This window comes from Pseudomonas sp. TS_SC_3, assembly GCF_056156225.1.
The window spans coordinates 2,866,912-2,924,582 of record NZ_CM149586.1 but is presented as its reverse complement, the minus strand read 5'-3'; the positions used below and the strand labels follow the sequence as shown (position 1 = coordinate 2,924,582).

The following is a 57,671-nucleotide window of genomic DNA, read 5'->3' as shown; positions in this document are numbered from 1 at the left end:
ACCAGATCGGCCCATTTGCCCACTTCGACCGAGCCGACTTCGTGGCTGATGCCGTGTGTGATCGCCGGGTTGATGGTGTACTTGGCGATGTAGCGTTTAACCCGAAAGTTGCTGTTGCCCGGGCAGTCACCTTCCAGCGGGCCGCGCTGTTTGTGCATCTTGTCGGCGGTCTGCCAGGTGCGCGTGATCACCTCGCCGACACGGCCCATGGCCTGGCTGTCAGAGCTGATCATGCTGAACGCGCCGAGGTCATGCAGGATGTCTTCGGCGGCAATGGTTTCTCGGCGGATGCGGCTTTCGGCAAAGGCCACGTCCTCGGCGATGCTCGGGTCAAGGTGGTGGCAGACCATGAGCATGTCGAGGTGCTCGTCGATGGTGTTCTTGGTGAACGGCCGGGTCGGATTGGTCGAGCTGGGCAGCACATTGGGGAAGCCGCAGGCCTTGATGATGTCCGGCGCGTGACCGCCACCGGCACCCTCGGTGTGGTAGGTGTGAATGGTGCGTCCCTTGAACGCGCCGAGGGTGGTTTCGACAAAGCCGGACTCGTTCAGCGTGTCGGTGTGAATCGCCACCTGCACGTCGTATTGATCGGCCACGGAGAGGCAATTGTCGATGGCCGCCGGGGTGGTGCCCCAGTCTTCATGCAGCTTGAGGCCGATGGCGCCGGCCTTGACCTGCTCGATCAGCGGTTCTGGCAGCGAGGCGTTGCCTTTGCCGGTAAAACCCATGTTCATCGGGAAGGCATCGGCGGCCTGCAGCATGCGCGCCATGTGCCACGGCCCGGAGGTGCAGGTGGTGGCGTTGGTGCCGGTGGCCGGCCCGGTGCCGCCACCGATCATGGTGGTAACGCCGCTCATCAAGGCTTCTTCGATCTGCTGCGGGCAGATGAAGTGGATATGGCTGTCGATACCGCCGGCGGTGAGGATCATGCCTTCACCGGCGATCACTTCAGTGCCTGCGCCGATGGCGATGGTCACGTCCGGCTGAATGTCGGCGTTACCGGCTTTGCCGATGGCGGCGATGCGCCCGTCTTTGAGGCCCACGTCGGCTTTGACGATGCCCCAGTGGTCGATGATCAGTGCGTTGGTGATCAGCGTATCGACCACATCGGCGGCGCACAGTTGGCCCTGGCCCATGCCGTCGCGGATGACCTTGCCGCCGCCGAATTTCACTTCTTCGCCATAGGTGGTGAAGTCTTTCTCAACCTCGATCCACAACTCGGTGTCGGCCAGGCGCACCTTGTCGCCGACGGTGGGGCCGAACATGTCGGCGTAGGCTTGGCGGGAGATTTTCATGTTTGTCCTATCCGTAGGATGGGTTAGCGGCGAAGCGGCGTAACCCATCAATGCTTGGTTCGGTTTTGGCGATGGGTATCGCTTCGCTCCACCCATCCTACCCAGACGTTACAGATCGCCCATCACCCGCCCGGCAAAGCCGAACACGCGGCGATGGCCGGCCAGGTCAACCAGTTCCACTTCGCGGCTTTGCCCCGGCTCGAAGCGCACGGCGGTGCCGGCTGGGATGTTCAGGCGCATGCCGCGCGTGCTGGCGCGGTCGAAGGTCAGGGCGTCGTTGGTTTCAAAAAAGTGATAGTGCGAGCCGACCTGGATGGGCCGGTCGCCGCTGTTGGCCACGGTCAGGCGGTGCGTGCGGCGGCCGGCATTCAGCTCGATTTCGCCGTCCTGGATCTGGTATTCGCCGGGGATCATTGCTGCTTCACTCCAGGTTCAGTTGCATAAAGGTGAGGTCCAGCCAGCGGCCGAATTTGCGGCCGACTTGTGGCATCTGTCCGCTGGTGACGAAGCCAAGGCGCTCATGCAGGCGGATCGAGGCGCTGTTGCCGCTCTCGATGGCCGCCACCATCACATGCAGGCCGGCGGCTTGCGCGCGTTCGATCAGGGCTTGCATCAGCAAAGGGCCGAGGCCCTGGCCGCGTTGGTCGCTGCGCACGTACACCGAGTGTTCGACGGTGTGGCGAAAGCCTTCAATGGCGCGCCAAGTGCCGTAGCTGGCGTAGCCGACAACGTCGCCCGCGTCGTTGTGGGCCACCAGCACCGGAAAGCCGGCGGCGTTGCGCTCATTCAACCAAGCCTGACGGTTGGCCAGATCGACCAAGGTTTCATTCCATATCGCCGTGGTGTGCTGCACCGCCTCGTTATAGATCGCGAGAATGGCGGGCAAGTCAGCGGCGGTGGCGTCTTGAATCTTCATGCTTAAACAATCGGCTGGTGGACGGTGACCAGCTTGGTGCCATCCGGGAAGGTGGCCTCGACCTGGATATCCGGGATCATTTCCGGGATGCCTTCCATCACTTGATCGCGGCTCAGCAGGGTGGTGCCGAAGTGCATCAGCTCGGCCACGGTCTGGCCGTCACGCGCGCCTTCGAGCAAGGCGGCGGAGATGTAGGCCATGGCTTCCGGGTAATTGAGTTTGAGGCCACGGGCCAGGCGGCGTTCGGCCACTAAACCGGCGGTGAAGATCAGCAGTTTGTCTTTTTCGCGTGGGGTTAAATCCATTGTTCAAGTGCTCCAGATTCTGGGGGGAACAGCGCTGCGCCCGAGTAACGCAGGGCGCAGCAGCCGCCAAAGTTCAATCAACCAGGCGCGGGCATGCAGCGCTTCAGTGGCTAGGCAGCGGGCGACCAGCAGGCCGGGTAATTGGCTGAGGTCTCCGCGCACTGGGGTGCTGAGGGTACGACACTGGTCGAGCAGTTCGCTGTCGATTTCGCCGGTGATCAGCAAGGTGGCAAACACCGGTTGGCCGTCTAGGCCGATGGGCGAGTCGAGCAAACCGTCGTCGCCGACCACGCGCTGACGTTCATGCCAGAACAACTGGCCGTCGCGACGGATATTCAGCTGCGCGTGAAAGTGCCCGGCGTCGAAGCGCTCACCACTGGCCGGTCGACCGAGGGCGACCACGTCCCAGTAGAGCAGCTTGGCATCGCCTTCGAGGTCGATCTCTGTGCTCAGTTCAGCCTGGGCCTCGGCATAGACGATGGTTTCCTGCGGCAGCCATTCCAGGGTTGCACCGGCTTCGACGCGCAGGCGGATGTGTTGGTAAGCCGGCCCTTTGGCGCGGTACCACTTGGCTGCGCCGGGGCTGGTCAGCTGCGCCCAGGCGTTGCGGCCGACCGTGGCGGTGATGTCAAGGCTGTCCCCACCGGCAATGCCGCCGGGTGGGTGGACGATGATGTGCTGGCACACCTCGGGGCCTTCGGCGTACAGGTGCTTTTGCACCCGCAGCGGGCCTTTGTGGCGGCGCAGGGTTGGGCGCGTGGTGTCGCCGTCGAGGCCATAGCCCAGCTCCAACTCGGCGTGCCAGCTGGGGGTGAAGAGGGGCGTGAGTACGGGTGCGTTCATAGGCTCTTTTCGTAGGGTGGATGGCGCTTTGTCCATCCACCAGCGGTTTGTTCAGGGGCGAATGAGCGGCGCGTCATCCTCCCTACGGTGGGTTTCATATCGCCACCAGTCCGCGCACGCCGTCGGCTTCCATGGTTTCACCACGGCCCTGCTGGACGATCTCGCCACGACTCATCACCAGGTACTGGTCGGCCAGTTCGGCGGCAAAGTCATAGAACTGCTCGACCAGCAAAATGGCCATGTCACCGCGCTCAGCGAGTTTTTTGATCACCACGCCGATCTCCTTGATCACCGAGGGCTGGATGCCTTCGGTGGGTTCGTCGAGGATCAGCAAGCGCGGCTTGCTCGCCAGCGCGCGGCCGATGGCCAGCTGTTGCTGCTGGCCGCCGGAGAGGTCGCCGCCACGGCGGTGTTTCATCTCGCGCAGCACGGGGAATAGCTCATAGATAAATTCCGGCACCACCTTGGCGTCGCTACCGGGAAAGCGAGACAGGCCCATGAGCAGGTTTTCTTCCACGGTCAGGCGGCCGAAAATTTCCCGGCCCTGCGGTACATAGGCGATACCGGCGTGCACGCGCTGGTGCGGCTTGAAGGCGGTGATGGCTTTGCCTTCCCAGTTCACCGCGCCTTCTTTGGCCGGGATCAGGCCCATCAGGCATTTCAGCAGGGTGGTCTTGCCCACGCCGTTACGGCCGAGCAGGCAGGTGACTTCGCCGATCTTCACGTCGAACGACAGGCCACGCAGGATATGGCTGCCGCCGTAGTACTGATGCAGTTGTGCAACTTGCAGCATGTCGATGTCCTTTATTCGTTTTGTGGGAGGGGCTAATCGGTTCGCCGCCCGGCCCTCCCACAGGTATTCGTTAACGGCCGAGGTAAACCTCAATCACCCGCTCATCGTTCTGCACCTGCTCCAGCGAGCCTTCGGCCAGCACGCTGCCCTGGTGCAGCACGGTGACGTGGTCGGCGATGGAGCCGACAAAGCCCATGTCGTGCTCAACCACCATCAGCGAGTGCTTGCGTGCCAGCGACTTGAACAGCTCGGCGGTGAACTCGGTTTCGGCGTCGGTCATGCCCGCCACCGGCTCATCCAGCAGCAACAGTTGCGGGTCCTGCACCAGCAGCATGCCGATCTCCAGGAACTGCTTCTGGCCGTGCGACAGCAGCCCGGCGGGGCGTGAACGCGAGCTGTCGAGTTTGATCGTCTGCAGCACCTCATCGATGCGGTCTTGCTGTTCGCCGGTCAGTTTGGCGCGCAGGCTGGCCCACACCGATTTGTTGGTCTTCTGCGCCAGTTCGAGGTTTTCGAACACGCTCAACGCCTCGAAGACGGTCGGCTTCTGGAACTTGCGGCCGATGCCGGACTGAGCGATTTGCACCTCGCTCATTTTGGTCAGGTCGAGGGTTTCACCGAAGTAAGCCACACCATTGTCGGGGCGGGTTTTGCCGGTGATCACATCCATCATGGTGGTCTTGCCGGCACCGTTGGGGCCGATGATGCAGCGCAGCTCACCGACGCCTATGTACAGCGTCAGGTTGGTCAGGGCTTTGAAGCCATCGAAGCTGACGTTGATGTCTTCCAAAGTCAGGATAGTGCCGTGGCGTACGTTCAGACCTTTGTTGGCCAAGGTGCTGGTGCCGATCGGGTCACGGCCGCTACCGGCTGGATCATAGGCAGGTTCGAGCATCATTTCGGGGGCTGGCGTGGCGCGCATTATTGCTCTCCCTTTTTACGTAGTAGGCCGATCACACCTTTCGGCAGGAACAACGTGACGACAATGAAAAGGAAGCCCAAAGCGAACAGCCAATACTCGGGGAAGGCCACGGTAAACCAACTCTTCATGCCGTTGACCAAGCCTGCGCCGAGCAGCGGGCCGATCAGCGTGCCACGCCCGCCGAGGGCGACCCACACGGCGGCTTCGATGGAGTTGGTCGGCGACATTTCGCTGGGGTTGATGATGCCCACTTGCGGCACATACAGCGCACCCGCAAGCCCACAGAGCACGGCGCTGAGCACCCAGATAAACAGCTTGTAGCCGCGTGGGTCGTAGCCGCAGAACATGAGGCGGTTTTCCGCATCACGCAGCGCGGTGAGCACGCGGCCGAACTTGCTGCGCGCCAGTCGCCAGCCCAGGTACAGGCTGGCCACCAGCAGCACCACGGTGGCGAAGAACAGCGCCGCGCGGGTGTGCGCGGCGGTGATGTCGAAACCGAGAATGGTGCGGAAGTTGGTAAAGCCGTTGTTGCCGCCAAAGCCGGTTTCGTTGCGGAAGAACAGCAACATCCCAGCGAAGGTCAGCGCCTGGGTCATGATCGAGAAGTACACGCCCTTGATCCGCGAGCGGAAGGCGAAGAAGCCGAACACCAGTGCCAGCAAACCGGGGGCCAGCACCACCAGGCACATGGCCCAGAGGAAACTGTCGGTGCCGTACCAATACCAAGGCAGCTCGGTCCAGGCGAGGAAGCTCATAAACGCCGGCAGGCCGTCGCCCGCCGCTTCGCGCATCAGGTACATGCCCATGGCGTAGCCACCGAGGGCAAAGAACAGGCCGTGACCGAGCGACAACAGCCCGGCATAACCCCAGACCAAGTCAAGCGCCAGGGCGACGATGCAATAGCAGAGGATTTTGCCGACCAGGGTCAGGGTGTAGGCCGACACATGCAGGGCGTTGTCCGCTGGCAGCAGGTGCAGCAGCGGCATGGCCAGCAATACGGCCAATACCAGCAGGCCGATGGCCATGGACGCTTGCAGGCCAAGCTTGGCGCTGGCGCGGGCTAATAAGGTTTGATTCAGGGGCATAGTCATTAGTCGATCACCCGTCCTTTCAGTGCGAAGAGACCTTGCGGGCGTTTCTGAATAAACAGAATGATCAGCGCGAGGATAAGGATCTTGCCGAGCACGGCACCGATCTGCGGTTCGAGAATTTTGTTGGCGATGCCGAGGCCAAAGGCGGCCATCACGCTACCGGCCAGTTGACCGACGCCACCGAGTACCACCACCAGGAAGGAGTCGATGATGTAGCTCTGGCCGAGGTCCGGGCCGACGTTGCCGATCTGGCTCAGGGCCACACCGCCAAGGCCGGCGATACCGGAGCCAAGGCCAAAGGCGAGCATGTCCACCCGACCAGTCGGCACGCCGCAGCAGGCGGCCATGTTGCGGTTCTGGGTGACTGCACGCACGTTCAGGCCGAGGCGGGTTTTGTTCAGCAGCAGCCAGGTCAGCAGCACCACAAACAGGGCGAAGCCGATGATGACGATGCGGTTGTACGGCAGCACCAGGTTGGGCAGCACTTGGATGCCCCCCGACAGCCAGGCCGGGTTGGCCACTTCAACGTTTTGCGCGCCGAAGATCACCCGCACCAGTTGGATCAGAATCAGGCTGATGCCCCAGGTGGCGAGCAGGGTTTCCAATGGGCGGCCGTAGAGGTGGCGAATCACTGTGCGCTCCAGGGCCATGCCGATGGCAGCGGTGACGAAGAAAGCCACCGGCAGCGCCACCAGCGGATACAGCGCCAGGGCTTCCGGGGCGAAGCGCTGGAACAGGACCTGCACCATGTAGGTGGAATAGGCCCCGAGCATTAGCATCTCGCCGTGGGCCATGTTGATCACCCCGAGCAAGCCGAAGGTGATGGCCAGGCCGAGTGCGGCGAGGAGCAGGATGGAACCGAGCGACAGGCCGCTGAACGCCTGGCCGAGCAGTTCGCCGATCAGCAGTTTGCGTTTGACTTGCGCCAGGCTGGTTTCGGCGGCGGTGCGTACACCGGCATCGCTTTCCACGGCGGGGTCGAGCAGGGTTTCCAGGCGGGTGCGGGCCAGTGGGTCGCCGGTTTCACCGAGCAGGCGCACGGCAGCCAGGCGCACGGCCGGGTCGCTATCAACCAGTTGCAGGTTGGCCAAGGCCAGGGTCAGGGCGTCGCGCACGCCATCGTCGGTTTCGCTGGCGACTTGGGCGTTGAGCAGTTGCAGTTGCGCCGGTTTGGCACTCTTCTGCAGTTGCTTGGCCGCGGCCAGGCGCAGCGCCGGGTCTTCGCCGAGCAGTTGGTGGCTGGCCAGTGCGGTGGCGGTTAGGCCGCGCAGGCGGTTATTCAGGCGCAGCTTCTTGGGTGTTTCGACAGGCTGCACGTCGCCTTCGGCAGGCTGATACGCACCATCTATTTCAATAAAGGGGTTTTTCGCGCTGTCTGCTGCGACGCGGCCTTGTTGCAGGGCTTCGATCAACGGCAGGCGCGCCGCATCGGGCGCAGCGGACCAGCGCTCCAGCAGGCTGGCCTGCTTGGCTGGGTTAGCGGCGACAAAGTCTTGGGCATCACCGGCGTGCGCGGCCAAGGGCAGCAGCAACAGCAGGCTCAGCAGAATTCGGGTAAGGGCAGTGGACATGGGAGTTCCTTGGCGTAGCCCGGATGCAATCCGGGAGCGGTCTTCCCGGATTGCATCCGGGCTACAGCGACCTTCCCCCCTTCACGAGTCGCCCACGTCCTCTCCCGCAGCGGGAGAGGGGTGGTAAACGCGCGCTGCGCTATCAGCACATTCAGGGGGGAGGGTTTTTGCCTTAGTTCGACTTCACCGCGTAATCCGGCTTCTTGTCGTTGCCTTCGATGTACGGGCTCCATGGCTGTGCACGGACCGGCCCTTCTGTCTGCCAGACCACCGAGAACTGACCGTCTTCCTGCACTTCACCAATCATTACGGGCTTGTGCAGGTGGTGGTTGGTTTTATCCATGGTCAGGGTGAAGCCACTTGGTGCGGCGAAGGTCTGCCCGTACATGGCTTCACGCACCTTGTCGACATCGGTGGTGCCGGCTTTTTCAACGGCCTGCGCCCACATGTGGATGCCTACGTAAGTGGCTTCCATCGGGTCATTGGTGACCACGGTATCGGCGTTTGGCAGGCTCTTGGCCTTGGCGTAGGCTTTCCAGTCAGCAACGAACTTGGTGTTGACCGGGTTCTCGACCGACTGGAAGTAGTTCCAAGCGGCCAGTTGGCCAACCAGCGGCTTGGTGTCGATGCCGCGCAGTTCTTCTTCACCGACCGAGAAGGCTACAACCGGGATGTCGGTGGCTTCGATGCCCTGGTTGGCCAGTTCTTTGTAGAACGGCACGTTGGAGTCACCGTTGACGGTGGAGATCACTGCGGTTTTGCCGCCAGCGGAGAACTTCTTGATGTTGGCGACAATGGTTTGGTAATCGCTATGACCGAACGGGGTGTAGACCTCTTCGATGTCTTTATCGGCCACGCCTTTGCTGATCAGGAAGGCGCGCAGGATCTTGTTGGTGGTGCGCGGGTAAACGTAGTCGGTGCCGAGCAGGAAGTAGCGCTTGGCACCGCCGCCGTCTTCGCTCATCAGGTACTCGACTGCCGGAATGGCTTGCTGGTTTGGCGCTGCACCGGTGTAGAAGACGTTTGGCGACATCTCTTCGCCTTCGTACTGCACGGGGTAGAACAGCAGGCCGTTGAGTTCTTCATAGACCGGCAGTACGGATTTGCGCGACACCGAGGTCCAGCAGCCGAAGGTCACGGCGACTTTGTCCTGGGTCAGCAACTGACGACCACGTTCGGCGAACAGCGGCCAGTTGGACGCCGGGTCAACCACCACGGCTTCAAGTTGCTTGCCGAGCACGCCGCCTTTGGCGTTGATCTCGTCAATGGTCATCAAGGCCATGTCTTTCAGCGAGGTTTCCGAGATGGCCATGGTGCCAGACAGCGAATGCAGCACGCCCACCTTGATGGTTTCAGCGGCTTGCAGGGTCCAGCTCATGCCCATGGCGGCGATGGAAGCGTACAGGGTAAAGGCCTTGATCAGATTGCGACGTTGCATGGTGCGATCTCCATTCACAAAGGTGCTGTGTTGACTGCTGATTTGGGCTTATTGGTTTTGGCAGTGAAACAACGGGGCATGGTCTGCGCCCGGAAACGTCGACAGCGCTGCGCTGTCCTCAACAGGGCTAGAGCAATTGCTGTGCCTCTTTGGGCAAAATCAGCTCGCGCAGGTTCTCAAATGCCCAAGCCCGAGGGCGGCAAGGGCGCAGGTGCAGGCGTTGAGCAGGCAGCAGTAGACGTCACACCTGGGCTGTGCAGCCCAGGTGCGGTGTGAGGCGGGTTGGTTGGTCTGCACCATGCAGGTGCGCTGCGAGAGGGTGGTGCGTGGTCGTGTGCCTTACTGGGGCGTGCTGGCGATCAGGGGCGGATCAGCTCACCAGGTAGTTTTTTACCCCGGTAAAAATGATCTGCGCGGCCAGGGCGCAGACGAATAAGCCCATCAAGCGGCTGACGATTTGCAGGCCCTGATCGCCGAGCAGGCGTTCAAACTGGTTGGACATATACAGCACCACGCCCACCGTCAGACTCGCCAGGGCGATGCCAAGCACCGCCACGGCTTTATCACCCCAGTCCGGTTGGCTGGCGCCCATCAGCAGCAGCGCACCGATGGTGCCGGGGCCAACGGTAAGCGGGATCGTCAGCGGCACGATGGTCACGTCCTGCTGTACGTTATCGCTCTGCACCGCTGACTTGCCTTGGGCCATACCCAGGGCTGAGATAAACAGCACGCTGCCGGCGCCTATGCGGAAGGCGTCGATGGTGATACCGAATAAGGTGAAGATGTGTTTGCCGAACAGGTACAGCAGCACGCTGGCGATGAGCACGCCGAGCGCCACTTTCCAGGCCAGGCGCTTGCGCTCCTTGACCGTGTAGCCACGGCTTAAACCGATAAAGCACGACAACACAAAGAAGGGGCTATAGAGCACCAGCAGTTTTAAATACAGGCTGAACAGCGCGGACGCCATGGACAAGACTCGTCTCGAGAAAGAAGGCTGGCAGGGTAAGACCGTAGCGGCTGAGGGGCAAGCTCAGCGCGATCAGGAGGGCAGGGCGTCACGCTGGCGGCGGATTTCCCGTTCGGCCACCCAGTGTTCGATCAGCTCGCGCAGTTGCGACATTTCCACCGGTTTGGACATGTGCCCATCCATGCCCGCTTGGCGCGCACGTTCTTTGTGTTCGTTGAGGATGTGCGCGGTGAGCGCCACCACCGGGGTGCGTGGGCGCTGCTCGGTGGCCTCCCAGGTGCGCAGCTGCTCGGTGGCCGAGAAACCGTCGAGTACCGGCATTTCGCAGTCCATCAGCACCAGATCGTATTGCTGCGCTTTCATCGCGCTCAGCGCTTCTTCGCCGTTGCTGGCGGTATCGGGTTGCAGGTTGAGCTTGCCGAGCATGCCGCGAATCACCTTGGTGGAGATGGTGTTGTCCTCGGCCACCAGAATGCGGAAGTCACTGGGCACGTGAAGTGGTGCACTCACCGGGGCTGGGCTGAACATCGGCGAGTCGCCCTTGCCGCGCTGGGCCAGTTCATCGGCCAGGGTGGTTTTCAGGGTGTAGCCGGCCACGGGCTTGGCCAGGATGCGTTTGATCCCGGCGTTGCGCGCGATGATCTTGCTCGGCGCATTGCTGATGCCGGTGAGCATGATCAGCAGAATGTCGTGGTTGATGTTGGCGTCTTCTTTGATGCGCGCGGCCAACTGCATGCCGGTCATGCCGGGCATGTCCTGATCGAGCAGCACGATATCGAAGAACTCGCGCAGGTGCGCCTTGGTGCGCAGCAAGGCCAGGGCGGCTTTGCCCGAGGGCACCGCGCTGACCTGCAGGCCCCAGGCGCTGCATTGCTGCACCAGCACCTTGCGGCACGTGTCGTTATCATCTACCACCAGCAGGCGGGCGCCTTGCAGGCAGGCGTCGAGGTCGGCGGTGGGTTGCTCTAGGCGCGTCGCATCCAGCGGCAGGGTCAGCCACAGGGTTGAGCCACGGTTGCTGCTGCCCTGAATGCCGAACTCACCATCCATCAAGCGCACCAGCTGGCGGGCGATGATCAAACCCAGGCGGCCGCCCAGTTTGGTGGCGGCGAGGAAGTCCTTGCTGTGCAATTCGGCGTTGAGCAGGGCATCGCGTTCGCTGGCGTCCAAGGGCTTGCCGCTGTCTTGCACAGCGATGCGCAGGCGCGGTTGTTCGGCATTGGTATCGAGGGCCACCACCAGCAGAATTTCGCCTTCATCCGTTTGCTTGAAGGCGTTGTCCAGCAGGCTCAGCAGGGTTTGCCGCAGGCGCGTGGGGTCACCGCTGATCACCCGAGGCACTTGCGGCTGCATAAAGCTGATCAGCTCGACTTTTTGCTGTTCGGCCTTGGCGCGGAAGATATCCAGGCAGTCTTCGATCAGCGCGCTGAGGTCGAACTGCACGTCGTCCAGCTCGATTTGTCCGGATTCCAGCTTGGAAATATCCAGAATTTCGTTGATCAGCGTGAGCAGCTCGTTGCCTGAGCTGTGGATGGTCTGCACGTAGTCACGCTGTTTGGCCGACAGTGGCGTGCCCAGCAGCAACTCGGTCATGCCCAGTACGCCATTCATGGGGGTGCGAATTTCATGGCTGATTTTGGCCAGGAACTCGGCTTTGGCTTTTAGTTCGGCGGAGCTGGCGGCGAGGGCGCGGCTGGTGCTGAAGTGGTCATGCAGGATGCGTCGTTGCCGTTCGCTCATGGCCATGCTGAGGATAAAACCGCTGACGACGGTTACGGCGAGCAAGCTGTAGGCGATCCATTCGCTTTGCACTGACCAGTAACCGAAGAACACCGGCAGCACACCGAGAAAGGCGATGCAAAACACCAGCGCGCCCAGGCTGAACAGGCGCGCGGGCCGATAGCCATGGTGCCAGCGGTTGAGCGAGACCAGTAAAATGCTCAGCCCAGCAACCGCATTGAGTAGGTAGACCAACTGGTTGAACTGCAAGTTGGTGGCCACCAGCAGGGCCACGCAGGCGATGCCGATGACCACCACTTCGCCGATGAGCAGGTAGTTCAGCGGGGTGTTTGGCCCGGCTTTATGAAAGAAGCTGGCGGTAAAACACAGAGCACAGAACGCCGCTAGCAGCATCGACAAGTTGGCGATTTGCGGCTGTAGCTCTTGCCACTCGTTCAACCACGGCGTGCTGATGCCCAGCAGGCTGAGCACCGTGACCACTTGGCAGACTTGCATCGCCGCCAGCCACAGGCTGCTGGCGGCGCGGGTGTAGGCGTAGCGCACGAGGTTGTAGGCCACCAGCATGCTGAGGCAGCCCAGTAATAGGCCGAATAGCAGCGGGCGATTGTCATCCGCCGCCATGCTCTGCGCGCTCTGCAGGGTGATGCTGGGGCGCAATGCATGTTCTGAGGCCAGGCGCAGATAAATATCCAGCGGTTGCTCGGTGTTGGGCAGCGGCAGGAGGAAATCGTGACTGGCCAATGGGCGGCTGGAGAACGGCAGGTTGTTACCGGTGTGTTCCTGCTGGATCAGTTCATCGTTCTGCAGCACATAGAGGTCGAGGTAGGCCAGATAGGGCGCGAATACACGCAGCATCTGCGCATCGGTATTGGCCGGTAGGCGATGGTGCAGCCAGAGCGCGCCACTGCCACCTGCGATGTAAAGCTGAGTGAGGTGGGTGGGGCGGAACTGCGCTTGGCGTTCGGGGCTGCGCACGTCGTCGAGCTGTAGCGCGGCGCTCGGGTCGCTGAGGCTGGACCAGGATGCCTGTGCCTGAACTGACGCCAGGGCAAGCGTCATCAGCAGCGAGCTGAGTAGTAGGTAGGTGGCAATCCTCAGCCGGCGCACAGTGAAGTCCCTTCAATAATAAGTGGTCGGATTATAGCCAAGCTGTTCGTATGGGAAATATGACAAAGGTGGCCAAATGGCCACCTTTGTCGTGTTTTACCCTTTATTTACCTTCACTTATCCCCGCGTTCGCGGGCAATGGCGCGGTAGCCGATGTCGTTGCGGTAGAAGCTGCCGTTCCAGCGGATTTTCTCGGCCAGGCGATAAGCCTGCTGCTGGGCTTCCTCAACGGTGCGACCGATAGCGGTGGCGCAGAGTACGCGGCCACCGGCGGTAACGATCTGGCCGTCTTTCAGCGCGGTGCCGGCATGGAAGACTTTACCTTCCAGTTGCGCGGCAGCATCCAGGCCTTCGATCACATCGCCCTTGGCGTAATCGGCCGGGTAGCCGCCAGCGGCGATCACCACGCCTACCGTTGGACGCGGGTCCCAGGTGGCTTCGACTTTATCCAGCGCCTTGGCCAGTGCAGCTTCGACCAGCAGCACCAGCGAAGACTCCAGGCGGCACATGATTGGCTGGGTTTCCGGGTCGCCGAAGCGGCAATTGAACTCGATAACCTTCGGCTTGCCGGCCTTGTCGATCATCAGCCCGGCATAGAGGAAGCCGGTGTAGACGTTGCCTTCAGCCGCCATGCCGCGCACGGTTGGGTAGATGACTTCGTCCATCACCCGCTGGTGCACCTCGGCGGTGACCACGGGGGCGGGCGAGTAAGCGCCCATGCCGCCGGTGTTGGGGCCGGTATCGGCGTCGCCAACACGTTTGTGGTCCTGGCTGGTGGCCATTGGCAGGACGTTCTCGCCGTCGACCATCACGATAAACGAGGCTTCTTCACCGTCGAGGAACTCCTCGATCACTACGCGTGAACCGGCTTCGCCAAAGGCATTGCCGGCGAGCATGTCGCGCACGGCGTCTTCAGCCTCGCTCAGGGTCATGGCGACAATCACGCCTTTACCGGCAGCCAGGCCATCGGCCTTGATCACGATTGGCGCGCCGACCTGTTGCAGGTAAGCCAGCGCCGGCTCGACCTCGGTGAAGTTCTGGTAGTCGGCGGTAGGAATGGCGTGGCGGGCGAGGAAGTCTTTGGTGAACGCCTTGGAGCCTTCCAGCTGCGCGGCGGCGGCGGTGGGGCCGAAGATGTCCAGCTTGCGAGTGCGGAACAGATCGACCACACCTTTAACCAGCGGCGCTTCCGGGCCGACGATGGTCAGTTGTACGTTCTGCTCGGCAAAGTCAGCCAAGGCTTCGATATCCAGCACGTCGATGGCGACGTTCTCGCACTTGGCTTCAGTGGCCGTGCCGGCGTTGCCGGGGGCGACGAACACTTTAGTGACGCGCTTGTCCTGCGCGACTTTCCAGGCCAGGGCGTGTTCACGACCGCCGCTGCCGATGATCAATACGTTCATGTTGCTCTCCTAGTGGAGGCGGGCGTTGAGCCCGTTCGGTGGATAAGCAAAGCGTTATCCACCCTACAAATTTCGAGGTCGCGATCGGGCTGGTAGATGCAAGGCGTCGGGCCCTTTACCCAGCGGAGTTGCCTTCTGGCAATGAGCATGGGGGGAGGGCCAGACAACGCCGCAGATGCCTGTCCGAGTGCGGCCGATTTTAGTGCCTAAAGTGACGCATGCCGGTGAACACCATGGCAATCCCGGCTTCGTCGGCGGCGGCGATTACTTCCGCATCACGCATCGAGCCGCCCGGCTGAATAACGGCAGTGATGCCATTGGCAGCGGCGTTGTCCAGGCCGTCGCGGAACGGGAAGAAGGCGTCGCTGGCCATGACCGAACCGGCGACCTGCAGGCCGGCATGTTCAGCCTTGATTGCGGCGATGCGCGCGGAGTTCACGCGGCTCATTTGGCCGGCACCGACACCGATGGTCTGGCGGTTCTTGGCGTAGACGATGGCGTTGGATTTAACGAACTTGGCTACTTTCCAGGCGAAGATCAGGTCATGGATTTCCTGCTCGCTCGGCGCACGTTTAGTGACGATCTTCAGGTCTTCGGCCTTGATCATGCCGATGTCGCGGCTCTGCACCAGCAGGCCACCGTTGACGCGTTTGAAGTCCCAGCCAGCGCTGCGCTCGGCCGGCCATTCGCCGCATTCCATCAGGCGCACGTTGGCCTTGGCGGCCACGACGGCGCGGGCCTCGGCGCTGATTTTCGGCGCGATGATCACTTCGACAAACTGACGCTCGACGATAGCCTGGGCGGTGGCGCCGTCCAGTTCGCGGTTAAAGGCGATGATGCCGCCGAACGCGGATTCAGTGTCAGTGGCGTAGGCCAGTTCATAGGCCTGGCGGATGCCGCCTTCGCTGTCCAGGGCCACGGCCACGCCGCACGGGTTGGCGTGCTTGACGATCACGCAGGCCGGCTTAACAAAGCTCTTCACGCATTCCAGCGCGGCGTCGGTGTCAGCCACGTTGTTGAACGATAACTCTTTGCCCTGCAGTTGTACTGCGGTCGCCACACAGGCTTCGTCGGCATGCTCAACGTAGAACGCCGCTTTCTGGTGCGGGTTCTCGCCGTAGCGCATGTCCTGCGCCTTGATGAACTGGGTATTGAAGGTGCGCGGGAACAGGTTGCGCTCAACAGTCGACAGGCTGTCGCGGCTTTGGTCGATGGTGCCCAAGTAGTTGGCGATCATGCCGTCGTAGGCCGCGGTGTGTTCGAAGGCTTTTAGCGCCAGGTCGAAGCGCTGGGCATAGCTCAGGCCGCCGGCTTTGAGCGACTCAACGATGCCAGCGTAGTCGCCAGCGTTGACCACAATGGCCACGTCTTTGTGGTTTTTCGCCGCAGAGCGGACCATGGTTGGGCCGCCGATGTCGATGTTCTCGATGGCGTCGGCCAGGTCACAGCCCGGCTTGGCCACGGTGGCGGCGAAGGGGTAGAGGTTGACCGCGACCAGGTCGATTGGCTTGATGCCGTGCTCGTCCATTACCGCGCCGTCAAGGGCGCGACGGCCGAGGATGCCGCCGTGGATCTTCGGGTGCAGGGTCTTGACGCGACCGTCCATCATTTCCGGGAAGCCGGTGTAGTCGGCGACTTCCACGGCGGCGATGCCGTTGTCTTTGAGCAGTTTGTAGGTGCCACCGGTGGAGAGAATTTCCACATTAAGGGCGACGAGCTCACGGGCAAACTCAAGGATGCCGGTCTTGTCGGAAACACTGATCAAGGCACGGCGAACGGGGAGGCGGGTGGTCTGGTCGGTCATTTCAGAATCCATCAGAGCGGAGGTTTCAGCAAAAAGGGCGGCTTGTGTGGGCCGCCCTTTTCGGGAGTTCGGGGTTACAGCAAGTCGTATTGCTTGAGCTTCTTGCGCAGGGTGCCGCGATTCAGGCCGAGCAGCTCGGAGGCCTTGGTCTGGTTGCCCTTGACGTAATTCATCACGGTTTCCAGCAGCGGCGCTTCAACTTCAGTGAGCACCAGGTTGTAGACGTCGCTGACGTCTGCACCTTCAAGGTGGGCAAAGTAATTGTGCAGTGCTTTCTCAACGCTGCCGCGCAGGGTTTGCCCCTCTTCACTCGGCGTATTGAGATGTTGTTTCAAACTGCTGTTTTCACTCACGGGAGCCATTCCACTTTCTAAAGTCTCAGTCAACATCGTCATGCGGCCACCCCTTCTCCATTTTTATACCGCTCGCTGAAAAACTCGCGAACGTTGGCGCACTGCGCGTCCTTACTGTCCAGACGATTGAAGTGGGCGCGAAACTCCTTGGCGCCCGGCAAGGTTGCGAGATACCAGCTGACATGCTTGCGGGCAATGCGTACACCCATCACATCGCCATAGAAGGCGTGGAGGGCGGCCAGGTGTTCAAGCAGAATGCGCTCGACCTCACACAAGCTGGGCGCCGGGAGCTGTTCGCCGGTTCTCAGGTAGTGCTCAATCTCGCGGAATATCCACGGCCGCCCTTGAGCGGCACGGCCGATCAGCAGACCGTCGGCTCCCGTGGCGTCTAGCACCCGCTTAGCCTTTTGCGGTGAATCAATATCGCCATTGGCCAGCACCGGAATCGACACCGCCTGTTTGATCGCGGCAATGGTCTCGTATTCGGCTTCACCCATGTACAGGTCAGCGCGGGTACGACCGTGTACTGCCAGCGCGACAATGCCGGCGTCTTCGGCGATCTTGGCCACGGTGGTGCCGTTTTTGTTCTGTCGGTCCCAGCCGGTGCGAATCTTCAGTGTTACCGGTACATCCACTGCCGCCACCACGGCCTGCAGAATTTCGCGCACCAACGCTTCGTCTTTCAGCAGGGCGGAGCCGGCGGCCTTGTTGCAAACCTTTTTGGCCGGGCAGCCCATGTTGATGTCGATGATCTGCGCGCCCAGTTCGACGTTCTTGCGGGCCGCTTCTGCCAGCATCTGCGCGTCACCACCGGCGATCTGTACCGAGCGTGGCTCGGGATCGCCGCTGTGCATCATGCGCAGGCTGGACTTGCGGGTATGCCACAGGCTCATATCACTGGTGACCATTTCCGAGACCACCAACCCCGCTCCCATACGCTTACACAGCTGACGAAACGGCTGATCGGTGACGCCCGCCATCGGGGCGAGGATCAGCGAGTTTGGCAATGTGTAAGGGCCGATGCATAGCGCCGACATAGGGCTTCCCTGCTCAAGAGACCAGCTGCTGAACACGATAGGAGAGTACGAAAAAGGGTGGGCATGATACCCGCTCTGGGTGACCGGAGAAAGGCCGATTTGAACAAAATCTGAACAGCTGTGGGCTTATCGCGAAGGGTTTGGTTGCAGCGGATTTTCACGTAACCCGCTGCATGGAGGCTATTCCGGCGAGTGGAAGCTCAGGCTGTAGTTCACCGCCCGGTTACCGGGGTCAAGGATGTCCAGGGAGATGTGGATCGGCGTTTGCGGCGGCATTTCCGCGTTACCGGCCAGCTCGCCGGCCAGGTATTCGCTGGGTTTGAAACGGCGGCTGGCGAGCAGCTGGCCGTTGATGTCGGCAAAGCGCATTTCCAGCAGCGGGAAAGGCTGTGAGAACGCTGCGCGGTTGTAGAGGATGGCGTCGACCACCAGTGCGCCGCTGAACTCAGGGTGGCTGCGCACCACCAGATTGCTGCTTTTGATTTGGCTGATATCGACCTTGGACGGCAGCTGGCAGCCGATGGCTGGGCATAGTTGCTCGAACCACGGGCGGTAGTGGTCCTGACGCGCCAGTTCGTCGAAGTTATACATCACGTATTGCCCGGCCAGGGCGCTGGCGCCGAGCAGATTCAGCAGCCCCCAGCCGATCCAGCGGCCCCAGGGTTTCTTGGGCGGCTGCCAGTCCAGTTGTAAGGGTTCGTCGTCCAGCTCAAACAGGTGCTCGTCACGCAGTTCGGGCTCGTTGCGCGCAGCTTTCCTAGGCGCGGGCGCGTCGTCTTGATCGTCGTGATCGCGCAACGCTGCAAACGGCTTGCGCTCGGGGTTCAGTTCAATGTGTTCGGTTTCAGGTGTCGGGTGTCGACGGTCTAGGGGCGCGAGGGTGAATGTCGGCTCATCATCGGGCTCGCTGAGCGCTGCTGGCACGGGTGTTGATGGCGGTGTCACAGCTACACCCTGCATCAGCGGCGCAGGTTTGGCGCTCAAGCTGGCGGTCGGCTTGCTCAGTTCATCGTGCAGCAGGGCTTCGGCCCAACGCTCATCGTGCGGGTCATGCTCAACGGGTTCTGGGGTCAGAAAACTTTCGGCATATTTAGGTGCGCTGTCTATCGCCAAAAACTGCTTGGACAGTTGCTGTTCCTGGGCTTCGAGCTTAGCCAACTCTTCATCGAGATCGAGGTCATCGAGGTTGAGGTCGTCATGAATCCACAGGGTGTCGGTTGCGTTGTGGCTGGCTGCTGCATGCGCAGCTGCACTGGGCACTGCAGGCTGTGGTGCGGATGGCGCGGACGCTGGGGCCGGCAGTGCTTCCGCGGCGGCTATGGCGACGGGCGCTGTTGGGCTGGCGTGCAACTGGCCCTGTTCGCGCAGCTGTTGCGCGGCGTTGAACACATGCAGGCAGGCTCCGCAGCGCACAGCCCCATGGGCGGCACTCAGCTGCGCGAGGTTCACGCGGAAGCTGGTGCGGCAATGAGGGCACTGGGTGACGAAGCTCTGGGTCATGCGGCAATCCGGCTAAACAAGGCGGCTAGTCTAACGCAACTGTTTACTAATACAGCAGCGCGGGGCGCTGGTGCGGTTAGCGGCGTACGCCACTGATGCGCACCCAGCCGTCTTTATCGGCGGTCGGGTCGAGGATAAAGGCGTCGTTGTAGGCCGCGCGCACCTCTTCGGCCTGTTCGGCGAGGATGCCCGACAGCGCCAGGCGCCCGCCCGCTTTCACCAGACGGGTGATCTGCGGGGCCAGCGCCACCAGTGGGCCGGCGAGAATATTGGCCACCACCACGTCGGCCGGCTCCTGGGGCATGTCTTCTGGCAGGTAGAGCGGGAAGCGCGCGGGGGCGATGCCGTTGCGCCCGGCGTTATCGCGCGAGGCTTCGATGGCTTGTATGTCGATATCCGTGCCGACGGCCTGCGGCGCGCCCAACAGCAGTGCGGCAATTGCCAGAATGCCCGAGCCGCAGCCGAAGTCGATCACGCTGCAATCCTGCAGGGGCTGGCCATCCAGCCATTCCAAACACAGTGCGGTGGTCGGGTGAGTACCGGTGCCGAAGGCCAGGCCTGGATCCAGCAGCAGGTTGACGGCATCTGGTTCGGGGGCGGCGTGCCAGCTCGGCACGATCCACAGGCGCTGGCCGAAACGCATCGGCTGGAAACCATCCATCCAGCTGCGCTCCCAGTCCTGGTCGGCAATCACTTCGGCGTGATGCTCCGGCAAGTCGGCGCCGGTCAGCAGTTGCAGGTGGGCGAATACCGCGCTGGCGTCCGTATCGGCTTCAAACAGGGCGAGCAGATGCGTGTGCGACCACAATGGCGTGGTACCCAGGTCGGGTTCGAAAATAGGTTGGTCTTCGGCGTCCATAAAGGTCACCGAGACGGCGCCGACTTCCAGCAGGGCGTCTTCGTAGATTTCCGCCTGCTCTGGGGTGATGGCGAGACGGACTTGTAACCAGGGCATGGGGAAACCTCGTGAACGTTGTGGCGTGATGGCGCAAAGTGGCGCGCAGCTTACTTGAAGCGATGGTGTGGCTGCCACCGCCGGTGGATCGGAAACGACAAGGGCCGCCTAATGGCAGCCCTTGTCTATGCGCTACGCCGAAGCTTAGTGCTTATCCATACCCAGTTTCTTTTCCAGGTAGTGGATATTCACGCCGCCTTTGCAGAAGCCTTTGTCGCGAACCAGCATGCGGTGCAGCGGCACGTTGGTTTTGATGCCGTCGACGACGATCTCATCCAGGGCGTTGCGCATGCGGGCCAGGGCCTCGTCACGGGTGGCGCCATAGGTGATGATTTTGCCGATCAGCGAGTCGTAGTGCGGCGGTACGGTGTAGCCGCTGTACAGGTGCGAATCGACCCGCACGCCGTTGCCGCCCGGGGCATGGAAGTGCTTAACCTTGCCGGGGCAGGGCATGAAGTTGTCCGGGTCTTCAGCGTTGATGCGGCATTCCAGCGAGTGGCCGCGAATTACCACGTCACTCTGCTTGAACGACAGTTTGTTGCCAGCGGCGATGCTGAGCATCTCCTTGACGATGTCGATGCCGGTGACCATCTCTGATACCGGATGCTCAACCTGTACGCGGGTGTTCATCTCAATAAAGTAGAAATGCCCATCTTCGTAGAGGAACTCGAAGGTGCCGGCGCCGCGGTAGCCGATCTCGATGCAGGCGTCGACGCAGCGTTGCAGCACTTCGGCGCGCGCTTTTTCATCGATGCCCGGTGCCGGCGCTTCCTCCAGTACCTTCTGGTGACGGCGCTGCAGCGAGCAGTCGCGGTCGCCCAGGTGGATGGCGTTGCCCTGGCCGTCAGACAGCACCTGAACTTCCACATGGCGTGGGTTGCCAAGGAATTTTTCCAGGTAGACCATCGGGTTGCCGAACACCGAACCGGCTTCGCTGCGGGTCAGCTTGGCTGACTTGATCAGGTCTTCTTCCTGGTAGACCACGCGCATGCCGCGGCCACCGCCGCCTCCAGCGGCTTTGATGATCACCGGGTAGCCGACTTCGCGGGCAATCTGCAGGGCGGTTTCTTCGTCTTCCGGCAGCGGGCCGTCGGAGCCAGGCACGACCGGCACGCCGGCACGCTTCATGGCGTCCTTGGCAGAAACCTTGTCGCCCATCAGGCGGATGGTTTCAGCGGTTGGGCCGACGAAGGCAAAGCCGGATTTTTCCACCTGTTCGGCGAAGTCGGCGTTTTCCGCGAGGAAGCCGTAGCCAGGGTGAATGGCCGTTGCGCCAGTGACCTCGGCAGCGGCGATAATCGCCGGAATCTGCAGGTAAGACAGCGCGCCAGAGGCGGGGCCAATGCACACCGACTCATCGGCCAGGCCCAGGTGCATCAGTTCGCGGTCAGCGGTGGAATGCACCGCGACGGTCTTGATGCCCAGCTCTTTACAGGCGCGCAAGATGCGCAGGGCGATCTCGCCGCGGTTGGCGATCAGAACTTTTTCCAACATCGCAGGCTCTCCGTTGATCAAACGATGGTGAACAGAGGCTGGTCGTATTCCACCGGCTGACCGTTCTCGCCCAGGATGGATTCGATTACGCCGCTGGTTTCGGCCTCGATGTGGTTCATCATTTTCATCGCTTCAACGATGCACAGAATGTCGCCTTTCTTCACGCTCTGGCCGACTTCAACGAAGTTCGCCGAGGTTGGGCCGGAGGCGCGGTAGAAGGTGCCAACCATTGGCGAGCGCACGACCGTGCCGTTCAGCTTGGCAGCAGCCGGCGCAGCGGCTTCGGCAGCAACCGGTGCGGCTGCAGCCGGAGCGGCTGGTGCAGGCGCTGGGGCGTACATCGGCTGTTGCATAAAGGCCGGCTGCTTGCTGTGGCGGCTGATGCGCACGGATTCTTCGCCTTCGCGAATCTCCAGCTCGTCGATGCCAGATTCTTCCAGCAGCTCGATCAGTTTTTTGACTTTACGAATATCCATAGTGGTTCAACTCCCGGTGAGGTCAGGGGCGCTTAAGTTCAAGTTGTTCGAGTGCAGCCTCCAGGGCCAGTCGATAACCACTGGCGCCAAGGCCGCAGATCACCCCTACAGCGACATCTGAAAAGTAGGAGTGATGGCGGAAAGCTTCGCGTTTGTGCACGTTGGACAGGTGCACTTCGATGAATGGGATGCTCACTGCCAGCAATGCGTCACGTAATGCGACACTGGTGTGAGTAAAAGCGGCCGGATTGATCAAAATAAAGTCGACGCCTTCGCCCTGTGCGGCGTGAATGCGCTCAATTAATTCGTACTCGGCATTGCTTTGCAGGTACAGCAAGTGGTGGCCGGCCTCGCGGGCGCGGCGCTCCAGGTCGAGGTTGATCTGCTCCAGGGTCACGGCGCCATAAACCCCTGGCTCGCGGGTGCCGAGCAAGTTGAGGTTAGGGCCGTGCAATACCAATAAGGTTGCCATGATCCTTTTATCCTTATTTTCTACTGCGCAGGACTATGCCGTGACAGCGTCAGGCTGTCTAGTTCTCAGCAATAGTCAGCACGATGAGCGTAGATTGCGGCAGATATGTGACTGTAGGTGTTAAAAACGTTCGCGTGCCGTACTCAAACGGGCAGCGAAGGTGGCGGCATCGATCTCACCGACAACACGCAGGTCGCGCCATTCGTCACCCTTGCCATCGAATAACAGAATCGCCGGTGGGCCGAACAACTGGTAGCGGTCAAGCAGCGCGCGCTGCGCCGGGTTGCTGTCGGTGATGTCGAAACGCACCAACTGATAGTCGCCCAGTTGGCGACCGACTTGCGGCGCGCTGAGCACTTCACGCTCGATCACCTTGCAGCTGATGCACCAGTCGGCGTACCAGTCGAGCAGCAGCGGCTGGCCGTTGTTCTTTGCGGCAAGCAGGGCAGCATCCAGCTGGGCCGGTGTGGTGACGGTTTGCCACTGGTTTGATTGCGCCTGCTGCGTTGCTTGTGCGCTGCTGAGCAGCGTGCGTCCGAGTGGGCGCAGCGGGTCATCCTGGCCTTGCAGGGCGCCGACCCAGGCCACTAGGGCGTACACCAGCAGCGGCAGGCCAAGCAGTTGTGCGAGTTTCTGGTGATGGGTTTTCGGCGTCAGTTCCAGCACGCCGAGCCAGAGGGCGATGCCGGCAGCCAGCAAGCCCCACAGCGCCAGGCTGACCGAGCCGGGCACCACGCGTTCGAGCAGCCAGATGGCGACCGCCATCAACAATGCGCCGAACAGGTTGCGCACGGTAATCATCCACGTACCGGACTTCGGCAGCAGGGCGCCGCCGCCCACGGCAAACAGCACCAGTGGCGCGCCCATACCCAGGCCCAGTGCCAGCAGTTTGAGACCGCCGCCCAAGGCGTCGCCGCTGGCGCTGATGTACAGCAGTGCTCCGGCCAGTGGCGCGGAGACGCAAGGTGAAACCAGCACGCTGGAGAGCACGCCCAGCGCCGCCGCGCTAAACACTGTGCCGCCATGCAGGCGCTGGCTCAGGCGCTGCAGCGGACCATCAATTGCTGCGGGTAGGCGCAGTTCGAGAAAGCCCAGGCTGGCTGCGCCGAACAGGGCGAAGAAGATCGCAAACGGCACCAGCACCCAAGGCGATTGCAGGCGTGCCTGCAGGTTGAGTTCCGCACCGAACAGGCCCATCAGTGCGCCGAGGATGGCAAAGCTCAGGGCCATTGGCAGCACGTAGGCCAGCGACAGCACCAGGCTGCGCAAGCCGCCCGGCTGGCCGCGCAGCACCACGCCGGTGAGGATTGGCAGCATCGGCAGCACGCAGGGGGTGAAGGTCAGCGCCAGGCCGCCGAGGAAGAACAGCGCCAGATCGGTCCAGCTCCACGGCGTTGCCGCATCAGGTGTGGTGCTGTTGGCAGCGGCGCCGCCGCCAATCGCCAGTACTGCGGTTTCCGGTGGGTAGCACAGGCCTTTGTCGGCGCAGCCCTGGTAATTAACACTGAGGTTGAAGGGGCGATTGTCCGGGTTGTCGACCGGCACCTCGACATCCAATACCTCGTAATACACCTCGACATCGCCGAAGTACTCATCATGTTTAGCTTGCCCGGCCGGCAGCACGGCCTGGCCGAGGCGGATGTCGGCCGGTTCGCTGCTGAAGCTGAAGCGGTGCCGATACAGGTAATAACCTTCAGCGGCGACGAAGCGCAGTTTCACGGACTCGCTGGAGCTGCTGATCAGGCTCAGCTTGAACGCCTCGCTAACCGGCAGGAACTCCGCGCTGTTGTTCAGGGGCGCGCCCAGTTGCGTGGCGGCGGGGGGCTTATCGAATAGGCTGGCGCTGGCGGGCAGCACGACGAGAAGCAGAAGCAGGCTGAGTAAACGGTGCATGGCAGGCTCGTGATGCGGGTATCGACGCATCATAGCGGAGGCAGTGGGCTCAGGGCACGGCCCAGGCTGTAAGTGGTCTTGTCTGCAGGCCCGCTGGCGCGCGACAGATTGCCGCGCCAGCGGCTATGACCGTCGTTTAAACCCTGAACGCCTGTACGGCGGTATGCAGTTGCCCGCCCAGTTGCAGCAATTGATCGCCCTGGCTGCGGCCTTCGCCGATGCGCTGCAGGTTGTCGCCGCCCAGGGTGTGAATACGTTCGCTGTGCCCGCGAATTTCGCTGACCGCGTCGCTCTGCTGCGCCGTGGCATCCGCAATCCGCTCGGCCATGCTGGCAATGGTGCGGATTGCTACAACGATTTCATCCAGCGCGCCGTCAGCGACTTCGGCCTGGCTGGCGGTGGCTTCGGCGTGTTCGACCTGGGTGCGCATGGCTTGCACTGATTGCAGGGCGGCCTGTTGCAGGCGGCCGATCAGCTCCTGAATCTGCGCGGTGGCGCCGCTGGTGCGTTGCGACAGCGAGCGCACCTCATCGGCGACCACGGCAAAGCCGCGGCCTAGCTCACCGGCCCGCGCTGCCTCGATGGCGGCATTCAGGGCGAGCAGATTGGTTTGCTCGGCGATGCCGCGAATCACCGTCAGTACGTTGCCGATGGTGGCGGTTTCTTCGGCCAGGCGTTCGATGGCCTGGGCGTTGCCCTGCACTTCATCAACCAGCGAATGCAGGCCGTTAAGGCTTTGGCCAATCACCTGCTGGCCCTGTTCCAGGGCGCGGTTGGCGTCGCGGCTGGCGTCGGCGGCCTGGCTGGCATCGCCGGCCACCTGCTGAATGGTCGCTTGCAGCTCGCCAAGGGCATCGCGAATTTGCGCGGTATCGCCAGCCTGGCGTTCGGCGCCGCTGTGCAGGCCGCCGCTGAGGTCGGCCAGGGCGCGGCTGGAGCAGACCACCTGTTCGGCATGGCGGCGAATGGTGCCGACCAAATCGACCAGGTAGGCGCGTAGACGGTTCAGCGACTCTTCGATATCGCACAGCTCGCGGGTGCGTGAGCCGAGGTAGATGTCATTGGCAAAGTCACCGGCAGCCCAGGCCGACAGCGCCGGCACCAGGCGTTCAAGCACACGGGTGAGGCGGCGCTGGAGGGTGTCGATGATCAGCGCGATCAGCAAAATCAGGCCGATCATCAAGCCGAGGATCAGCTGCACTTCGCCCTGGATGCGGCCGTGCTCGGCGCGCACCAAAGGCTCTAGCGCGGCCAGCGCTTGCTGCACCTGGTCGATCTGCGCGCGGGTGCTGTTGGCCAGGGCGCTGCGTTGCTCGATCAGGCTGCGGGTGCGTTGCAGCTCGGCCGGGTAGCGGCTAATCAGGTTACTCAGGTCGCGTTTGAGGGCGATGCCACGGTCTTCGGCCTGGCTGCTCTCGCTGCTGGCGTCCAGCCCCAGCAGGTCGGCAAAGGCGTCACCGGACGACTGACTGGCATCAGTCACGCCGAGCAGCGGCAAATCACCCAGTACCTGCGCCTGTTTGCCTAGGCTGGCCAGTTCGCGCTCAACCTCGCTGGCCAGTTCGCTGCGACCACTGCGCACCAGTTTGTCGCGGGCGTGAGCCAGGCGGGTGAGATGCCGCGCCGCGCTAAACAGCGGCCGGCGGTAATCAGCGGCAGCGTTGGCGTCACCGCTGTCGGCGTATTGCGCCAGTTGCTCCAGCGCCGCGTCCATCTCGCGCTCGGCTTGCAGCAGGAGGCCTTGCGGGTCAGCGGAAAGCTTGCCAGCGGCCAGCAGTTCGTTGGCGCTAAACGCCTTCAGCTCAGCGAGGCTGGGGCGCAGGTTGGCGGCCAGCTGCTCGGGTAGCTCAGTCATGGCCTGGTCGAGGCTGTCCAGCGATTGCAAGGCGGCGCTGTGGCGCAGAGCATCGCCGCTTTCCAGGTAAGCGCTGATGTTCTGCGCGGCTTCACCCTGAAATTGCTGGGACAGGCTCAGGTAACGCGCCATGAGCAGGTAGGGACGCTCCAGCGCGCGCTGCGACCACCAAAGGGTGACGGCCAGTGCTACGCAGACGGTTACCAAGAGCAAGGTGTTGAGGTTGGTAAGGGATTTCAGGCGCATAGGGCTCGACCGACTACGAACGGTTCCGGCCGCCCACGCATGCGTCAGGCGGCTGCTAAGCCTGAGAATTTATTGCTTTTTCATGACCGTAATATGACGGTGCCGACTGCATCACAGTTTTCTGGGGCGCTGGCTCAAAAACAATGGGTGAGCGTGCTCAGCCGGTTTGGTAGATCGCCACTCGGTTACGCCCACCATGCTTGGCCGCATACAGCGCCTGGTCAGCCTGTTTTGAGAGCAGTTTGCTGTCCAGTTGCGCGGTCATTTGGGCGATGCCGCAACTGAAGGTGCACGACAGGTCATGAGGCTGTGCGGAGAACTGGATCTCAGCGAAGCGTTGGCGGATGTCATCCAGCACGCGCTTGGCCGATTCGGCGTCGGTATCGGGCATCACCACGGCGAACTCTTCACCGCCGTAACGGCCGATATGGTCGCTCTTGCGCAGGCGCTGCTTGAGAAACAGCGCCAGGCTCTTGATCACCCGGTCGCCCATGGGGTGGCCGTAGGTGTCGTTGACCTTCTTGAAGAAGTCGATATCGATCATCGCAAAGCTCAGCGGCTGGCTGTCACGTTCGGCGCGAAAGCGCGCATCTTCGAGCAGTTGCAGGGTATGGGTGTGGTTGTACAGGCCGGTCAGGCTGTCGCGCACCATGCGTGCCTTGAGGCTGCGTGCGCGGGCGGCGCGGTTACGCACGGTGGCGATCAGATGGCGCGGCTTGATCGGCTTGGTGAGGAAGTCGTCACCGCCCTCGCTCATGGCGTCGAGCTGCTTGTCGAGGTCGTCCTCGGCAGACAGGTAGATGATCGGCACGCTGACGTAGCGGTCGTTGTGGCGGATCACCTGGGCCAGTTCCGGGCCGTTGCACTCGGGCATGTACATGTCGAGGATGATCAGGTCGGGCTGAAAATCGGCCAGATGGCTCATGGCCTGGATCGGCTCAATCAGGGGGCGGGTGACGATGCCAGCGCTGTTGAGCACACGCTCGGTGTGCGTGGCCTGGGCCCGCGAGTCATCAATGATCAGCACTTTATAGGGTTCGTACTGAGCAACGTGGGTCAGAACCTCAATGCGCTCAAACAGGTTGGAGGCATCCAGGCTGCCGGTGAAGAACTCCTGGCCGCCGGCGCGCACGGCAGACAAGCGGGCCATGGTGTCGGTGTCTTCTTGGCTGAAGAACAGCAGCGGGATCTTGTGCTCCAGGCCTTCCTGCACGCTCTGCGCCAGCTGCAGGCCGCAACCAGGGCCGGAAAAGTCGACTTCCATCAAAATGGCTGCCGGGTGGCGTTCGAGTATGGCGCTGCGAAACGCGTTGGCGCTGTCCAGGGCAATTGCGCTCATGCCGAAGAATTCCAGGCGCTGCACCAGTTGTTCGGCGCGCTCCAGGTGCTGCAGGGCCAGGTACACCGGTTTGCGCAGTGGCGGCAGCACGGTTTGCTCGAAGCGGTCACCGTGGCGCAGGCCGGTGCGCGATAAGCGCTGCAGCAGTTGGTTGAGTTGGCTGATCAGTTCGCTATTGAGGCGGCCGCGATTGTCAGACACCCGTTGCAGGCAATGGTCAATCTCTATAGCCAATTGCCCGTGCTCGGCCTGGTCAAAGCGTTCGGCGTAGCGCCGTAACAGTTGCGTGGCCTCACGCAACTCGACCATGCCGCTTTCGCTCCACTCGCTGCGCTGCAGGCGTTGCCAAACTTCCAGTACCTGGCGTGCCTGGTGGATCACGCGCTGCGCGAAGTGCTGTTTTAGGCGGTCACTGCTGGGGTCTTCGTGCTCAATCATGGTCTGTGTTCGATGGGGGCGGCAGTTGCCGGCGAGTGATGGCGCAATGCTGGCAATCCTAACACTCGTTTGAATTATTGCGAGCGCCGTCGATCTATTGGCGCCTGCCTTCTGTCTACGACATCACAGATACGTAATCGACTCAACCGGCGCTAAGTTTGCCGTTCGCCGCTGCGCAGCGGGCCGCGCTTCCCTTATAGTGCAAGGCAGTTGCGCAACCCTGCTCTCGGGTTGTGGTCGAACAAGCAGCTACCGTTATATGCAGTGCGGTCGCACGCTTGCTACTTGGGTAAAGAAAGGACAACGTCATGCTGGATTGGAAGAACCGAACTGCCGCCGCCGCTGAGGGCGCGTCAGGCTCCGATAGCACCTCACCTCGCACATCCACTGGGAGCTGGGTCACGCGTACGGTCGCTGGCTTGCTGGGCCTCTACATCTTGCTGGCGCTGGTCGTGGGCTGGTACTGGAGCCAGGAACCGGCGCAATTCTCCGTGCAGCAGCGTGCCGAAGCGGCGTCCCAGGCGCGCGGGCACAAGCTGGTGAACGGTTACACCACCGCTGAAACCCTCAAGCAGGTAGCCAGTGCCTTGCTCGACAAGCCGGGCGGCTACTTGTCCAACGACATTGCCCCGCCAGGCCTGTGGCTGGATAACATGCCGAGCTGGGAGTTTGGCGTGCTGGTGCAGGTGCGTGATATGTCCCGCGCGCTGCGCAAGGACTTCACCCGCTCGCAGTCGCAATCCACTGAAGACCCGGATCTGGCCAAGGCTGAGCCGCGCTTTCACTTCGACAACAAGAGCTGGGCGCTGCCCGCTTCTGAGGCCGAATACGCCGAAGGCATCAAGTCGCTGGATCGCTACCTGGCCCGTCTTGCCGATCCGAGTCAGTCCAATGCGCAGTTCTATACCCGCGCCGACAACCTGAACAACTGGTTGGGCGATGCCGCCACGCGCCTGGGTTCGCTGTCGCAGCGTTTGTCGGCCAGTGTCGGTCAGGTACGCTTGAATACCGCGGTGGTTGATCCGGCGTTGGCCGAGAGCGTGGCGCAGGCTGACTTTATCGAAGGCGTGAACTACGAGACGCCATGGCTGCAGATCGACAACGTGTTCTACGAAGCCCGTGGCCAGGCCTGGGCGCTGGCCCACCTGCTGCGCGCCATCGAGGTGGATTTCGCCGATGTGCTGGCCAAGAAGAACGCCACCGTCAGCGTAAGGCAGATCATCCGTGAACTGGAGGCCGCGCAGGAGCCGCTGTGGAGCCCGATGATCCTCAACGGCAGCGGTTACGGCCTGCTGGCCAACCACTCGCTGGTGATGGCCAACTACATTTCGCGTGCCAATGCCGGGCTGATCGACCTGCGCCAACTGTTGTCGCAGGGCTAAGCGGTGGCCTGGTCTGAAGCGGAGGTGGCGCACCGCGCCGCCTCGGATGCTGAGCGTATCGCCTGGGTTGACGAAGATGATCGACCGCTGGGCGGCGTGTTGCGCAGCGAGTTGCGCGCGCGGCGTCTGCTTGGGCGCGGCACCTATATCCTGCTGTTCAATAGCGCCGGCTTGCTTTGCGTGCACCGCCGTACCTTGAGCAAGGCGTTGTATCCGGGTTACTGGGATGTGGCGGCCGGCGGCATGGTGCTCGAAGGCGAAAGCTATGCCGAATCCGCCGCGCGCGAATTGGCTGAAGAGCTGGGAATCGAGGATGTGCCGCTGGTTGAGCATGCGCATTTTCTTTATGAGGCGCCGGAAAGCCGCCTGTGGTGCATGGCGTATTCGGCGGTATCCGATGCGCCGCTGCGTTTGCAGCCGGAAGAGGTGCTGGAAGCGCGCTTTATCTCCATCGACGAGGCGCTGGCCGAGACGCAGCACCTGCCGTATTGCCCCGACTCGTTAGCGGCCTTGCAGCGCTATTTGGCCGTCACCCGCTAGTCCTTCAATACGGACCTAACCCCGCGTCAGCCCTGGCGTTGTGCAGGATACCGGGACGTTTTGTGCGGCATCCTGAACGGCGTCGCCAATCCACCGATTAATGGCGCATTTTTACACTTAGCAGTCGCGGCTTTTGCCGTTACACTGCGCGGCTTTCAAGCCCTGGCCGTGTATCGCCAGGGTGCGCTGCCCCTGCCAGAGTGGGGCCTCGCGGTCGACTCGCACACTCAGTCGACCAGTCGCTATCCTGACCCCTTCGAGGACCTATCGGTGGTCAAGAAAGCTTCCTCATTTGCCGCCCTCAGCGGCCTGGTGTATTCCACCGACAGCGGCCGGCATTGCCCGGACTGCAGTCAACCGGTGGACGCCTGTATCTGTAAACAAACCCTGATCCCAGAAGGTGATGGTATCGCCCGCGTGCGCCGCGAAACCAAAGGTCGCGGCGGCAAGACGGTGACCACCATCAGCGGCGTGCCATTGGCCGAAGAGCCGCTCAAGGACCTCGTCAGCGCCTTGAAGAAACGCTGCGGTTGCGGCGGTTCGCTCAAGGATGGCGTGATCGAGATTCAGGGTGATCACGTCGAACTGCTGATCGCCGAGTTGATCAAGCACGGCTTTAAAGCCAAGAAGTCCGGCGGCTGATCCCGTCTTTTCTAAACTTCCTCGGCAGACCTTTGGTCCATTGCCGAGCAATCGTCATTTCCAGACTTTAATCTGTACGGGTCTTGGCACTGCCAAGGCCACTATCGCCAGCAAGGGAGACATCAATGTCTGCACGACGCACACGTAAAGATGACGGCAGCCAGTGGACCGTAGCGGACAGCCGCAGCGTCTATGGCATTCGCCATTGGGGCGCGGGTTACTTCGCGATCAATGACAAGGGCCGTGTCGAGGTGCGCCCGAATGGCCCGCAAAGCACGCCGATTGACCTCTACGAGCAGATTGATGAGCTGCGTTCCAGCGGCTTGTCGCTGCCGTTGCTGGTGCGCTTTCCGGACATCCTGCAAGACCGCGTACGCCAGCTGACTGGGGCCTTCGACGCCAATATCGCGCGCCTGGAATACCAGAGCCCTTACACCGCGCTGTACCCAATCAAGGTCAACCAGCAGGAAGCGGTGGTGGAAAACATCATCGCCACGCAGAACGTTTCCATCGGCCTGGAAGCCGGCTCCAAGCCCGAGCTGATGGCCGTGCTGGCGCTGGCGCCGAAGGGCGGCACCATCGTCTGCAACGGTTACAAGGACCGCGAATTTATCAAGCTGGCCCTGATGGGGCAGAAGCTCGGTCACAACGTATTTATCGTGATCGAGAAAGAGTCCGAAGTGCAGCTGGTGATCGACGAAGCGGCCGAACTCAAGGTCGCGCCGCAGATCGGTCTGCGCGTGCGTCTGTCCTCGCTGGCGTCGAGCAAGTGGGCTGACACCGGCGGCGAGAAGTCCAAGTTCGGTCTGTCGGCGGCGCAGCTGCTGTCAGTGGTCGAGCGCTTCCGTGCGGCCAAGCTGGATCAGGGCATTCGCCTGCTGCACTTCCACATGGGTTCGCAGATCGCCAACCTGTCTGACTACCAGCACGGCTTCAAGGAAGCCATTCGCTATTACGGCGAGCTGCGTGGGCTGGGCCTGCCGGTTGACCATATCGACGTCGGCGGTGGCCTGGGTGTGGATTACGACGGCACCCATTCGCGTAACGCCAGTTCGATCAACTACGACATGGACGACTACGCCGGCGTGGTGGTCGGCATGCTCAAGGAGTTCTGTGATGCCCAGGAGCTGCCGCATCCGCACATCTTCTCGGAAAGCGGCCGCTCGCTGACCGCACACCACGCCATGCTGGTGGTGCAGGTCACCGATGTGGAAAAGCATAACGACGAGATCCCCAAGATCGAAGACGTCACCAGCCTGCCGGAAACCGTGCGTTACCTGGTCGAGCTGCTCGGTCCAACTGATATCGAGATGGTCACCGAGACCTATTGGCGCGCCACCCACTATATGAGCGATGTGGCCAGTCAGTACGCTGATGGCAAACTCAGCCTGACCGAAAAGGCCCTGGCCGAGCAGTGCTACTTTGCCGTGTGCCGCCGCCTGCACAACTCGCTGAAAGCCCGTCAGCGCTCGCACCGTCAGGTGCTGGATGAGCTCAACGACAAGCTGGCCGACAAGTACATCTGCAACTTCTCGGTATTCCAGAGCCTGCCGGACACTTGGGCCATCGGCCAGGTGCTGCCGATTCTGCCGCTCAACCGCCTCGACGAAGAGCCGCTGCGCCGCGCCGTGCTGCAGGATTTGACCTGTGACTCCGACGGCAAGATCCGCCAGTACGTCGACGAGCAGAGCATCGAGACCAGCCTGCCGGTGCACGAAGTGCGCGAGGGCGAGGACTACCTGCTGGGGATCTTCCTGGTCGGTGCCTACCAGGAAATTCTCGGTGATATGCACAACCTGTTCGGTGACACCGACTCGGTGAACATCTACCAGAACGCCGATGGCAGCGTGTACCACGCCGGTATCGAGACCCACGACACCATTGAGGACATGCTGCGCTACGTGCACCTGTCGCCGGAGGAGTTGATGAACCACTACCGCGACAAGGTTGCCAGCGCCAAGATCAGCCCGCGCGAGCGCACCCAGTTCCTTGACGCGCTGCGTCTGGGCCTGACCCGTTCGTCCTACTTGTCGTCCTGATCGCGGCGGCAACAACCTGCTGAAATGCAAACGGCCCCGCTCAGTGCGGGGCCGTTTGCGTTTCAGGGGGCGTCTATTAACGCGGCTTTTCAGCTGGGGCGTTCTGTCGTCAGTGGTGGTTCGGGTTGTTGGCCTGCTTCATGGTTGAGCAGGGCGGCCTTGCGCGGCAGGCCCCAGCGGTAACCGCTCAGGCTGCCATTGCTGGCGATGACCCGGTGGCATGGCACCAGTAGCCCTAGCGGGTTGCTGGCGCATGCGCGAGCGATTGCGCGCGGATGGCTGTTTAGCTGGGCCGCGAGCGCGGCGTAGGTGCGTGTTTGCCCGCTGGGGATGTGCTGCAAAGCGTGCCACACCCGCTGTTGATACGCCGTGCCACGGATATCCAGTGGCAGCTGGGCTGCCCGCTGCGGTTCGCGGATTTGCGTGATGACCTGACGCAACCAGTCGCGCAGGCCGAGGTCGTCTGCTTGCAGGTCGGCGCCGGCAAAGCGTTGTTGCAGTTCCGTCAGCAGCGCCGCAGAGCTGTCACCCAATAGCAGGGCGCAAACGCCCTTGGCGCTGCTGGCCAGCAATAACTGGCCGAGCGGGCAGGGGGCGATGCTGTAACGCAGCCGCTCGCCGGCGCCTCGCTTGCGTTGCTGCGCCAGGCTAAGGGCGGCGGATTGCGGGTACAACGCACGGGTGCCGGCGTAGCCCGCATCGAGTGCGGCGGCCAATACGCTGTCTGCCCCCGGTAACTGCTGCGCTAAACGTTCGCGGCGCTGGGCGTCGGCCCAGGCTTTCGGCGTTAGCCCGGTGCGGGCCTTAAAGGCGCGGGCCAGATGTGAGGCAGAGAGGCCGATACGCGCCGCCAGTTGTGCAAGGCTGGGCGTCGGTTGCGTGCTGCTGAGCCGCTCACAGACGGCCACCACCAGCGCGTCCAGCTGCTGGGCGGGGCTCTGCCCGTGTGGTGCGCAACGTTTGCACGGGCGAAAGCCCGCCGCCGTTGCCGCGGCGGCATCAACATGGAAGCTGACGTTGTCGCGCGTGGGGCGGCGTGCCGGGCAACTGGGGCGGCAATAAATACCGGTGCTGCGTACGGCAAAGACAAAGTCCTCGTCCTGTGCGGCGTCGCGTGTGCAGATGGCCTGCCAGCAGCGGTCGGGGTCGAGCATGGGTAGATCTCCTAGAGCCAAGTGTGATTGTCTGCCGCGCCGGTCAGGCTGCCAATTCACTTCTGACTTTCAAAGCGTGCGTGCACTGAATCAACCCCGTTAAGTGCTATCGCCCGGTGATTTGTACGCCCTGCATAAGCGAGAAAAGCCTGCCGTCAGCGAGACTTTGCGCGGCTTTTTATGTGGCTGTTGAACCGTACAACGCTCGCGAGGGTGGGCGCTTGGCACAGATTGCCGTATAACGGGCGGCAGAGCCGATTTGGGCAACACAGGACCCCTGATTAAAGCTGATGAAGACGCCAAAACGTATTGAGCCTCTGGTTGAGGCTGGGCTGGTCGATGAAGTGGTTCGCCCACTGATGAGTGGTAAAGAGGCCGCGGTCTATGTGGTGCGCTGCGGCGAAGAACTGCGCGTCGCCAAGGTTTATAAAGAGGCCAACAAACGCAGCTTCCGTCAGGCCGCCGAGTACCAAGAAGGCCGCAAGGTGCGCAACAGCCGTGATGCCCGGGCCATGGCCAAAGGCTCGAAGTACGGTCGCAAGGGCCAGGAAGACGCCTGGCAGAATGCTGAAGTGGCGGCGCTGTTCCGCCTGGCCAGCGCCGGGGTGCGGGTGCCCAAGCCGTATGACTTCCTTGAAGGCGTATTGCTGATGGAGCTGGTCGATGACGGCGAGGGCGATGCCGCGCCGCGCCTCAATGATGTCGACCTGCACCCGGACGATGCCCGCGAATTCCACGCTTTTATGATTCGTGAAGTGGTGAAAATGCTCTGCGCGGGCCTGGTGCATGGCGACCTGTCGGAATTCAACGTGCTGCTTGATCCCGGTGGCCCGGTGATCATCGACCTGCCGCAGGCGGTCGATGCGGCCGGCAACAACCATGCGTTCAAGATGCTTGAACGTGATGTCGGCAACATGTCCGCCTACTTCGGCCAGTTCGCCCCGGAATTGAAATTCACCAAGTACGCCAAGGAAATGTGGGCGCTGTATGAGGCTGGTGAGTTGACCCCGGAAAGCCCGCTGACCGGTGAGTTCGATGACCCGGAAGAAGAAGCCGATATCGACGCCGTGATGCGCGAGATCAAGGCCGCGCTAGCCGACGAGGCGCGCCGCCAGGCGCTGCTCAATGCCGAAGACGAGCCCAAGGGCGAAGAACCGCCACCGCCTTGGGCGCAATAGGCGCAGAGTGCTGCTGAGAAAAATGCCGCCCACCTGATCAGGTGAGCGGCATTTTTTATGGAAGGTCTTTATGGCTGCCAGCGCTCAGGCTGTAGGGTGGATGACGCTTTTTTCATCCACCATCCGGAGGTGAGGTGGTGGATGGGTGGAGCGACATCAACCCTGCGGTGAGCGCGCCATGGGCTTAGGGCTAGGGCTAGGGCTAAAGCTGCGTAGCCTTGAAGGTATCGCAGCGGCCGACATCGCCACCGTCAAAACCGGTCTTGAACCAGCGTACGCGCTGCGCCGAGGTGCCGTGGGTGAAGGAGTCCGGCACCACCTGGCCGCGCGCCTGCTTTTGCAAACGGTCATCGCCAATGGCGTTCGCAGCGTTCAGCGCTTCCTCGATATCACCGGGTTCTAACCAGTCATTGCGGCGTTGGCCGTGGTAAGCCCATACGCCGGCTAAACAATCAGCCTGCAATTCTTGGCGCACCAGTAAGCCGGTAGCACCTTCTACTCGCTCGCCCCGTTGCCGCGCGGCGTTGACCTTGGCCGAAACACCGAGCAGGGTTTGCACGTGGTGGCCGACTTCATGGGCAATCACATAGGCCTGGGCGAAATCGCCAGCGGCGCCAAAGCGTTGTTCCAGCTCGCGGAAGAACGCCAGGTCGATATACACCCGCTGATCACCCGGGCAGTAGAACGGGCCCACCGCCGAATCGGCGAAGCCACAGGCCGAGTTCACGCCACCGCTAAACAGCACCAGCGTCGGGTCGCGGTACTGCCGGTTGGCGCCCTGGAAGATTTCCCTCCAGGTGTCCTCGGTGTCGCCAAGCACCGCGCGAACAAACTCCGACTGCTCGTCATTGGTCGCCGGCGTTGAGCGTTGCGGCGCGCTGACCGAGCCGCCCTGCATGGCTTGTCCGGCCAGTTGGCCGAGGATCTGCATCGGATCCTGGCCGCTGAGCAGGCCCACGATCACCACGATGGCTACGCCGCCGAGCGTCAGGCCCTTGCCGCCGCCCATGCGCCTGCCGCCGCTGCCGCGGGCATCCACTACGTTGTCACTGCGTCTTGCCCGTTTCCAGCGCATCGCTGCCGTCCTTTAATTAAGTGGCGAGGTTGCTCGTTGCTCGCTGCGCTCGAGTGATCGGCTGCTCAGTTGGCTGGGTACTCGCTGATCACCTGCTCCGCGCCCTGTTTGTCGAGGCCGATGACCTGATAGGCGTCGCGCACGTTGCCATATTCCATGCCCGGTGAGCCGGTTGGCATGCCGGGTACGGCAGCGCCGAGCAGGTCCGGCTGTTGGCGCAATTTAAGAATATCGGCAGCGGGCACATGGCCCTCAACAAATTGGCCGTCAATCACTCCGGTATGGCAGGACGCCAGGCGCGGCGGTACGCCGAGGCGCTGTTTAACCGCGCTCATGTCGCTTTCAACATGGTCGGTGACGGTAAAGCCGTTGTCTTGCAAGTGGCCAATCCAGGCCTTGCAGCAACTGCAGTCGGGGTCACGGTGTACGTCGATGTTGAGGGGTTCGGCGGCAATGCTGAGGCTGCTGAACAGTGCGGCGAGAAGAATCAGTTGGCGCATGAAGGCGGCTCCTGGAAATGGTGTCGGCCAGAATAGCGCCCGCGCTGGCGGGCAACCACTGCCGATTTCCGAAACGCACAAGGGCGGCTTATGCTGCGCGTACGATTTTCCGGTTAAGGATGCGCTTCATGCTACGTGCACGGGTAATTTTGCTGATTCAACTGCTGGCATTGGCCGGTTTGGGCTTGGCCTATTTTGTTCGCCCCCATGAAATGGCCAACCTCAGTGGCATGCTGCTGATGTCCCCGGCGGCCGCGACCGATATGCGGGCGTTCTATGGCGGCTTGCAGATCGGCTTGGCGGCGTTTATCGGCTTGTCACTCAGCCGTCTGGACCTGACGCGCGCCGCATTGACCTTGCTGGTGCTGCTTTACAGCTCGCTGGCGTTGGCGCGCATCGGCGGTTTGTGGCTCGATGGCGGCGCGCAGCAGAGCTTCAACCTCTTTGCATTGCTGCTGGAAGTGGTCTCTGCCGGGCTGTGTTTCTGGGCGTTGCGCGGCCTGCCGCGGCAGTAACCGTCGCGTCCGTTTATGCCGCAGGGCGGGCGCGCAACAGGTGTTGCGCGCGGGTTAACGGCGCTCCAGCAGAACACCCGATTCCATATGGTGGGTGTAGGGGAACTGGTCGAACAGCGCGCAGCGCGTCACCTTGTGGGTGTCGCTGAGCTGGGCGATGTTGGCGGCCAGGGTTTCCGGGTTGCAGGAGATGTACAGGATGCGCTCAAAGCGCCGAGTCAGCTCGCAGGTGTCCGGGTCCATCCCGGCGCGGGGTGGGTCAACGAATACGCAGCCGAAGTCATAGTTCTTTAAGTCCACGCCAGCCAGGCGGCGGAACGGGCGTACCTCATTCAGCGCTTCGGTTAACTCCTCGGCGGACAGGCGTACCAAGGTGACGTTATCCACGCCGTTGTCAGCCAGGTTGGCCAGTGCGGCATTGACTGAGGTTTTGCTGATCTCGGTGGCCAGGACTTTGCGCACGCGGGTGGCCAGCGGCAAGGTGAAGTTGCCGTTGCCACAGTACAGTTCCAGCAGGTCATCCTGGCGTTCGCCGAGGGCGTTAAAGGCCCAAGTCAGCATCTTCTGGTTGACGTCGCCGTTGGGCTGGGTGAAGGCGCCTTCTGGCTGGCGATAGCTGAAGGTGCGCCCAGCCACAGTGAGCTTTTCCTCAACATAGTCCCGGCCGATGACAACGCGCTTGCCCTTGGAGCGGCCGATGATGCTCACCTGCAGCTCGGCGGCAAGCTTTTCCGCTGCGGCCTGCCAGGCGTCATCCAGCGGACGGTGATAGCACAGGGTAATCATGCCGTCGCCGGCCAGGGTGGTGAGGAACTCGACCTGGAACAGCTTGAAGTTCAGGGCGCTGCTGGCTTGCCAGGCGGCCTTCAGACGCGGCATCAGCGCGTTGATTTGGGCGCTGGCGATGGGGAAATTTTCGAAGAAGATCGGCGTGTATTTATCGCCGGCTTCGAACATGGCGTAGTGCCGGTCGTCACCCTCACGCCACAGGCGGAATTCGGCGCGCAAGCGATAGTGCTCACGCGGTGATTCAAATACTTCGGGCGCTGGTGCGTCGAAGGGGGCCAGCAGCTCGATCAGGCGCTGCTGCTTTTCAGCCAGCTGGACGGCATAGCTGGCGGGATCGAACTGGGAACGGCTCATGCAAGGCTCTTTTCAGAAAAGGAGCGGGTGAGCCACGCTCACCCGCACAGGATCAGGCGAAGTACGCCAGCTTGATCACAAACAAGGCCGACAACACCACCAGTGCAGGGTTGAGGTCGCGCCAGCGGCCTGCCAGCAGCTTGATGAGAGTCCACGCGATAAAGCCAAAGGCAATGCCGTTGGCAATCGAGAAGGTCAGCGGCATGGCCAGGGCGGCGATGACGACCGGGGCGGCGACGCTGAGGTCATCCCAATCGATCTGCGCCAGGCTGCTCATCATCAGCACTGCGACAAACATCAGCGCCGGGGCGGTGGCAAAAGCCGGGACGGCGCCGGCCAGCGGTGCGAAGAACAGCGCCAGTAGGAACAGGGCTGCCACCACGCAGGCGGTCAGACCGGTGCGCCCGCCAGCAGTAATGCCCGCCGCCGATTCGATATAGCTGGTGGTGGTCGAGGTGCCCAGTGCGGCGCCGGCCATGGTGGCGGTGCTGTCAGCCAGCAGGGCGCGGCCGAGTTTGGGCATTTTGCCGTCTTTATCGAGCAAGTTAGCTTTCTGTGCGACGCCGACCAGGGTGCCGGAGGTGTCGAACAGGTCAACAAAGAGGAAGGCGAAGATCACGCTGAGCAGGCCGATATCCAGCGCGCCCATGATGTCCAGCTGCAGCAGCGTCGGCATCAGCGAGGGCGGCATCGAAACCACAGCGTCGAGCTGCGACAGGCCAAACAAAATCGACAGGCCGGTGACCAGCAAAATGCCGATCATCACGGCGCCGGTGACGCGGCGATAAGCCAGTGCCGCGATCACGAAGAAGCCCAGGCTGGCGAGCAGCGGGGCGCCTTGGCTGAGGTCGCCGAGGCCAACCAGAGTGGCGGGGTTATCGACCACGATGCCGGCATTTTTCAGCGCGATGATCGCCAGGAACAAGCCAATACCGGCGGCAACACCTGCCCGCAGCTCCATCGGAATGCTGTTAATGATCCATTCGCGAATCTTGAAGATCGACAGTAAAAAGAAGATCACCCCGGAGAGGAAAACCGCGCCCAGTGCCACCTGCCAGGTGTGGCCCATGGTCAGCACCACGGTGTAGGTGAAGAAGGCGTTTAGCCCCATGCCGGGCGCCAGAGCAATCGGGTAGTTGGCGACCAAGCCCATAATGGCCGAGCCGATGGCGGCGGCCAGGCACGTGGCGACAAACACCGCCCCTTTATCCATGCCAGCTTCGGCGAGGATGTTGGGGTTGACGAAGAGGATGTAGGCCATCGTCAGGAAGGTGGTCAGCCCCGCCAGCATCTCGGTACGCACCGTGGTGTTGTGGGCTTTGAGTTGGAACAATCTTTCCAGCATGTGGAACTCCCCGATAACGGCTTTCTGGGCCGTGTTTATGCAAACCGAAAGCAAAGCACATCCACATGGTTGTGCATGTTTTTGCCGGCGATCTGGAAAAAGGCGCGCATCATATCAGCTCGTTTGGGTGTGGTGAATTTATGACCGATGAGACAGTTTGCTGACCTTGCGCGCACGCTTATTGGCGCCCCTGCCGTAACCTTATTGGCATTGCCGGCGGCGTCGACACCCTCGGATGCTTAACCCGGATTTAACGGATTGCCGCGAGCCGACATTGAGCGCGGTAGCGGGCGCTCACATCTACATACTGCTGGTGGTAAACGCCTGAGCGAGCCCCGGCGAGAAGGGGCGCAGCCCTTGTGGCAGCCCGTCGCGCGACAATCAACCACAGCAGAGCTTAGAGTCACAGGCGCTACTCTCATCACCTATCTTGACCCGCATCAATGCTGATGCTGCATGGTTATGCAGGGCACTTGGCCCTTTGCGATGACTCTCTGACCTCAAACAATAATCTTCCGACTGATTGCTTGTGGCTGGCATGTGCGCCCGTGGCCGTGCCCCGTATCACCTGACTGAGGAAACGCCATGTTTGGATTGGAGGCTCTCGACCTTGCTCGAATCCAGTTCGCTTTCACCATCTCCTTTCACATCATCTTTCCGGCCATCACCATCGGCTTGGCAAGTTACCTGGCTGTGTTGGAAGGCCTGTGGCTGAAAACCAGCCAGACGGTGTACCGCGACCTGTATCACTTCTGGTCGAAGATTTTTGCGGTCAATTTCGGCATGGGTGTGGTGTCTGGCCTGGTGATGGCTTACCAGTTCGGCACCAACTGGAGCGCGTTTTCCGACTTTGCTGGGGCGGTCACCGGGCCGCTGCTGACCTATGAAGTGCTCACTGCATTCTTCCTTGAAGCGGGTTTCCTCGGTGTGATGTTGTTCGGCTGGCACCGCGTCGGCCCTGGCCTGCACTTCTTCTCCACGGTGATGGTGGCGGTCGGTACGCTGATATCGACCTTCTGGATTCTGGCGTCCAACAGCTGGATGCACACCCCGCAAGGCTTCGAGATTATCGACGGGCGGGTGATCCCGGTGGACTGGTTCGCCGTGGTGTTTAACCCCTCGTTCCCTTACCGCCTAGCGCACATGGCCACGGCGGCGTTCCTCGCCACGGCGTTCTTTGTCGGCGCATCGGCAGCCTGGCACTTGCTGCGCGGCCGCGACAACCCGGCGATCCGCAAGATGCTGTCGATGGCCATGTGGATGGCGCTGATCGTGGCGCCGATCCAGGCGGTAATCGGCGATTTCCACGGCCTCAATACCCTCAAGTACCAGCCGGCGAAGATCGCCGCGATTGAAGGCCACTGGGAAAACCATGGCGATGAGCCGACTCCGCTGATCCTGTTCGGTTGGCCGGATATGGAGCGAGAAGAAACCCGCTTCAAAATTGAAATTCCTGCCCTCGGCAGCTTGATCCTGACCCATAGCCTGGACAAACAAGTGCCGGCGCTCAAAGAGTTCGCTAAGGAAGACCGGCCCAACTCGACCATCGTGTTCTGGACCTTCCGCGTCATGGTCGGCCTGGGCATGCTGATGATCCTCACTGGTCTCTGGGCGCTGTGGCTGCGCGCTCGTGGCCGGCTGTTCCAGTCGCGGGCGTTTCTGCACCTGGCGGTGTGGATGGGCCCGTCGGGGATCATTGCCATTCTCGCCGGCTGGTACACCACGGAGATTGGTCGTCAGCCGTGGATTATTCAGGGGCTGATGCGCACCGCCGATGCCTCGTCCGGGCACAGTTTTGCGCAGATGAGCCTGACCCTGATTCTGTTCGTGGTGGTGTACTTCGCCCTGTTCGGCGCGGGTATCGGCTACATGATGCGCCTGGTGCGCAAAGGCCCGATCACCGACGAAGGCCAGGAGCCCGCCGAGGGCGGCCCGGGGCAGAAACGCACGCCGTCCCGTCCGCTGTCTGCGCCCAAAGAGGGCCTGGAAGAAGGCGACACTGACTCGCTGGCTGAGAGGAATTGACTATGGGCATTGATCTCTCGCTGATCTGGGCCGTGATCATCGCCTTCGGGGTGATGATGTATGTGGTCATGGACGGCTTCGACTTGGGCATCGGCATCCTCTTCCCCTTCGTTAAAAGCGAAGGCGAGCGTGACGTTATGATGAACACCGTGGCGCCGGTCTGGGACGGCAACGAAACCTGGCTGGTGCTCGGCGGTGCGGCGCTGTTTGGCGCCTTTCCGCTGGCGTATGCGGTGGTGCTCAGCGCGCTGTATCTGCCGCTGATCTTTATGCTGCTGGGGCTGATCTTTCGCGGCGTGGCCTTCGAGTTTCGCTTCAAGGCCAAACCGGCCAAGCGGCATCTGTGGGACAAGGCGTTTATCGGTGGCTCGCTGACCGCGACCTTTTTTCAGGGCGTGGCGCTGGGGGCCTATATCGATGGCTTTGAGGTGGTTGACCGCGCCTATGCCGGCGGCGCGCTGGATTGGCTGACGCCGTTTTCGCTGTTCTGCGGCTTGGCGCTGATCGTCGCTTACGCCCTGCTTGGTTGCACCTGGCTGATCATGAAAACCTCCGGCCGTCTGCAGCAGCAGATGCATGTTATGGCGCGGCCGTTGGTGTTTGTGCTGCTGGGCATCACTGGCATCGTCAGCCTGTGGACGCCGCTGGCGCATGCGGACATCGCCGAGCGCTGGTTCAGCCTGCCGAATATCTTTTGGTTGATGCCGGTGCCATTGCTGGTGCTGCTCTGCACCTGGGCGCTGCTGCGTGCGGTGGCGCGCAACGCCAACTACGCCCCGTTTTTGCTGACCCTGACGTTGATCTTCCTTGGCTACAGCGGCCTTGGTATTAGCCTGTGGCCGAATATCATCCCGCCGTCGATCAGCATCTGGGAGGCCGCCGCGCCGCCGCAAAGCCAGGGTTTTATCCTGGTCGGCGCGCTGTTCATCATCCCGTTTATTCTGATGTACACGGCCTGGAGCTATTACGTATTCCGCGGCAAGGTGACGGAAGAAGATGGCTATCACTGAGGTGAACGTGATGAACGACATCGAGGAAAAAAAGCCGCTGTGGCAGCGGCTCGGCTGGTTGGTCGCGATCTGGGCTGGCAGCGTGCTGGCTCTGGGCGCGGTGTCCTATCTGTTGCGCCTGTTTATGCAGGCCGCTGGAATGGGGACGCCTTAACGCCGCGAATGTGTTTAGCGCCGCTCACGCCCGTTAAGCGTTGCCCGCGCGGCGTTGCCACTGCCGCGCATGATGTTTGGGCGCGCTAGGTAAACAAGTCGTTCTGGGTGAGGGTTGCCCCGCCGAGCAGTTGGATCATGAACTCCGCGCTGCTGCCGGCGTTGCTGCTGCCGTACAGCACGCCGTCGGCAAAACGCAATTGGCCGGTGGCATCAATGTCACTAAAGGCGGCGCTGCCGATGAAGCTGAAGGCATCGTGGGCGGCGGTTAGCGGGTTGCTGTCCAGGGCGGAGAAGTCGATGCGGTCGCCTTCTTCGCCATTGAAGCCGTAGATCAGATCGGCCAGTTCATTCAGGCCCAGGTCACTCAGTGAGGTGAACACATAACGGTCTGCACCGCTGCCACCGTTCATGTAGTCAGCGCCGGCGCCGCCGTCGAGTACATCGTCACCCGCACCGCCGATAAGCACATCGTCGCCACCGCCGCCGCGCAGGATGTTGTTGCTGTTGTTGCCCGTCAGGCTGTCGGCGTAATCGCTGCCGATGAGGTTTTCTAAATTACGCAGCGTGTCGGAGCCGGAGCCGCCCGTCGCTTGCGCCTGTGAGGTGCTTAGCCTGACGCTCACGCCGCTTTCGGCGAAGGCGTAAGACAGGGTGTCGTTGCCAAGCCCGCCGTTGAGGATGTTATCCCCGCCGCTGGCGAACAGGGTGTTGTCCTGGGCGTTGCCGGTGCCATTGGAGTTGCCCGGCGCGATCAGGTAGAGGTCTTCTACGTTGTTGGCAAGGGTGTAGCTGGTGGCGCTGCTGAAGACCCGATCAAACCCGGCGTTGGCGCCTTCCACCACCAGGTCGGCGCTGTTGTCGACCCAGTAAGTGTCTGAACCGTGGCCTCCAATCAACACGTCGGCACCGGCGGCGCCATCAAGCAGGTTGTCCGCCGCATTGCCGCTGATGATGTTGTTGAGGCTGTTACCGGTGCCGCTGAGCGCCAGCTCGCCGACGAGCAGCAGGTGTTCGAGGTTGTCGCCCAGCGTCCAGCTCACGGATGCCACGACGGTGTCGTAATCCTCCTCGCCGGTGCCTGTTTCCAGCACGCTGTCACCGAGGCTGTCGACGATATACACATCGCTGCCGTTGCCGCCCTCCATGTGGTCGTCGCCCAGGCCGCCGTTGAGGGTGTCGGCAGTCGCGCTGCCCAGTAGTACGTCGTTGCCGCTGGTGCCGAGAATCTGGTTGGCGGGGTAGAGGGAGAGCGCGCTGGGGTCGTTGTTGTCGCTGGGGTCACCCTGGAAGCCAAGGTCATTGGCGATGAAGTCCGCCAGGCGCTGACCGATGATTTCACCGGCTTCGCCCGGCATGTGCCACACGTCGTAGTAATAGGTCAGCGGGTCGACCTCGTAGCGCATCGGCAGGTCGCTGTAGTCCACGGCAATCTTCACATCGTCGCGGTTGCCGGCCAGCTCCAGCTGAGCCTGGCGGATGGCCACGGTGCCCGCCGTGATGGCGGCGATTTCTGCTTCGCTGTAGCCGCGCAAATCTGCTGCTTGCGCTTGATAGTGGCCGGTCATCATCAGGTAGAACATGGCATCTGGCGTGTTCAGCTGGGTTTTCAGGTAATCGAAGACCTTTAGCGTATTGCTCTTGTACAGCTCGATCTCAGCCTGTTTGTCCGTGGCGTTGGCGTAGCTGGTGGCATTGTCTTCGCCTTGCCCCCACACCAGGGCCAGCGTCACGCTGCCCTTGGCTTGTAGCTCAGCCAGTTGGCTGCGCAGGTTGGTGACGGCCTGCAACAGTGCTTCGCCAGGCTGGTCGGTGTCGGTGTACCACCAGGCTTTGGCCTTCTCTGCATCCGTGGCCGTGGATCGCCCCGTGACGGTGCTGCCACCCACGGCGATGTCGACCGGGTTGCCGCTCGGGTCGAAGAACAGGCTTTCCACTTTATCGAAGTCGGTATAGCGCTTGAGCTGGCTGACCATCTCCGTAACACCGGACTCCTCGTCGCCGGAAAACATCCGCAGAATGCGGGCATTGGATTGCCCGAGTATCGGCACGAAGAGGGTGTTCTGGGGCGTGGGCTCGGCAAAAATAAAGTCGGCATTGCTCAGGCTGCCCAGGTGGTTGCCGATGATGGCTATTTCAATGCTATTGCCGTCCGCATCGGGCTCGCGGGACTTGAGTGAGGTCTTGGTGCCGGTGTCGTTAAGGGTTACTTGCAGGGTGTTGCCATAACCGTTGCCCAATCCGGTGATGCCGAGGGCCGAGAGGTCGATCTTGTCCATGCCGAGGGTGAAGTCGGTGATGGTGTCAGCTGCGCTGGTGTTTGCCGGGCCGTAGTTGCGGAAGCTGTCGAGTGCGCTGCTGAAGCGGAAGATATCGCTGCCTTCGCCACCGGTCAGGCTGTCTTTGCCCGCGCCGCCGTCGAGCACATCGTTACCGGCGCCGCCATGGAGTTTGTCGGCGCCGGCCCCGCCGAGCAGGACGTCGTCCGCGCTGGTGCCGGTCAATACGTCGTTGCCCTCGGTGCCTACCAGAACGGAAGGCTGTGGTGGTGGTGGTGGTGGTGGTGGTGCAGCTTCGAAGAGGAGGTTGCTGGCGTTCAGTGTGTTCAGGTGGTTGCCCTGGATGGCCAGCTCAAAGCGGTTACCGTCGAGATCGGGTTCCAGCGATTTTAAATACGTGCGGTCACTGGCGCTGCTGTAGCTGAGCAGCAGGGTGCCGTTGTAGCCATTGCCCAGGGCGGTAAAGCCAATCCCGCTCAGGTCGATGCGGTCGAGGGTGGCCTCAAAATCGGTGATGGTGTCGTTGTGCAGGCTGCCGTTGCGGTAGCTGTCGTGCACGGAGCTGAAGCGGAAGGTGTCGGCGTCCGCTCCGCCGGTTAGCGTGTCGCGCCCGATGCCGCCGATAAGGATGTCGTTACCGGCACCGCCCAGCAGTGTGTCGTTACCGTCCAGGCCCAGCAGGGTTTCACTTGCCGCCGTGCCGATTAGGCGGTCGTTGCCGGCGCTGCCTGACAAGGTCAAATCGCCAGCAGGCGCATCACTGACGCTGAGTAAAAAACTGCCTGTGACCGTGCTGCCGCGGCCATCGCTGGCGCTCACGGCGATGGCATAGCTGCCGGCCGCATCGATGCCAGGCATGCCGCTAAACGTCAGGGTGCTGGCGTTGAATGCCAGCCAGGATGGCAGCGCCGCGCCGTTACTCAGGGTGGCGCTGTAACCGAGCGGGTCGCCGTCGGGGTCAGTGAAGCTGGATGCGGCGAATTGGTAAGTGAATGCGCTGTTTTCACTGGTGCTTTGGTCCAGCAACGGTTCGTTGAGCGCGACGCTGTTGTTGGTCGTGGTGTTAGCGGTGAAGAGAATGTTGGTGGGGTTGACCGCCGTCAGCTGATTGCCCTGAAAGGACACGTCGAAATAATGGCCGCTGGCATCGCCCTCGAATGATTTCAGGTAGGTGCGGTCGCTGGCGCTGCTGTAGCTGAGCAGCAACGTGCCGTTGTAGCCATTGCCCAGGGCCGTAAACCCCAGGCTGGAGAGGTCGAGGCGATCAACGCTGCCATCGAAATCGCTGATCAAGTCGCTGAAGGCGCTGCTGCTGGTGCGGTAACTGTCTTGCCGCGTGCTGAAGCGGAAGGTGTCCGCGCCGTCCCCGCCGCTGAGTGTGTCGCGGCCCAGGCCGCCGACCAATACATCATTGCCCGCGCCGCCGCGCAGGCTGTCGTTACCAGCCTCGCCGAGTAAGAGTTCGTCGGCGTCTGTGCCCACCAGCGTGTCCTGGCTGTCGCTGCCTTGCAGCGGTTGCAGGTTGGCGTCGGTTGCGTTGGTCGTTGTTGCAGCGAAACCCTTGATGGCTGTGAGCATGATTTACCTTCCTCTGGCTCAGTGAGCAGTGCGCTGAGCAAAACACGCGGATAGACGCCCTCTACCGCTGGCGTGCAGTCGTTGTGACAGCGAGCAAAGGGCGGCGTGCTGCGGTTTTTTACGGGTTGCGCGTCAAGGGCTGGACGCCAAGGAATAGGCACGTACTGGGCCAGGCAGTGGCCATGCCGTTGTGCTGCTAGCGGCCTTATAACTAGGCGCTGTGGGCGTTGCGGGGGCGAACGACGGCGCATAAAAAAATGCCTGCATCTCTCGATGCAGGCATTTTTTACCGATGGACGGTCTGACTATTTAGCGTTTTGTGCCAAACAAACCGCCCGTAGGGCTGACTCAGTTGCCGTAAACCGGGAACTTGGCGCAGACCGCTTTGACTTGCTCACGGATGCGCGCTTCAACCGACTCGTCGCCCAGGTTGGCGAGGATTTCGCAGATCCAGCCAGCCAGTGCACGGCATTCGTCTTCTTTGAAACCACGGGTGGTCACGGCCGGGGTGCCGATACGCAGACCCGAGGTGACGAAAGGCGAGCGTGGATCGTTCGGTACGCTGTTCTTGTTCACGGTGATAAAGGCGCGACCCAGGGCGGCGTCGGCGTCTTTACCGGTGATGTCTTGCTTGATCAGCGAGAGCAGGAACAGATGGTTCTCGGTGCCGCCGGAGATGACGTCGTAGCCCTTCTCAATAAACACACTGGCCATGGCTTGGGCGTTTTTGATCACTTGCTGCTGGTAAGCCTTGAACTCAGGCTGCAGGGCTTCTTTAAAGCACACGGCCTTACCGGCAATCACGTGCTCCAGTGGGCCGCCCTGGCCGCCTGGGAAGACGGCGGAGTTGAACTTCTTCTCCAGCGCTTCGTTGGCGCGTGCCAGGATCAAACCACCACGCGGGCCGCGCAGGGTTTTGTGGGTGGTGGTGGTGACCACGTCAGCGAACGGCACCGGGTTCGGGTACACGCCAGCAGCAACCAGGCCGGCTACGTGCGCCATGTCGACGAACAGGTAGGCACCGACTTTGTCGGCGATGGCGCGGAAGCGTGGGAAGTCCAGTACCTGCGAGTAGGCGCTGAAGCCGGCGATGATCATCTTCGGCTGGTGTTCAACGGCCAGGCGCTCAACTTCGTCGTAGTCAATCAGACCGGTGACGGTGTCGATGCCGTACTGCACCGCGTTGTACACCTTGCCGGAGAAGCTGACGCTGGCGCCGTGGGTCAGGTGGCCGCCGTGCGCCAAGCTCATGCCCAGCACGGTATCGCCGGCGTTCAGCAGGGCCAGGTAGACCGCGCTGTTGGCTTGGCTGCCGGAGTGCGGTTGGACGTTGGCGTAGTCAGCGCCAAACAGCTCTTTGGCGCGGTCGATGGCCAGCTGCTCAACGATGTCGACATATTCGCAACCGCCGTAGTAGCGCTTGCCTGGGTAGCCTTCGGCGTACTTGTTGGTCAGTACCGAGCCTTGGGCTTCCATCACCGCTGGGCTGGTGTAGTTTTCCGAGGCGATCAGCTCGATGTGATGTTCCTGGCGCTGGGCTTCTTGCTCCATCGCGGCAAACAATTCGGCGTCATAACGGGCAAGAGTCAAATCACGGCTGAACATGGCATTCCCCTGAGAAAAATCAGTTGGGCAGTCTAAAGAGGGGACGAATTCTACCCCATTCAGCGCTGTCAGGCATATGAAGCGTGGTCATCTGGCGGACAAATGGGGCTCATGTGCTGGCGCATTTCAGCCCAGCATAAACAGCGCGGTGCCGGTAAACAGGGCGGTGAACTGGTGCGCCGGCATGGGCCGGCCAAGCAGGAAACCCTGGACTTCATCGCAGTCATGGCCGCGCAGAAAGTCCAGCTGAGCCAGGGTTTCCACACCTTCGGCGATTACCGTGAGGTTGAGGCTGTGGGCCATGGCGATGATGGCGCGTGCAATCTGCCCGTCCTGCTCGCCATGCGGCAGGCCGTCGACAAAGCTGCGGTCGATTTTCAGCACGTCGAGGGGGAATTGCTTGAGGTAGTTCAGCGAGCTGTAACCCGTGCCGAAGTCGTCGATGGCAATAAACACACCGAGTTTCTTCAGGCTGCTGAGGGTTTGCATGGCGTTAGACACATCTTCCATCAGGATGCTTTCGGTCAGCTCCAGCTCCAGGCAGCCGGCCGGAATGCCGCTCTGCCGGAGAATTTCGGCGATGCGCTGGTCGAGGTCGCCCTCGGCAAACTGACGGGCGGAGAGGTTGACCGAAATCTTCGGCACGCGAATCTTCGCCTCATGCCATTCGGCCAACTGCCGGCAAGATTCACGCAGCACCCAGTCGCCAATCTGAACCACCAGGCCCAGCTCTTCGAGCACCGGAATAAACTCATCAGGCGGGACCATGCCGCGCTGCGGATGCTGCCAGCGCAGCAAGGCTTCGGCCCCGGTCAGGCGCTTACCGTCGCCGGAGAACTGCGGTTGGTAATACAGCTTGAACTCACCTTGTTCCAGGGCGTGGCGCAGGTCGCTTTCCAGTTCCAGGCGCTGCAGGGCGCTGGCGTTCATATCGGCCTGGTAGAACTGCACGTTGTTTTTGCCGCGCTCTTTGGCGTGGTACATCGCGGTGTCGGCGTTCTTCATCAGCTGGCTCAGCTCGTTGCCATCCTGCGGGCTGAGGGCGATGCCGATACTGGCGGTGACGAAGAACTCGCGGCCTTCGAGGATAAACGGCTGCGACAGGCTGGCGAGAATCTGTTCGCCCACATGAATCGCGCGGGTCAGGGCGCTGGCGCGCTGGACCTGCGATTGCAGCAGCAGGGTGAATTCGTCGCCGCCCATGCGCGCCACGGTGTCGTCACTGTCGACGCAGGCGCACAGGCGCATCGCCACTTCCTTGAGCATGCGGTCGCCGGCGGCATGGCCGAGGGAGTCGTTGATCGGCTTGAAGCGGTCCAGGTCGAGGAACATCAGCACCACCCATTCCTGGTGCCGTTCGCCGTGCTGCAGGGCGCTGTGCAGGCGGTCTTGGAACAGCGTGCGGTTGGGCAGTTGGGTCAGGGCGTCGTAGTAGGCCAGGCGGTGGATGCGCTGTTCGCTGGCTTTGCGCTCGCTGATGTCGCTGAAGAAGCACACGTAGCTGACCAGGTCGCCTTCATCGTCCTTGACCGCGGTAATGCCGACCCACGCCGGGAATTTCTCGTCGTTCTTGCGCTTGAGCCACACCTCGCCTTCCCAGCTGCCTTGCTGGTTGAGTTGTTTGATCACGTAGCCCAGATGGCTGGCTTGTTGGGTGTCTGCGGTGAGCATGCTCGGCAGCTGGTCGAGGATTTGCTCGGAGCTGTAGCCGCTGACCCGGCTGAAGGCATTGTTGATCTGGACGATATAACCCGCCGGGTCGGTGACCAGAATCGCCGCCGTGGAGTGTTCAAACACCGTGGCGGCCATGCGCAGGTCTTTCTCGGCGCGGCGTTGCAGGCTGATGTCGCGGCCCACACCCAGCAGGCCGCCGAAACGCCCGCTGTCGTCCCACATCGGCACCAGGCGCAGTTCCACCGGAATTTTCCGGCCGTCGGCGCGCAGGGCGTCAAACACGAACAGCTGCGGGACAAAATGGCTGCGAAGTTCGGCCAGGCGCTGCGGGTCGCCGAGGGCATTGCGCACGCGCTCAAGCAGGGCATAGAAGCCGCTCAGCTGGCGCGGATTGGTCGCCAGGCTGAAGAAGCCATTGCTCAGCGCCCACTCGCTGTCATAACCGAGCACCGGCATCACTGAGGGGCTGACGTAGTTGAGTTGCAGGTCGCTGCCAGTTGAGAAAATCACGTCGCTGATGCTTTCGGCCAGCAGGCGATAGCGCTGTTCGCTGGTGCTCAGGGATTCGCTGCGGGAGATTTGCTCGGTGATGTCCTTGGCCACGCCAATCAGGCGGCTGACTCGACCGTTATTGTCGCGGGCCAGGGCTTGCTCACGGATATCAAACCAGTGCCAGCTGCCATCGCGGTGGCGCCAGCGCAGCTCAAACTGCATCAACAGGCCATCGCCGAGCACCTGCTGGATATTGCGCATGCGCTGGTACAGCTCAACATCGTCCGGGTGCAGGAGCTTTTCCCAGAGGCGCTCGCCCAGCTGGCTCATTTCTTTTTTGTTGTAGCCGAGCTGCGGGCCTAAGTGGTTGTTGCTGTACATCACCCGCTTATTGGCAATGTCGTGCACATAAATGGTGTCGGGCACTGCGCTGACCACATCGGACCAGAAGCGCTCGCGTTCGATCAGCGAAGTTTCGATGCGTTTGCGGTTGGTGATGTCGCTGATGCTGAGCGTAACGGCCTGCAAGTCATCAATGCTTGCCGGCATGCGCAGGAGTAACCACAGGTGACGTTCATGGCCTTGCGGGGTGCGGATCTGCCGCTCCATCTCCAGCTGGCCACCGCCGTTAAGCAAGGTTTTAAGCAGCTGCATGCGGAAGCCGTTCGGGTGCAGTGGGCCGCTGTTGAATAGGTGGTCCCACGCCTGCGCGCTGGAGTGGACGCCCAGCAGTTGCAACGCCACTTGGTTGGTTTCCGTCAGGCGCATGCGCTGAGAGAGTTCGCCATGGTGTTGCGGGTCGCGATCCAGCCAGCGCTGCAGGCCTGCGAGGTCGTGCAGCTGTTGCGCGCGCAGGAACTGATGCAATTCAGTCAGATCCAGTACGCACAAGGCCGTGCCGGTGCCGTCAAAAATATCCTGATAGCGCCGGCGGGTTTCCTGCAGCACCTGCGAGGCGTGCTGTTCTTCGGTGACGTCGCGCAGCACCCACACAAAGCCGGTACGCCGCTGGTCTTCGTTGATGTCGCTGCGGCTGATGTCGTACAGGTGAGTCTCGCCGTTCTGCTGGATTTCCACCAAGTCAGGGCCAAGCTCATTGTGCAGCGCCGGTTCATGCAGCAGCAGCGGGTCAAGGCGCGGCAGGAGCTTGAGCAGGTGCCAGTCACGCGCCTCATCGTTGTTCAGGCCGAACATCGCCTCGGCCTGCGGGTTGAGGTATCGCAGCTGGCCGTGGCTGTCGGTAACCAGCACGCACTCTTTAATGGCGCCCAGCACGCTGGTGGCTTGTTGCAACGAGCGCCGCGAGGCCGTGTTGAGGGCGTGCAGAGTGCGTTGCTCATGCAGCAAGCGATACAACGCCACCAGTGTGAGGGTGGCGCAGAGGATAAACAGCAGCAGTTTGCTGGCCTGTTGCGGCAGTTGCTGAGCGCGCACCTGGCGCTCATTGAACAGTGCACGCAGTTGCCAGTCGCTGCCCTTGAGTGGGGTTTGCAGCAAGCTTTGGTCGAGGTTTTCTGCGGTAACCGGCGGTGCTACCGAGGAGCCGCTAACGGCGTCATATATGTTGCTGGCGATTACCCGCTGCGCGTTGCGGTCTTCCAGCTGCCACTGATGCGAGCTTTGGTGGTGCTCACGCAGCCAACTGCTCAGCGCCCCATTGGTCATGCGCAGCACCCAGAAGCCGCTGGCGGCGCTGTCAAGGTTGTGCCGCAGCAGCAGATAAATACGCCCGTTGTCGTTGGCGCTAAAGGTGTAGAAGAAGCGGTCATTGCGCCCGCGCGCCAGCAATTCGCCGATATAAAGGGCGTCTGCGGTGGGGGCATGGCTGTCAGCGATCACTCGGCCTTGGTCGTTGATCCAGGCCAGGCTGCGCAGGTTCGGGAAGACGCCACGCAGGGTGTGCAACAGCTCTTCTAACGTATCCGGGTTGCTTGGCGGCAACACATGGGGGTGCAACAGCGCTTGGCCGGCGCTGGCTTTGAGTTCCATGTTCAGGCTGAGGTGGTCGGCCAGCTGCGAGCTGTAGGCCAGGCCGAGCTGGCGCTGGTTGTCGAGCAGCTGTTGAGATTCCTGGCGCAATTGCCAGAGCAGCAACACCAGCATGCTCAGCACCAGCACCACCAGTGCGCCACGCGTCGGCCCACGCATCGTCTCAGCCGGCGCTGCGCCGGGTGTACGCGGTGTGGTGGGTGGCGTGACTGTTGGCAACGACGTGCATCCTGAAACTGTGCGGCGATGGGCTGAGCCCCTGGCGCTTACAAGAGTGCCGGCTGCAGGGGGCGGCTAGCATGCCATAACCGTGGCAAAGTGCCAGCGCCGCCGACGAGCGTCGTTTGCCCTGCTCGGCGCATTCCGGTAGCTTTGCCGCACGCGCGCGTAGGTTTTGCAGTGCCGTGCGCGGGTATCGCCTGGCGGCTCCGTCCCCGCCGTGTAGCCTCAGGCTGCACGCACCAGTTGGCGGCTTCTCTTTCGTTTCAACCCAGAACCAAGGTCATCATGGCTCAATACGTTTACACCATGCATCGGCTCGGCAAAGTAGTGCCGCCGAAGCGGGAAATCCTCAAGAACATCTCCCTGTCGTTCTTCCCAGGCGCGAAGATTGGCGTACTCGGCCTCAACGGTTCGGGTAAATCCACCCTGCTGAAGATCATGGCCGGCGTCGACACCGAGTTCGACGGCGAAGCCCGTCCGATGCCGGAGCTGAATATCGGCTACCTGCCGCAGGAACCGCAGCTCGACCCGAGCAAGACCGTGCGCGAAGTGGTGGAAGAGGCCGTGAGCCAGATTAAGGACGCCCAGGCGCGTTTGGATCAGGTCTACGCCGCTTACGCCGAGCCGGATGCCGACTTCGACAAGCTGGCCGCCGAACAGGCCAAGCTCGAAGCCATTCTGCAAACCAGCGATGGCCATAACCTTGAGCGTCAGCTGGAAGTTGCCGCCGACGCCCTGCGTCTGCCCGCTTGGGACGCCAAGGTCGAATTCCTCTCCGGTGGTGAGAAGCGCCGTGTGGCCCTGTGCCGCCTGCTGCTGTCGGCCCCGGACATGCTGCTGCTCGACGAACCGACCAACCACCTGGACGCCGATTCGGTGGCATGGCTGGAGCATTTCCTCCACGACTTCCCGGGCACCGTGGTCGCCATTACCCACGACCGGTACTTCCTGGACAACGTCGCCGGCTGGATTCTCGAACTCGACCGCGGCGCCGGTATTCCGTACGAGGGCAACTATTCCGGCTGGCTAGAAGCCAAGTCGGATCGTCTGGCCCAGGAATCCAAGCAGCAGTCGGCCCATGAGAAGGCCATGAAGGAAGAGCTGGAGTGGGTGCGCAAAGGCGCTAAAGCCCGCCAGTCCAAGTCCAAAGCGCGCCTGCAGCGTTTCGAAGAAATGCAGTCGCAGGAATTCCAGAAGCGCAGCGAGACCAACGAGATCTATATCCCAGTCGGCCCACGTCTGGGCGACAAGGTCATCGACTTCGTTAATGTCAGCAAGGGTTACGGCGACCGTGCGCTGATCGACAACCTGTCGTTCAGCATGCCCAAGGGCGCCATCGTCGGGGTGATCGGCGGTAACGGTGCCGGTAAATCGACCCTGTTCCGCATGTTGATGGGCAAGGAACAGCCGGACTCGGGCAGCATCGAGATCGGTGAAACCGTGCAGTTGGCCTGCGTCGATCAGAGCCGCGACGACCTCGACGGCAGCAAGTCTGTCTGGGAAGCCGTGTCCGGCGGTTCTGACATGATCAAGATCGGCAACTATGAAGTGCCATCGCGCACTTACGTGGGCCGCTTCAACTTCAAAGGCGGCGACCAGCAGAAGTTCGTCAAGGACCTCTCCGGTGGTGAGCGTGGCCGTCTGCACCTGGCACTGACCCTTAAAGAGGGCGCCAACGTGTTGCTGCTTGACGAACCGTCCAACGACCTCGACGTGGAAACCCTGCGTTCGCTGGAAGAAGCACTGCTCGACTTCCCTGGCGCCGCCATTGTGATCTCTCACGATCGCTGGTTCCTGGATCGCGTGGCGACCCACATCCTGGCGTACGAAGACGACTCGCATATCGAGTTCTTCGAAGGCAACTACACCGAGTACGAAGCGGATCGTAAAAAACGCCTGGGTGATGCTGCCGCGCAGCCGCACCGTGTGCGTTATAAGAAGCTGGCGCAGTAAGCCACGCTGTACAAAAAAACGGAGCCGCAAGGCTCCGTTTTTGTTTGGCGCGATTGATTCAAGCTCGGCCGCGCTGGTCTGATTCTGCGTGAAGGCCTGTGGTAATTGGCTGATCTGTGGCAATGCCCGGCGTATTGAGGGGCGCACACTGATGCAAATACACCCCTCAGGAGACTGCCATGACTGCGTTTGATCCCCAGGTTGAGCTGAGCCAACTGTTTAATGAATACAGCGCCCGTGCCCAGGCCATTCGCCATGACCTAGCGCGCAGCCATTCGGCTGATTTCGCCGAGCAAGCCCAGCAGCGGCAAAACGACGAGGTGCTGGAGGCGCTGCTGGTAGAGGCTGAAGCCGGGATGCGTCAGGTTGAGTTGGCCCAGCGTCGCCTGGCGGAAGGCCTTTATGGCGTTTGTCAGTGCTGTGGTGACGTCATCAACCCCGCCCGGCTGGAGGCCATGCCCGCCGCTGAGCATTGCCTGAACTGCGCTGATAAGGCCTGAGCACAACCCGCTCAGGCCTTGCTGATCTCACTTAGCAGGCGACGCGCAGCGGTTTCTGCTGCGTCGCTGTAAGGCCTGAGCACGCTGGCGGCGCCGGCATTTTCCAAGGCTTCGGCATCACCCGCGCGGAAGGCGCTAAGGGTGACCTTGCCTCTGAAGGTGCTGGCGCGCAGTGCGCGCAACAGGATGGCATTGACCTCGCGCTGAGGGATGGTGCTGATCATGGCTTTGGCCTGATTAAGCGGCAGGTGTTCTAAAAAGTCGCTGTCCTCGGCGTCGCCATAACAGACGTTAAGGCCCTCACTGCGGGCGTCGCTAAGTGCGCCAGGGTCAAAATCCACCCCCAGTACACGCAGGCCACCAGCTTCAAGTTGGTGGGCAAGCTGACGGCCATAACGGCCCATGCCATACACGACGACATCGGCGTGGCTGTTTTGCGGGTCGCTGTCATTGGCGTTCTCGCGGTGCGGGATGTGCCGCTCGAAAATCCCTAGCCAAGGCGCCAGTCGATCAAACAGCGGCTGCGAGTACAAAATCATGTAGGTGGACAGGGTGATGGTGATCAGCCCCACCAATGTGGTCAGGCCCAGCGCGTCTTGGCCAACATGGCCCAGGCCAATACCCATGGCGACAAAGATGATGGAGAACTCGCTGATCTGCGCCACCGTCAGCCCCGCCATAAAGCCGGTGCGTTTGCGGTAGCCCATCCAGCCCATGATGGCCATGACGATCAGCGGGTTGCCGATCAGCACGAATGCCGAGAGGATAAGCGCGCTGCCGATTTGCCCATGTATGTGGGCGAAATCCAATTGCAGGCCCAAGTGCAGAAAGAAGAACAGCAGCAGAAAGTCGCGCAGGCTGGTCAGGCGACTGGCAACGGCCTCACGCAGCGGCGTTGAGGCCAGCGAGAAGCCCGCGACAAAGGCGCCAATCTCTTTGGACAAACCCAGCGAATCGGCCCCCGCTGCCAGCAAAATGCCCCAGGCAATGGCCATCAGCATCAGCAGTTCGGGGGAGCTGGCCATGGTGTCTAGCAGGCGTGGTAGGGCATAGCGCATCAGCAGGTAAAGAATCACGCCACTGCCCAATAAGGTGGCCGCTAGCAGCAATGGCGGCAGCACCGGCGATTCACCGTTGCTCGGTTGATAGAGGTTAAGGCCGAGCATGGCCAGCACCACGGCGATGTCCTGCACGATCAGAAAACCCATGGCGATGCGCCCGTGCAGCGAGTCGATCTCGCCTTTGTCCGAGAGCAGCTTGACGATGATGATGGTGCTGGAGAACGTCAGCGCCACCGAGACATACAGCGCGGTCATCCACTCCAGTCCGAGCAGGTAGCACAGGCCGTAGCCAAAGACGATGGTGAAGGCCAGCTGGCCCAGGCCAGTGGCCAGCGCCACAGGGCCTAGGGTGCGCACCAGGCGCATGTCCAGCTTTAAGCCGACGACGAACAGCAGCACGGTGATGCCGATTTCGGCGAACAGCTCCAGCGGTTCGTTCTCGCTGCTCAGGCCCAGCACCGCCGGGCCGGCAAGAATGCCCACCAAGATGTAGGCGATGATCAGCGGTTGGCGCAGCTTGACGGCTACACCGCCCACTACCGCAGACAAGGCCAGCAATACCGCAACTTCCTGAAAAAGACTCATGGCGAGCTCCGTAAAAATCTGTGGCCATTCTAGAAAGAGTCGCGCGGCGGCGCCTGCGTCAGATCAAGCATATCGCTTGTGGATAAAGGCTGATGCAGCGATCATTTCCACCAGGCCCCCGTCCAAGGATTTCCAATGCCAGACTCCGTCGCAGCCCATTTGCGCCTTGCGCCTGAAGCACTTACACGTCCCTTTTCCCCTGAACAGTTCAACTTCACCAATACCGAAGACCTGGAGCCCTTTCGCGGCGTATTGGGCCAGGAGCGCGCCGTTGAGGCGCTGCAGTTCGGTGTGGCAATGCCACGTCCCGGCTACAACGTATTTGTCATGGGCGAGCCGGGTACTGGCCGCTTCACCTTTGTTAAACGCTACCTCAAGGCTGAAGCCAAGCGCCTGGAAACTCCGGCCGACCGCTTTTACGTCAACCATTTTGATGAGCCCCGCGAGCCGCGCGCACTGGAGCTGCCGTCAGGCACCGCCGCGCAGTTTCAGGCGGATATTAATGGCCTGATCGACAACCTGCTGGCGACTTTCCCGGCGGTGTTCGAGCACCCCTCGTTCCAGCAGAAGAAAAATGCCATCGACCGGGCGTTCAATAAGCGCTACGACCAGGCGCTGGATATCATCGAGCGTCTGTCGCTGGAAAAGAGCATTGCCCTGTACCGCGACAGCAGCAATATCGCCTTCACCCCTATGCTGGAAGGCAAGGCGCTGGATGAGGCTGAGTTTGCCCAGCTGCCGGAAGCCGATCGCGAGCGCTTTCATGCCGACATCGCCAT

45 protein-coding genes (2 of these 45 only partly in view) are annotated in these 57,671 nt (G+C 61.8%); 12 read left to right on the top strand and 33 right to left on the bottom strand.

Annotated elements, in window-relative coordinates; translation table 11 throughout:
- The 24 genes from ureC to AC0J6G_RS13850 all read right to left on the bottom strand — a co-directional run.
- A protein-coding gene (ureC, locus tag AC0J6G_RS13965; protein ID WP_475248656.1) for an urease subunit alpha crosses the window boundary here: on the bottom strand, nt 1-1,295 show its 5' portion. Its footprint begins 406 nt before the window's first position; only the first 1,295 of its 1,701 coding nucleotides appear in the window; it begins with the start codon at nt 1,293-1,295; its stop codon lies off the left edge, out of view.
- Between the two features lie 108 nt (nt 1,296-1,403).
- Nucleotides 1,404-1,709, bottom strand: a complete 306-nt coding sequence (locus AC0J6G_RS13960; protein WP_463211568.1) for an urease subunit beta — start codon at nt 1,707-1,709, stop codon at nt 1,404-1,406.
- 7 nt (nt 1,710-1,716) lie between these two features.
- On the bottom strand, nt 1,717-2,211 hold the full coding sequence (locus AC0J6G_RS13955; RefSeq protein ID WP_475248653.1) for an N-acetyltransferase family protein: 495 nt from the start codon (nt 2,209-2,211) through the stop codon (nt 1,717-1,719).
- A gap of 2 nt (nt 2,212-2,213) precedes the next feature.
- Nucleotides 2,214-2,516 carry an urease subunit gamma gene (locus AC0J6G_RS13950; protein WP_475248652.1) on the bottom strand — a complete coding sequence of 101 codons (303 nt, stop codon included), beginning with the start codon at nt 2,514-2,516 and terminating at the stop codon, nt 2,214-2,216.
- Between the two features lie 3 nt (nt 2,517-2,519).
- The gene (locus AC0J6G_RS13945) at nt 2,520-3,359 is read right to left on the bottom strand and encodes an urease accessory protein UreD (RefSeq protein WP_475248650.1); all 840 of its coding nucleotides are present in this window, start codon (nt 3,357-3,359) and stop codon (nt 2,520-2,522) included.
- Between the two features lie 94 nt (nt 3,360-3,453).
- Entirely contained in the window at nt 3,454-4,152 is a 699-nt protein-coding gene (gene urtE, locus AC0J6G_RS13940) for an urea ABC transporter ATP-binding subunit UrtE (RefSeq protein ID WP_475248648.1), read from the bottom strand.
- 70 nt (nt 4,153-4,222) lie between these two features.
- A complete protein-coding gene (gene urtD / locus AC0J6G_RS13935; protein WP_475248646.1) occupies nt 4,223-5,074 on the bottom strand; it encodes an urea ABC transporter ATP-binding protein UrtD in 852 nt (283 codons plus the stop codon).
- A complete protein-coding gene (gene urtC, locus AC0J6G_RS13930; protein WP_475248644.1) occupies nt 5,074-6,165 on the bottom strand; it encodes an urea ABC transporter permease subunit UrtC in 1,092 nt (363 codons plus the stop codon). The genes urtD and urtC overlap by 1 nt, the downstream gene beginning before the upstream one ends.
- The gene (urtB, locus tag AC0J6G_RS13925; protein ID WP_475248642.1) at nt 6,165-7,736 is read right to left on the bottom strand and encodes an urea ABC transporter permease subunit UrtB; all 1,572 of its coding nucleotides are present in this window, start codon (nt 7,734-7,736) and stop codon (nt 6,165-6,167) included. The genes urtC and urtB overlap by 1 nt, the downstream gene beginning before the upstream one ends.
- A gap of 172 nt (nt 7,737-7,908) precedes the next feature.
- Complete coding sequence (gene urtA, locus AC0J6G_RS13920) at nt 7,909-9,174, bottom strand: urea ABC transporter substrate-binding protein (protein ID WP_475248640.1); 1,266 nt, start codon at nt 9,172-9,174, stop codon at nt 7,909-7,911.
- Nucleotides 9,175-9,544: 370 nt separating this feature from the next.
- On the bottom strand, nt 9,545-10,141 hold the full coding sequence (locus AC0J6G_RS13915) for a MarC family protein (protein WP_475248638.1): 597 nt from the start codon (nt 10,139-10,141) through the stop codon (nt 9,545-9,547).
- A gap of 72 nt (nt 10,142-10,213) precedes the next feature.
- Nucleotides 10,214-12,988 (bottom strand): hybrid sensor histidine kinase/response regulator, encoded by a 2,775-nt coding sequence (locus AC0J6G_RS13910; RefSeq protein ID WP_475248636.1) that lies wholly within the window; start codon nt 12,986-12,988, stop codon nt 10,214-10,216.
- Between the two features lie 113 nt (nt 12,989-13,101).
- Complete coding sequence (gene purD / locus AC0J6G_RS13905) at nt 13,102-14,391, bottom strand: phosphoribosylamine--glycine ligase (protein ID WP_475248634.1); 1,290 nt, start codon at nt 14,389-14,391, stop codon at nt 13,102-13,104.
- A 199-nt stretch (nt 14,392-14,590) separates the two neighbouring features.
- On the bottom strand, nt 14,591-16,195 hold the full coding sequence (purH, locus tag AC0J6G_RS13900; RefSeq protein WP_475248632.1) for a bifunctional phosphoribosylaminoimidazolecarboxamide formyltransferase/IMP cyclohydrolase: 1,605 nt from the start codon (nt 16,193-16,195) through the stop codon (nt 14,591-14,593).
- 74 nt (nt 16,196-16,269) lie between these two features.
- Nucleotides 16,270-16,590: a DNA-binding transcriptional regulator Fis gene (gene fis, locus AC0J6G_RS13895; protein ID WP_475248631.1), complete on the bottom strand. Its 321-nt coding sequence runs from the start codon at nt 16,588-16,590 to the stop codon at nt 16,270-16,272.
- Entirely contained in the window at nt 16,587-17,585 is a 999-nt protein-coding gene (dusB, locus tag AC0J6G_RS13890) for a tRNA dihydrouridine synthase DusB (protein WP_475248629.1), read from the bottom strand. The genes fis and dusB overlap by 4 nt, the downstream gene beginning before the upstream one ends.
- A gap of 180 nt (nt 17,586-17,765) precedes the next feature.
- Nucleotides 17,766-19,085, bottom strand: coding sequence for a DUF3426 domain-containing protein (locus tag AC0J6G_RS13885; RefSeq protein ID WP_475248627.1), 1,320 nt, complete (start codon nt 19,083-19,085; stop codon nt 17,766-17,768).
- A gap of 76 nt (nt 19,086-19,161) precedes the next feature.
- Entirely contained in the window at nt 19,162-20,040 is an 879-nt protein-coding gene (prmA, locus tag AC0J6G_RS13880; RefSeq protein WP_475248625.1) for a 50S ribosomal protein L11 methyltransferase, read from the bottom strand.
- A gap of 144 nt (nt 20,041-20,184) precedes the next feature.
- Nucleotides 20,185-21,534, bottom strand: a complete 1,350-nt coding sequence (gene accC, locus AC0J6G_RS13875) for an acetyl-CoA carboxylase biotin carboxylase subunit (RefSeq protein WP_475248623.1) — start codon at nt 21,532-21,534, stop codon at nt 20,185-20,187.
- Nucleotides 21,535-21,551: 17 nt separating this feature from the next.
- Nucleotides 21,552-22,010 carry an acetyl-CoA carboxylase biotin carboxyl carrier protein gene (gene accB, locus AC0J6G_RS13870; RefSeq protein WP_475248621.1) on the bottom strand — a complete coding sequence of 153 codons (459 nt, stop codon included), beginning with the start codon at nt 22,008-22,010 and terminating at the stop codon, nt 21,552-21,554.
- 22 nt (nt 22,011-22,032) lie between these two features.
- Nucleotides 22,033-22,482, bottom strand: a complete 450-nt coding sequence (gene aroQ / locus AC0J6G_RS13865; RefSeq protein WP_090240152.1) for a type II 3-dehydroquinate dehydratase — start codon at nt 22,480-22,482, stop codon at nt 22,033-22,035.
- Between the two features lie 120 nt (nt 22,483-22,602).
- A complete protein-coding gene (locus AC0J6G_RS13860; protein ID WP_475248619.1) occupies nt 22,603-24,375 on the bottom strand; it encodes a protein-disulfide reductase DsbD in 1,773 nt (590 codons plus the stop codon).
- Nucleotides 24,376-24,511: 136 nt separating this feature from the next.
- Nucleotides 24,512-25,555, bottom strand: a complete 1,044-nt coding sequence (locus AC0J6G_RS13855; protein ID WP_475253760.1) for a methyl-accepting chemotaxis protein — start codon at nt 25,553-25,555, stop codon at nt 24,512-24,514.
- A 1,078-nt stretch (nt 25,556-26,633) separates the two neighbouring features.
- Nucleotides 26,634-28,253 carry a diguanylate cyclase gene (locus AC0J6G_RS13850; protein WP_475248617.1) on the bottom strand — a complete coding sequence of 540 codons (1,620 nt, stop codon included), beginning with the start codon at nt 28,251-28,253 and terminating at the stop codon, nt 26,634-26,636.
- A 308-nt stretch (nt 28,254-28,561) separates the two neighbouring features.
- Between AC0J6G_RS13850 and AC0J6G_RS13845 the strand changes: the two genes are divergently transcribed.
- From AC0J6G_RS13845 to speA, 4 genes are all read left to right on the top strand, one after another.
- Nucleotides 28,562-29,635, top strand: a complete 1,074-nt coding sequence (locus AC0J6G_RS13845) for a DUF2333 family protein (RefSeq protein WP_475248615.1) — start codon at nt 28,562-28,564, stop codon at nt 29,633-29,635.
- A 3-nt stretch (nt 29,636-29,638) separates the two neighbouring features.
- Nucleotides 29,639-30,175 carry an NUDIX hydrolase gene (locus AC0J6G_RS13840; protein ID WP_475248613.1) on the top strand — a complete coding sequence of 179 codons (537 nt, stop codon included), beginning with the start codon at nt 29,639-29,641 and terminating at the stop codon, nt 30,173-30,175.
- A gap of 270 nt (nt 30,176-30,445) precedes the next feature.
- The gene (locus AC0J6G_RS13835) at nt 30,446-30,817 is read left to right on the top strand and encodes a translation initiation factor Sui1 (RefSeq protein WP_275961578.1); all 372 of its coding nucleotides are present in this window, start codon (nt 30,446-30,448) and stop codon (nt 30,815-30,817) included.
- Nucleotides 30,818-30,942: 125 nt separating this feature from the next.
- On the top strand, nt 30,943-32,856 hold the full coding sequence (gene speA, locus AC0J6G_RS13830) for an arginine decarboxylase (protein ID WP_475248611.1): 1,914 nt from the start codon (nt 30,943-30,945) through the stop codon (nt 32,854-32,856).
- Between the two features lie 89 nt (nt 32,857-32,945).
- Here the strand turns inward: speA and ada are convergent, their stop codons facing one another.
- Nucleotides 32,946-34,010, bottom strand: coding sequence for a bifunctional DNA-binding transcriptional regulator/O6-methylguanine-DNA methyltransferase Ada (ada, locus tag AC0J6G_RS13825; protein ID WP_475248609.1), 1,065 nt, complete (start codon nt 34,008-34,010; stop codon nt 32,946-32,948).
- 290 nt (nt 34,011-34,300) lie between these two features.
- Here ada and AC0J6G_RS13820 point away from each other — a divergent pair, with 290 nt between their 5' ends.
- Nucleotides 34,301-35,188, top strand: a complete 888-nt coding sequence (locus AC0J6G_RS13820; protein ID WP_475248607.1) for a PA4780 family RIO1-like protein kinase — start codon at nt 34,301-34,303, stop codon at nt 35,186-35,188.
- Between the two features lie 202 nt (nt 35,189-35,390).
- Here AC0J6G_RS13820 and ypfJ read toward each other — a convergent pair whose 3' ends face one another.
- Both ypfJ and AC0J6G_RS13810 read right to left on the bottom strand, forming a co-directional pair.
- On the bottom strand, nt 35,391-36,263 hold the full coding sequence (gene ypfJ, locus AC0J6G_RS13815) for a KPN_02809 family neutral zinc metallopeptidase (protein WP_475248605.1): 873 nt from the start codon (nt 36,261-36,263) through the stop codon (nt 35,391-35,393).
- 65 nt (nt 36,264-36,328) lie between these two features.
- Nucleotides 36,329-36,763 carry a DUF411 domain-containing protein gene (locus tag AC0J6G_RS13810; protein WP_475248603.1) on the bottom strand — a complete coding sequence of 145 codons (435 nt, stop codon included), beginning with the start codon at nt 36,761-36,763 and terminating at the stop codon, nt 36,329-36,331.
- A gap of 128 nt (nt 36,764-36,891) precedes the next feature.
- Between AC0J6G_RS13810 and AC0J6G_RS13805 the strand changes: the two genes are divergently transcribed.
- Entirely contained in the window at nt 36,892-37,278 is a 387-nt protein-coding gene (locus tag AC0J6G_RS13805; RefSeq protein WP_475248602.1) for a DUF4345 domain-containing protein, read from the top strand.
- Between the two features lie 54 nt (nt 37,279-37,332).
- Here the strand turns inward: AC0J6G_RS13805 and trmA are convergent, their stop codons facing one another.
- Together trmA and AC0J6G_RS13795 are read right to left on the bottom strand one after the other, a co-directional pair.
- Nucleotides 37,333-38,421 (bottom strand): tRNA (uridine(54)-C5)-methyltransferase TrmA, encoded by a 1,089-nt coding sequence (gene trmA / locus AC0J6G_RS13800; protein WP_475248600.1) that lies wholly within the window; start codon nt 38,419-38,421, stop codon nt 37,333-37,335.
- Nucleotides 38,422-38,473: 52 nt separating this feature from the next.
- Nucleotides 38,474-39,766: an NCS2 family permease gene (locus tag AC0J6G_RS13795; protein ID WP_475248599.1), complete on the bottom strand. Its 1,293-nt coding sequence runs from the start codon at nt 39,764-39,766 to the stop codon at nt 38,474-38,476.
- A gap of 585 nt (nt 39,767-40,351) precedes the next feature.
- Here AC0J6G_RS13795 and AC0J6G_RS13790 point away from each other — a divergent pair.
- Genes AC0J6G_RS13790 through AC0J6G_RS13780 form a run of 3 tightly spaced genes read left to right on the top strand, consistent with a single transcriptional unit; the run spans nt 40,352 to nt 42,955 of the window.
- Entirely contained in the window at nt 40,352-41,791 is a 1,440-nt protein-coding gene (locus AC0J6G_RS13790; protein WP_475248597.1) for a cytochrome ubiquinol oxidase subunit I, read from the top strand.
- Between the two features lie 2 nt (nt 41,792-41,793).
- Nucleotides 41,794-42,801 (top strand): cytochrome d ubiquinol oxidase subunit II, encoded by a 1,008-nt coding sequence (gene cydB / locus AC0J6G_RS13785; protein ID WP_475248595.1) that lies wholly within the window; start codon nt 41,794-41,796, stop codon nt 42,799-42,801.
- Between the two features lie 10 nt (nt 42,802-42,811).
- Nucleotides 42,812-42,955 carry a DUF2474 domain-containing protein gene (locus AC0J6G_RS13780; protein ID WP_339459128.1) on the top strand — a complete coding sequence of 48 codons (144 nt, stop codon included), beginning with the start codon at nt 42,812-42,814 and terminating at the stop codon, nt 42,953-42,955.
- An 85-nt stretch (nt 42,956-43,040) separates the two neighbouring features.
- Here AC0J6G_RS13780 and AC0J6G_RS13775 read toward each other — a convergent pair whose 3' ends face one another.
- The 3 genes from AC0J6G_RS13775 to AC0J6G_RS13765 all read right to left on the bottom strand — a co-directional run bounded on the left by AC0J6G_RS13775 (nt 43,041) and on the right by AC0J6G_RS13765 (nt 52,730).
- A complete protein-coding gene (locus AC0J6G_RS13775; protein WP_475248593.1) occupies nt 43,041-46,811 on the bottom strand; it encodes a M10 family metallopeptidase C-terminal domain-containing protein in 3,771 nt (1,256 codons plus the stop codon).
- 348 nt (nt 46,812-47,159) lie between these two features.
- Nucleotides 47,160-48,416, bottom strand: a complete 1,257-nt coding sequence (gene glyA / locus AC0J6G_RS13770; RefSeq protein WP_475248591.1) for a serine hydroxymethyltransferase — start codon at nt 48,414-48,416, stop codon at nt 47,160-47,162.
- Between the two features lie 126 nt (nt 48,417-48,542).
- Nucleotides 48,543-52,730 (bottom strand): bifunctional diguanylate cyclase/phosphodiesterase, encoded by a 4,188-nt coding sequence (locus AC0J6G_RS13765; RefSeq protein WP_475253757.1) that lies wholly within the window; start codon nt 52,728-52,730, stop codon nt 48,543-48,545.
- A gap of 348 nt (nt 52,731-53,078) precedes the next feature.
- Between AC0J6G_RS13765 and ettA the strand changes: the two genes are divergently transcribed.
- Both ettA and AC0J6G_RS13755 read left to right on the top strand, forming a co-directional pair.
- A complete protein-coding gene (gene ettA, locus AC0J6G_RS13760) occupies nt 53,079-54,746 on the top strand; it encodes an energy-dependent translational throttle protein EttA (RefSeq protein ID WP_475248589.1) in 1,668 nt (555 codons plus the stop codon).
- A gap of 179 nt (nt 54,747-54,925) precedes the next feature.
- A complete protein-coding gene (locus AC0J6G_RS13755) occupies nt 54,926-55,246 on the top strand; it encodes a TraR/DksA family transcriptional regulator (protein WP_475248587.1) in 321 nt (106 codons plus the stop codon).
- Nucleotides 55,247-55,257: 11 nt separating this feature from the next.
- Here AC0J6G_RS13755 and AC0J6G_RS13750 read toward each other — a convergent pair whose 3' ends face one another.
- On the bottom strand, nt 55,258-56,892 hold the full coding sequence (locus AC0J6G_RS13750) for a cation:proton antiporter (RefSeq protein WP_475248585.1): 1,635 nt from the start codon (nt 56,890-56,892) through the stop codon (nt 55,258-55,260).
- Between the two features lie 135 nt (nt 56,893-57,027).
- On the opposite strand from AC0J6G_RS13750, the gene AC0J6G_RS13745 reads away from it, so the two are divergent.
- Nucleotides 57,028-57,671, top strand: partial view of a Lon protease family protein gene (locus tag AC0J6G_RS13745; protein ID WP_475248583.1) — the 5' end (the start) only. 1,819 nt of this gene lie beyond the right edge of the window; the window shows 644 of its 2,463 coding nt (coding positions 1-644); the start codon lies at nt 57,028-57,030; its stop codon lies beyond the right edge, outside the window.

Excerpts from the sequence above, each read along its gene's own strand:
- urtC (WP_475248644.1), bottom strand. The coding sequence starts at position 6,165 with ATGACTATGCCCCTGAATCAAACCTTATTAGCCCGCGCCAGCGCCAAG.
- AC0J6G_RS13755 (WP_475248587.1), top strand. The coding sequence starts at position 54,926 with ATGACTGCGTTTGATCCCCAGGTTGAGCTGAGCCAACTGTTTAATGAA.
- prmA (WP_475248625.1), bottom strand. The coding sequence starts at position 20,040 with ATGCCCTGGTTACAAGTCCGTCTCGCCATCACCCCAGAGCAGGCGGAA.
- dusB (WP_475248629.1), bottom strand. The coding sequence starts at position 17,585 with ATGTCGGCGCTATGCATCGGCCCTTACACATTGCCAAACTCGCTGATC.
- AC0J6G_RS13860 (WP_475248619.1), bottom strand. The coding sequence starts at position 24,375 with ATGCACCGTTTACTCAGCCTGCTTCTGCTTCTCGTCGTGCTGCCCGCC.
- AC0J6G_RS13805 (WP_475248602.1), top strand. The coding sequence starts at position 36,892 with ATGCTACGTGCACGGGTAATTTTGCTGATTCAACTGCTGGCATTGGCC.
- AC0J6G_RS13945 (WP_475248650.1), bottom strand. The coding sequence starts at position 3,359 with ATGAACGCACCCGTACTCACGCCCCTCTTCACCCCCAGCTGGCACGCC.
- AC0J6G_RS13775 (WP_475248593.1), bottom strand. The coding sequence starts at position 46,811 with ATGCTCACAGCCATCAAGGGTTTCGCTGCAACAACGACCAACGCAACC.
- speA (WP_475248611.1), top strand. The coding sequence starts at position 30,943 with ATGTCTGCACGACGCACACGTAAAGATGACGGCAGCCAGTGGACCGTA.
- trmA (WP_475248600.1), bottom strand. The coding sequence starts at position 38,421 with ATGAGCCGTTCCCAGTTCGATCCCGCCAGCTATGCCGTCCAGCTGGCT.
- purH (WP_475248632.1), bottom strand. The coding sequence starts at position 16,195 with ATGACCGACCAGACCACCCGCCTCCCCGTTCGCCGTGCCTTGATCAGT.
- ettA (WP_475248589.1), top strand. The coding sequence starts at position 53,079 with ATGGCTCAATACGTTTACACCATGCATCGGCTCGGCAAAGTAGTGCCG.
- AC0J6G_RS13790 (WP_475248597.1), top strand. The coding sequence starts at position 40,352 with ATGTTTGGATTGGAGGCTCTCGACCTTGCTCGAATCCAGTTCGCTTTC.
- AC0J6G_RS13850 (WP_475248617.1), bottom strand. The coding sequence starts at position 28,253 with ATGATTGAGCACGAAGACCCCAGCAGTGACCGCCTAAAACAGCACTTC.
- AC0J6G_RS13750 (WP_475248585.1), bottom strand. The coding sequence starts at position 56,892 with ATGAGTCTTTTTCAGGAAGTTGCGGTATTGCTGGCCTTGTCTGCGGTA.
- AC0J6G_RS13960 (WP_463211568.1), bottom strand. The coding sequence starts at position 1,709 with ATGATCCCCGGCGAATACCAGATCCAGGACGGCGAAATCGAGCTGAAT.
- glyA (WP_475248591.1), bottom strand. The coding sequence starts at position 48,416 with ATGTTCAGCCGTGATTTGACTCTTGCCCGTTATGACGCCGAATTGTTT.
- AC0J6G_RS13845 (WP_475248615.1), top strand. The coding sequence starts at position 28,562 with ATGCTGGATTGGAAGAACCGAACTGCCGCCGCCGCTGAGGGCGCGTCA.
- AC0J6G_RS13915 (WP_475248638.1), bottom strand. The coding sequence starts at position 10,141 with ATGGCGTCCGCGCTGTTCAGCCTGTATTTAAAACTGCTGGTGCTCTAT.
- AC0J6G_RS13950 (WP_475248652.1), bottom strand. The coding sequence starts at position 2,516 with ATGGATTTAACCCCACGCGAAAAAGACAAACTGCTGATCTTCACCGCC.
- cydB (WP_475248595.1), top strand. The coding sequence starts at position 41,794 with ATGGGCATTGATCTCTCGCTGATCTGGGCCGTGATCATCGCCTTCGGG.
- fis (WP_475248631.1), bottom strand. The coding sequence starts at position 16,590 with ATGACGATGTTGACTGAGACTTTAGAAAGTGGAATGGCTCCCGTGAGT.
- urtD (WP_475248646.1), bottom strand. The coding sequence starts at position 5,074 with ATGCGCGCCACGCCAGCCCCCGAAATGATGCTCGAACCTGCCTATGAT.
- ypfJ (WP_475248605.1), bottom strand. The coding sequence starts at position 36,263 with ATGCGCTGGAAACGGGCAAGACGCAGTGACAACGTAGTGGATGCCCGC.
- urtA (WP_475248640.1), bottom strand. The coding sequence starts at position 9,174 with ATGCAACGTCGCAATCTGATCAAGGCCTTTACCCTGTACGCTTCCATC.
- accC (WP_475248623.1), bottom strand. The coding sequence starts at position 21,534 with ATGTTGGAAAAAGTTCTGATCGCCAACCGCGGCGAGATCGCCCTGCGC.
- urtE (WP_475248648.1), bottom strand. The coding sequence starts at position 4,152 with ATGCTGCAAGTTGCACAACTGCATCAGTACTACGGCGGCAGCCATATC.
- accB (WP_475248621.1), bottom strand. The coding sequence starts at position 22,010 with ATGGATATTCGTAAAGTCAAAAAACTGATCGAGCTGCTGGAAGAATCT.
- AC0J6G_RS13955 (WP_475248653.1), bottom strand. The coding sequence starts at position 2,211 with ATGAAGATTCAAGACGCCACCGCCGCTGACTTGCCCGCCATTCTCGCG.
- AC0J6G_RS13795 (WP_475248599.1), bottom strand. The coding sequence starts at position 39,766 with ATGCTGGAAAGATTGTTCCAACTCAAAGCCCACAACACCACGGTGCGT.
- AC0J6G_RS13855 (WP_475253760.1), bottom strand. The coding sequence starts at position 25,555 with ATGATCGGCCTGATTTTGCTGATCGCGCTGATCATCGACACCCTCCAG.
- AC0J6G_RS13780 (WP_339459128.1), top strand. The coding sequence starts at position 42,812 with ATGAACGACATCGAGGAAAAAAAGCCGCTGTGGCAGCGGCTCGGCTGG.
- ada (WP_475248609.1), bottom strand. The coding sequence starts at position 34,010 with ATGCTCGACCCCGACCGCTGCTGGCAGGCCATCTGCACACGCGACGCC.
- AC0J6G_RS13820 (WP_475248607.1), top strand. The coding sequence starts at position 34,301 with ATGAAGACGCCAAAACGTATTGAGCCTCTGGTTGAGGCTGGGCTGGTC.
- AC0J6G_RS13810 (WP_475248603.1), bottom strand. The coding sequence starts at position 36,763 with ATGCGCCAACTGATTCTTCTCGCCGCACTGTTCAGCAGCCTCAGCATT.
- urtB (WP_475248642.1), bottom strand. The coding sequence starts at position 7,736 with ATGTCCACTGCCCTTACCCGAATTCTGCTGAGCCTGCTGTTGCTGCTG.
- AC0J6G_RS13765 (WP_475253757.1), bottom strand. The coding sequence starts at position 52,730 with ATGCGTGGGCCGACGCGTGGCGCACTGGTGGTGCTGGTGCTGAGCATG.
- AC0J6G_RS13885 (WP_475248627.1), bottom strand. The coding sequence starts at position 19,085 with ATGACCCAGAGCTTCGTCACCCAGTGCCCTCATTGCCGCACCAGCTTC.
- aroQ (WP_090240152.1), bottom strand. The coding sequence starts at position 22,482 with ATGGCAACCTTATTGGTATTGCACGGCCCTAACCTCAACTTGCTCGGC.
- purD (WP_475248634.1), bottom strand. The coding sequence starts at position 14,391 with ATGAACGTATTGATCATCGGCAGCGGCGGTCGTGAACACGCCCTGGCC.